Here is a 55,408-nt window from a genome sequence, read left to right on the forward strand (position 1 = left end):
TCCGGCTCTAACACCACTTCAGTCGGGGCGTGCATCAACACCCGGCGGTTCAACAGCACTGTCTCCGGCGCGAGCTGGGGCAAGGCAACCAGGTCGTGCGTCACCACAAAAATAGTGGTGCCTTCTGCCGCGAGGTCACGCAGCAGCTCAGTGATGGTGGCCTCGGAATGTTTGTCCACGCCGGCGAAGGGTTCGTCGAGAAGCATGATGCTCGCACCCTGAGCGATACCGCGGGCGATGAAGGCACGCTTCTTCTGGCCACCCGAAAGCTGACCGATCTGGCGGTCTGCGAACGACTCAAGGTGGGTGCGCTCAAGCGCGCGATCCACAGCCGCAATGTCCTCCGCACGCGCGTGGCGGGTAAAGCCCATGTGGCCGTAGCGGCCCATCATGACCACATCACGCACTGTGACCGGGAACTGCCAGTCCACGTCCTCGCTCTGCGGGACGTAGCCCAGCACCTGCGTCTTGCGGGCGCGCATGGGGTCGATGCCGTTGATACGAACCGTGCCGCGATCCGGCTTGACCAACCCCATGATCGCCTTGAGTAGCGTGGATTTGCCCGCGCCGTTCATCCCGATCAGCCCACAGATACGGCCTGGTTGGACGCTCAAAGTTGCGCCGTCGAGCGCGACGACGTCGCCGTAGCGCACCGCAACATCGTCAACCGCGATTGCGGGGATCACTGCTTGCCCCCGTTCAAACCGTCGATGATCACCTTCGTGTCGTGGCGAATCAGATCCAGGTAGGTCGGCACCGGGCCGTTTTCCTCAGAAAGCGAATCGACGTAGAGGGTGCCGCCGTACTCCGCGCCGGTGGCCTTCACGACCTGCATCATCGGCGCGTTAGAGACCGTGGATTCACAGAACACAGACGGGACGTTGTTTTCCTTCACAAACTCGATCGCGCCGGCGATCTGCTGCGGGGTGGCTTCCTGCTCAGCGTTGACCGGCCAGATGTAGCGCTCGGTCAACTTCGCGTCGCGAGCCAGATAGGAGAACGCACCTTCGCAGGTGACCAAGGCGCGCTGCTTGTCGGGGACAGCGGCGAGCTTGGTTTCCAGCTCGTCTTGCACAGCCTGCAGTTCCTGCTTGTATGTTTCGCCGTTGGCCTTGAAATCATCGGCGTGCTCCGGGTCGAGTTCGCTGAACGCGTCGACGATGTTGTCCACGTACTTCTGCACGTTCACCGGACTCATCCAGGCGTGCGGGTTGGGCTTGCCGGCGTAGGCGTCCTCGGCGATGTCGATCGGGTCGACACCTTCGCTGACCACGGCGTGGGGCACGTCCAGGTCGGCGACGAACTGGGCGAACCAGTTCTCCAGGTTCATGCCGTTATCCAAAATCAGGTCCGCATCGGCGGCGCGGGAAATGTCGCCGGGGGTGGGCTCGTAGCCGTGGATTTCCGCGCCGGGTTTGGTGATGGACTCCACCCGCAGGTGGTCGCCGGCGACGTTCGAAGCGATGTCCTGGATCACCGTGAACGTGGTGAGCACCACGGGGGTGTCTTTGTCACCGGCGGCGTCGGTGCTGTCCTGCGAACAGCCTGCCAGGCCGGCAGCTAGCGCAGCCGTGGCGGCGAGTGCGAGCACCTTGGATTTCAGCATGTTGGTCCTTTTCTTTCTGTGTTCTTTCCGTGCGGTTAGAGAAGCGGCGGCGGGCCGACGCGGTGGGACGTGGCAATGAATCGGTCGAGCTTTTGCGGGGATTCGTCGCGCAGGTAGACGGCGAGCAGCCGCATCAAGTTGAGCGTGACGTCTTCCGGGTTGGTGCTGGAGCGCACGAGCCGCGCGGACGCGAGGTAGTCGCCTTCGCGGGCGGTCTCGAACAATGCGATGGCTTCGAGCCATGCGCCCATGTCGGAGTCATCAAGTCCCATACCGGCGAATAATAAAGTACGGTTGACCGAACTTGCAAGTGCTGTGTTGTCGTACGGCCTCCGTTTGTGGGTGGCAAAGTAGACTTGCGCACCATGGCCAAGGCGGATCTGGACAAAAAGCCCTTCGACGTTGCCGGCATGTTCGACGACGTGGGCAAAAACTACGACAAAACCAACACCGTGCTGTCGTTCGGCCTGGACAAGCACTGGCGACGCCGCACGCGCGAGCGCCTCAACCTGCAGCCCGGCGAGCTCGTGCTGGACCTCGCGGCCGGCACCGCCGTATCCACCGTGGAGCTGGGCAAGTCCGGCGCGTGGGTGGTGGCCTGCGACTTCTCCCAGGGCATGCTCGCCGCCGGCAAAGACCGCAACGTGCCCAAGGTCGTCGGTGATGCGATGCACCTGCCGTTCGCCGATGGCACCTTTGACGCGGTGACCATCTCCTACGGGCTTCGCAACGTCCACGACTTCGAGGCCGGTCTGAGCGAAATGGCGCGCGTGACCAAGCCGGGCGGGCGCCTGGCCGTCAATGAGTTCTCCACCCCCGTCCTGCCAGGTTTTCGCACCCTGTACAAGGAGTACCTCCCGCTGGCAGTGCCGGCGCTGGCGAAGCTATTTTCCTCCAATGCGGAGGCCTACGAGTACCTCGCCGAATCCATCCGCGCCTGGCCGGGCCAGGAAGAGCTCGCCGCGGCAATTAACGCCAACGGTTGGACTGACGCCAGTTGGCAGAACCTCACCGGCGGAGTTGTCGCGCTACACAGCGCGGTCAAGCCTGCCTAGCGCACATCCCAGAGCGGCTGGCCGCCCGACACCGCCCGCGCACCCTTGCCAGCCAGGCGCCACAACCTTGCGACGAGGTCCGTATCCTCCTCGGCCACGAGGTTGCCCATCAGCCGCGCCGCCGCCGGCATGAGGTAACGCCCGCCCAGCCCGCGCAGCGCCACCGGTCCCGCCAGCGGCAAAAACTGCGGGTATGTCAGCAGGCGCGCCAGGGTGCGGGCCAGGGTGAACGCCTCGCCGTAGCGCTCGCGCAGAAGCGCCGGCCACGCCAGCGTCAGGTCCCCGCCGCCTGCGATCAGCTCGACGGCGGCGACCGCCGTTTCCAGCCCGTAGTCGATGCCCTCGCCGTTGAGCGGGTTCACGCACGCCGCCGCGTCGCCGATCAGCGCCCAGTTCGGGCCCGCCACGTTAGACACCGCCCCGCCCATGGGCAGCAGCGCCGAGGCCACCGCCTGTTCTGGGCCGAGCTGCCACGCCTCACGCTGCTGCGAGGCGTACAGGGCCAAAAGCTTTTTGGTGTTGACCTTCGCCGGGCGCGCATCCGTCGACAGTGCGCCGCAGCCGAGGTTGACGGTGCCGTCGCCGAGCGGGAAGATCCAGCCGTAGCCGGGCTGGATTACCCCGTCGGCGTCGCGAAGTTCCACGTGGGAGTGCATCCACGGCTCGTCCGAAAACGGCGAGGCGCAGTAGGACCGCGCCGCAATCCCGTAGACCTGCCCGCGGTGCCACGTACGCCCCAGCAGCTTGCCGAAAGGGGAGCGCACCCCGTCCGCCACGACCACCCAGCGGGCGCGCACCACACCCTGCTCGGTCTCCACCGCGCTGATCGCTCCGCCGCTGAGACGCACCCCCGTCGCCGCACAGTCGTGGCGCACGGTCGCGCCGGCCTGCGCCGCCGCGGTAACCAGCGAGGCGTCAAACATCGCACGCGGGGACGCCGAGCCCTCCCCACGCGGCCACGGCGCGACCACATCCCCGCCGAAGCCATGCAGCTTCAGGCCTTTGTTGCGGTACGCGGGCACGTCCAACCCCAGGCGCACAAGCGTATCGACGGCCCGAGGGGTCAGCCCGTCCCCGCAGGTTTTGTCGCGGCGGGGACCCTGGGCGTCGAGAAGCAAAGTGCTCATGCCGGCGCGCTGAGCCGCGATCGCCGCGGCGGAACCCGCAGGGCCAGCGCCCACAACAACGAGGTCGAACAACTCACTCACGCGCCACATTCTGCCAGCGCCACCCGCAAGTGCACCCGGCGGGGTAATTGGGCTACGGTTAGTGCGTTACACATGGGCCCACCCAACCTGCAAGGACGTTATCTATGACGTACGGCACCACTCCGTCACCGCGCCACGGATTCAACCTGGACCTGGGCGACGACGCGCTCAACACCCGGCTCAACACCGGGCTCGAAGCGGTGGAGGAGCTGCTGATAACGGAGCTCAACCGAGGGGCGAGCTTCCTCACCGACAAAGTCACCCACCTGGCCAAAGCCGGCGGCAAACGCTTCCGCCCCATGATGGCGCTGCTCTGCAGCGAATTCGGGCCGAACCCCGGCGCCGAAAACATCATCCGCGGCGCCGCCGTGACCGAGATGGTGCACCTGGCCACGCTCTACCACGACGACGTCATGGACGAAGCCGAGCGCCGCCGCGGCGTCGAATCCGCCAACACCCGGTGGACCAACACCGTGGCCATCCTCGCCGGCGACATCCTGTTCGCCCAGGCGTCGCGCCAAATGGCGCTCATGGACCTCGACACCGTGGCCCACTTCGCCGACACCTTCTCCGAGCTGGTCACCGGCCAGATGCGTGAAACCGTCGGCGCGGACGGCACGGGCGCGACGGACCCAGTGGAGCACTACCTGAAAGTCATCGAGGAAAAAACCGGCGTGCTCATCTCCTCCGCCGCCTACCTGGGCGCGCGCCACGCCGGCGCCTCCGACGAGGTGGTGGCGCGCTGCGCCCGCATCGGCGACGCGGTGGGCATGATCTTCCAAATCGTCGACGACATCATCGACATCTTCTCCGACCCCGAGCAGTCCGGAAAAACCCCCGGCACCGACCTGCGCGAGGGCGTGTTCACCCTGCCGGTGCTCTACGCGCTGCAAGAGGATTCGCCGGCGGGCGAGGAGCTTCGCGGGCTGCTCACCGGCCCGCTGACCAACGACGATGATGTGAACCGCGCCCTCGAGCTGCTCGGCCAGGCCCGTGGGCGCGAGCGTGCCCTGGAGACCGTGCGCGGCTACGTCGACGACGTTGAGCGCGAACTCGACGCCCTGCCCGACGGCCCCGCCCGCGAAGCGCTTCGCACCATGACCCGCCTGACCGTCGAACGAGTCGGTTAACCAGCCGATTTGCACCGATTGCAGGGCGGTGTTGTAAGGTAAATCCCGCACTTTGAACGTGCTTGCCAGGTTGCCCGAGCGGCCAAAGGGAGCGGACTGTAAATCCGCCGGCATTGCCTTCAGAAGTTCGAATCTTCTACCTGGCACCACACACAAAACCCCGTCGGTTTTTCAACCGGCGGGGTTTCGTCGTGGGGTGGGGGGGCAAAGGTGCGCCCGGTTCAGCGTGCCGCGGGGGTGAGGCTTGGCCCCTTTTTGGTGTGCGTAGCTCTGGCCAAGGTGCCGTTTCACTTCACCGCCGCGGTTAGCATTGCGACACCACCGATGCGACATCTTTTGATCCTTATCGCCCTTCAAAACCACCTCTTTTCCAGCCGATTTGTGTTTGAAAACAATATCGGGTTAATCTTTCCAAGGCTTCAACGGAGCGGGTCAGAGCGAAAGCGAAGATCCACAACAAAGAGGCTGTGCCCCCTTAGCTCAGTCGGCAGAGCGTTTCCATGGTAAGGAAAAGGTCGACAGTTCGATTCTGTCAGGGGGCTCTGTTGTTTGCTGGGGTCCTTGCACTTCGTGCGAGCGTCAGCGAGCACCATGGCGGTGTAGCTCAGTGGTAGAGCAAGCGACTCATAATCGCTGTGTCGAGAGTTCAATTCTCTCCATCGCTACTCACCTCAAACGGGAACCGAAAGGGCCCCGTGGTAGGGTTAGGCGCACTTGATCGAGTGCCCTAGGGGCGTGGCGCAATTGGTAGCGCAACGGTCTCCAAAACCGTAGGTTGCAGGTTCGAGTCCTGTCGCCCCTGCCAAAACAACCTGGAGGAGTTTTAGTGACTAACCCCAACGGTCAAAACCCCGCACAGCCGACCGGCAAGCGTCAGCTGCGTGGGGCTTCTCCCATTTCCTCCGAAGGCTACGAGGCGAAGCGCGCCCCCGTCGCCACCGACGACGAAGACGCCAAGGACGGCTCCAGCGTCACCGCCTTCCCGGGCGAAGTCGTCTCCGAGATGAACAAAGTCATCTGGCCCACCGGCAAGCAGATGCTCAACTACACGCTCATCGTGTTCGCGTTCTTGATCGTGCTGACCATCTTCGTGTGGGGCACCGACGCGCTGGCATCGTGGGCGATTCGCTGGATCTTCATCCGCTAGGTACAATTTCACGCGTACAACGTTTTCCCGCCGCCTCGGACACCGAGGAGGGCGGGATAATTTTTGCCCCGGTACCCTGGGGCGCACACGTTTCGACGCATGAGGAGACAAAGCCATGACTGAGGCAAACAAAGACGTTCAAGGCGCCATCGAGAACAACGAGCAGGAAATGATCGACGAGGGCGCGCCCGTGCAGCCGTCCACCGACCCGGCCCTCAACGGCGGCGACGACGACCCGGCCGGCACCGAGGGCGGTGACTCCTCCGACGAGGAGAGCGACAGTAGCGGCGAGTCTGACGCTGCGGACGCTGACGCTGCCGTCGCTAGCACGGAGTTGAGCGACGCCGAGGTGCAGGACGCGGCGCAGGACTCCGTCGACGCCGAGGCGGACGAGGCGGCAGACGCCGACGGTGCCGTCGAGGAGCCGGTCCAGGAGACCGACCTCAACAACGTCGAGGCCGAAGCGGGCGAGGGCGAGGCCGACGCGGACGCTGACTCCGACAGCGAATACCGCCGCCGCCTGCGCGAGTACACCCGCGAGCTGAAGAAGCAGCCGGGCGACTGGTACATCATCCAGTCCTACTCCGGCTACGAAAACAAGGTGAAGACCAACCTGGAGATGCGCTCCCAGACCCTCGAGGTCGAGGACTCCATCTACGAGGTTGTCGTGCCCATCGAGCAGGCCATCGAGAACAAGGACGGCAAGAAGAAGCTGGTCAAGCGCAAGCTTCTGCCGGGCTACGTGCTCGTGCGCATGGACATGAACGACGCCGCCTGGTCCGTGGTCCGCGAGACGCCGGGTGTGACCTCGTTCGTGGGCAATGAGGGCAATGCGACGCCGGTGAAGCACCGTGACGTCGCTAAGTTCTTGCTTCCCAAGTCCGCCGCTACCGGCGCGAAGCCGGAGGTCAACGCCGAGGGCGAGACCGTCGTGGCGATGCCGGAGGAAGAGGCGCCGAAGCAGCTCGCGCACGACTACAAGGTCGGCGAGGCTGTCACGATCCTCTCCGGCGCGCTGGCGAGCGTGTCCGCCACCATCAACTCGATCGACCCGGAGACCGGCAAGATCGAGGCGTTGGTGTCCATCTTCGGCCGCGAGACCCCGGTGGAGCTGACCGCCGACCAGATCGAGCGCATCATGTAGGAGCGTTTTGCTTCTCGACGTCCTCACGGCGTATCCTGATTCGTCGCGCGTGCACGCACGCGCGACGTTTTCGTTTCTTGTAAATCCCCGGTGGCTGGGCCAATCCCCGGCATCCGGAAGCCCCGCGGCAGCTCATCGTGGCTGCGGGTGCTGTAACTAGGAGGTAATGCGATGGCTAAGAAGAAGGTCACTGGCCTGATCAAGCTGCAGATCGAAGCAGGCATGGCCAACCCGGCCCCGCCGGTCGGTCCGGCCCTCGGTGCGCACGGCGTGAACATCGTCGAGTTCACCAAGGCATACAACGCCGCTACCGAGTCCATGCGCGGCAACATCGTGCCGGTGGAGATCACGGTCTACGAGGACCGCTCCTTCGACTTCATCCTGAAGTCCCCGCCGGCAGCGTCGCTGCTGCTGAAGGCTGCAGGTCTGAAGAAGGGCTCCGGCGTCCCGCACACTGACAAGGTTGGCAAGGTCACCTGGGAGCAGTGCAAGGAGATCGCCGAGACCAAGAAGAACGACCTCAACGCCCGCGACATTGAGGCTGGCGCCGCGATCATCGCTGGTACCGCCCGTTCCATGGGTATTGACGTCGAGAAGTAAAAAGCTTCACGTGGAAGGGCCGTAAGCCAGGCCCGCAAACCACAACTCCTGAAAGGAATCCAACATGGCTAAGAAGTCCAAGCACTACATCGAGCAGCTGGCGAAGGTCGACCGCGACAGCTTCTACCACCCGCTCGACGCCGTCACGCTTGCGAAGGAGACCTCCTCCGACAAGTACGACGCCACCATCGACGTTGCAATGCGTCTGTCCGTCGATCCGCGCAAGGCCGACCAGCTGGTCCGCGGCACCGTCAACCTGCCGCACGGCACCGGTAAGACCGTCCGCGTCGCAGTCTTCGCCGAAGGCGAGAACGCCACCAAGGCGCAGGAGGCTGGCGCGGACATCGTCGGCACCGACGAGCTGATCGAGCAGATCAACGCCGGCCAGATCGACTTCGACGTGGCTATCGCTACGCCGGACCAGATGGCCAAGGTCGGCCGCGTCGCCCGCGTGCTGGGCCCGCGTGGTCTGATGCCGAACCCGAAGACCGGCACCGTCACCCCGGACGTCGCGAAGGCGATCCAGGACTCCAAGGGCGGCAAGATCGCCTTCCGCGTGGATAAGGCGTCGAACCTGCACGCGATCATCGGCAAGGCATCCTTCACCCCGGAGCAGCTCGCTGAAAACTACGGCGCACTGCTCGACGAGGTCATCCGCCTCAAGCCGTCCTCCGCGAAGGGTATCTACCTGAAGAAGATCACCGTCTCCGCAACCCAGGGCCCGGGTGTGCCGGTAGACACCTCCGTGGAGAAGAACTACGCCACCAAGTAGTTCGACTTCGAGCGCTTTTACGCGTGTGTTTTACGCCGTCGTCCGTTTGGGCGGCGGCGTTTCGCGTTGCTAGGTGCTTTGTGGGCCGAAGAGTTGGTCGAGTGCTCCGCGGTCGGTGTTTTTGATGTGGTACCCGCGGGGTGAGACCCACCAGGGCGCGCCTCTGATCATGGTGATGTGTCCGCGGGTGTTGCGCCAGGGGTCGTCGTCGTTGATCCGGTTGTGATACCTGCATAGCGGCACCAGGTTGTTCATGTTGGTCAGCCCGCCGTGTTTCCATGCTTTGACGTGGTGGATCTCGGAAGCGTAGGCGCCGTGGCGGCAGCCTGGGAAGGCGCACACGGGTGAGACCATGCAGGCGATATCGCGTTGTTTCTGGTTGGCGAATCGTTCGGTGTCGTAGAGGTTCACCGCGCCTTCCTCGGGGTGGAAGGCTGCGACCTCGAGTGCCTCGCCGAACTCTTGCTGGAGGTACTCCGCCCCGGTCATGATGGTGCCGTCAGTCAGCGTCAGGATGATGTCGTCGCCGTCTCCCGCCATGATGCGTGCGTGCTCGGTGATCGGCACCATCACGATCGGCCGTGGCGCGGCGGCGACCACCCCGCCAGCCTTACCTTCGACGATGCGCCAGAACGCCTCCTCCATCTGCGCCGCCGCCGGCAGCGTGGCGTCGATGCCTTGGCGCAGGCGGTGCTCTAAGTCGGCTGCTTTGCGGTCGGTGGTGTCGATGGTGATGCGTGCGCGTCCGTTTCTCGGCGCCGAGAACGCGACTTGTTTCTTTGTCGGGGTGTTGTCCTCGCGGGGCACGATTTCGCGTGCGGCGCGTTCGATCGCGCGGTACCCGCCGGTGACATCCAACAGTTCTAGCCGCAGCCGCCACCGCTCGCCGGCATCCTTTACTCCGCTGATGCGGCGCTCGATCAGCGCGAGCTCGTCCAGGGAGAACCCGCGGGCTTTCTGCGCGGCTTCCGATTGCTTGCGGGTGAATTTCGTTGTCCCGTAGTAGACGTCCTGCATCTGATCCCACGCACGCGCCCGATCCGGCGCCATGCCGGCAGCAAGGGCAACCGGCAGGTCGAAGTGCCGCAGTGTCTCCATGGATACTGCGGACATCGCCTGGATGAATGCGTCGAACGAGTTCATGGCCACAGACCCTAAACCCAACGCAACCCCACACAACCCCCACAAGCCCAATCTGTGGATAACCCGTCCCAAAACGCACCAAAGTTGTCCACAGCTGCGGCAGGTCCTTGTGTTTTCCCCGTGATGGGGGTAAATTTCCCGCGCCAATAACTATTGAAACTAATCTCCATTAAGTGTTGAAAAGAGCCGGCAAGGGCAAGCTCACGCTGCCGGGCGCGATTGCGGAGGGCATCCGCTCGCTGGAAAAGGAGCTGAAAAAGCCGGCGACACGCTTGCGCCGCTCGCACGCAAAAAGGACAACAGCGGCGACGGCGGCAGCGGCGCGAAGTCGGGGTCCCTGTCGAGCTCGGCCGCGGCACCGGCAGCACCGCCGAAGCAACCTCAATCGGCCGCCGCGCAACCCGCGCCCGCGCAGCCAGCTCCGGCACCCGCTGCGCAACCTGCGGCGCAGCCGCAGCCGCAGCCGCAGCGCGCGTCGAGCAACAACCGCGCCAGCACCCCCTCCGACAAGCAAAGCACCCGCCGCGCCAGCAGGTCGAAGACCAGGGAGGACACCAAGGCCGCGAAGCCCGCGGTAACGACCAAGGCGAAAGCACCGTCTGAAGCGTCTTCGGCAACGGCCGGTAGCGCAGGCACGTCCGAGACCTACGCCGCCCAGCCAAATCCCGCAGGCGGAAGCGGCACGGGGATCCACTCGTCGCTGGATGCCGCCGGCGCGCAGCCGGACGGTCAGGCCGCGGACACGTCGCCGACCGCGGGCGGGTTCTGGGCGGGCCTTGCCATCGGCGTCGGCGTCATGGCGTTGATCGGCGGGTGCGTCCTGTTCATCGCGGCGGCGAGGTTGCTGCGGCGGGTGGAACAGGGCGCGTCGTAAGGGCGGGGATGGCTCAAACCCTGGGAGGCAGACCCTGGGTTCGCGCAAAAATGCCGCACTCCCCGGGTCTGCCTCCCAGGGTCTGCGGCACAAAGGGAACCGTCGCGGCCACCGGGCGCGAAAAACTACCAAAGCGCGATTTGGTTAAACCAGCACCCACCCGCTAACATCCCCAACCGAAGTTTGAACGGCCCGCAAAGGCCGAGCTCAAGTTTCACCGAAGACCGTCGGTCACTCTCGAGAGGGAGTCGAAGGTGCTCCACTCAAGGGGCCGACCCACGCAGGAGAAACGCGGCACACTCCAACGTATGCCTCGTGCTTCTGCACGGGGCATTTTTGCTTGTATGCGTCAGCTTCGCGCGAAGCGAACGTCGATAGGCAAGATGCTCCGGGCGGATTGAACAACATGAAGTAATCGGAAGGAGGCGTGTGTCATGGCAAACCCGAAGAACACTGCGGAACTTGCAGCTCTGAAGGAGAAGTTCGCTGAGGCGGATTCCCTCGTGCTGACTGAGTACCGTGGCCTGACCGTCGGCCAGCTGCAGCAGCTGCGCGGCGATATGGGTTTCGATGTCGAGTACCACGTCGCCAAGAACACCCTCATCAAGATCGCTGCGAACGAGCAGGGTATCGAGGGTCTCGATGATCTTCTCACCGGCCCGACCGCCGTCGCGTTCATCAAGGGCGACGCTGCTGTCGACGCTGCGAAGGTGATGAAGAAGTTCAACAAGGACCACGACGCGTTCGTGATCAAGGGCGGCTACATGGACGGCAACGTCATGGACGCTTCCCAGGTCGACGCTCTGGCCGAGATGGACAACCGCGAGACCACCCTGGCCAAGATCGCTGGCGCATTTGAGGGCTCTCTGGCAAAGGCAGCCGGCCTGTTCCAGGCTCCGGCATCCAAGACGGCCCGCCTTGTCGCTGCACTGCAGGACAAGCAGGAAGCCGCATAAACACACTTTTACATCCGGGCTGTAAACGCCCACCAACAGAAAGGAAGCCACAATGGCTAAGCTCACCAAGGACGAGCTCATCGAGCAGTTCAAGGAAATGACCCTCATCGAGCTCTCCGAGTTCCTGAAGGAGTTCGAGGAGGTCTTCGACGTGACCGCAGCCGCTCCGGTTGCTGCTGTCGCTGCAGGCGCTCCGGCCGCTGGCGGCGAGGCTGCCGCTGAGGAGAAGGACGAGTTCGACGTCGTTCTCGAGGACGCTGGCGACAAGAAGATCGGCGTGATCAAGGTTGTCCGCGAGCTGGTTCCGGGCCTGGGCCTGAAGGACGCCAAGGAAATGGTCGAGGGTGCCCCGAAGGCAATCCTCGAGGGCGCCAACAAGGACGACGCCGAGGCTGCCAAGACCAAGCTCGAGGAGGCTGGCGCAAAGGTCACCCTCAAGTAAGAGCTTTTTGCTTGACGACGATCACCCCCTCCGGTTCGCACACGCGACCGGAGGGGGTTTCGCGTGTGTGGCTGCGGTAAAGTAGCCCACCATGCTGCCCACTTCCCGCATTCTCTACGTCTTGCTCGCCGGCGTCGGCGCTGCGCTGGTGGTGGCGGGGCTGCTGGCGCCGAGCGTGTTGCTTTCGGGCAACCGCCTGCCGCTGGCGCTGGGGGAGGCCACGTGGACCATCACGGACCCGAACGGCACCCGTGACGGCGAGGCGGCGCCGGTGACGCGTCAGCTGCACATGGAGATTCAGGAGCCGTCCGACGGTGACTCGGCGAGTGTGCGCGTGGGCGACACGCTGCGGGCGGGGGAGTCCGGCTCCGATTTCAATGACCTGCTGACGGCCTCTACGTGGTCCTACGCCGTAGACCGCGTCTCAGGCGCCGCGCAAGGCCCGGCGGAGGCGCAGATGATCATGGGCATGCCAGCAACACAGGTGCCTATCGACGGCGCGTGGCTGACCTTCCCCGCCCCCGCGCCGCAGGACACCGTCCAGGTCTTTGACCCGGTGCTCCGCGGCGCGGCGCCGGCGGAATTCTCTGGCGAGGAAGAGATCGCCGGGCGCGTAGTGCACCGCTATACCCAGCACATTGCGCCGACGAACGTGGCCAAGCGCTACGCCGACCCGCGCAACACGCTCACAATCGAGGGTGAAAACGGCGAGCCGCAGCGCACCTTCCTGCACCACGCCGCCGAGCGCGAAATCCTGGTGGACCAGGAAACCGGCGTGGTCGTGGGCATCGACGAGAAGGTGGACGACTACTACGCCGACGCAGAAGGCAACGGCGTGAAGAACGTGGTCACCTATGACGGGGTGATGGACCGGCAGGACGTCGAGAAGCTTGTGCGCAAAGTGGATGATGCGCAGACCGCCGCGGCGGACCGTGGGCTGTGGCGCGTGCTGGCCTGGATTGGTGCAGCGCTGAGCCTTGCGGGCCTGGCGGGTGCGCTGCGGCCGGGGCGTGCGGCGCGTCGCGATTGACCGCGCGCGCGGGCCGGGTGGTAGGCTTCCGGCAGCAACCGCACGAGTCGCCCAGACGGCATCGGGCAGACCGGCGGGAGTGATGGCGGGGGCCTTTACAAACGGGGGAGATTACTCTATGGTTGTTCTTTGCGCTGGAAGCCGTCTGCAGTACGCATAGAGAGCCTTGTGCAACGGGAACGAAAAAACCCGATTTGACAAGGTGATTTTGTTGTCTCTGGGGGCGGGTCTTCCGAATGCAGACCGAATGCTAACTTATCCTGCGGAAACGCCGCCGGGCCGCGAAGCCAGACGCGGTGCGGCGAGCCTCCGCCAGAGGTGCTGGAAGGACCCAACTTGGCAGTCTCAGACCAGACCATGAACATGGCTGATACCCCCGGGGCTCCCGAACGTTACTCGTTCGCGAAGATTAATGAGCCGATCACCGTCCCGGGGCTTCTTGATGTGCAGCTCGAATCGTTTGCGTGGCTCGTCGGCACGCAAGAGTGGCGCGAGCGCGAGCAGGCCAACCGCGGCGACGATACACGCATCACGTCCGGCCTGGAGGACATCCTCGAAGAGCTCTCCCCGATCGAGGACTACTCCGGCAACATGAGCCTGACGCTGTCCGAGCCGCGCTTCGAAGACGTGAAGTACACGATCGACGAGTGCAAGGACAAAGACATCAACTACTCCGCGCCGCTGTACGTGACCGCGGAGTTCATCAACAACGACACGCAGGAGATCAAGTCCCAGACCGTGTTCATCGGCGACTTCCCGCTGATGACGGACAAGGGCACCTTCATTGTCAACGGCACTGAGCGTGTCGTCGTCTCGCAGCTGGTGCGCTCCCCGGGCGTGTACTTCGACGAGACCATTGACAAGTCCACGGAGCGCCCGCTGCACTCCGTGAAGGTCATCCCGTCGCGCGGCGCGTGGCTGGAGTTCGACGTGGACAAGCGCGACACCGTCGGTGTGCGCATCGACCGCAAGCGCCGCCAGCCGGTCACCGTGCTGCTGAAGGCGCTGGGCTGGACCACCGAGCAGATCACGGAGCGCTTCGGCTTCTCCGAGATCATGATGTCCACCCTGGAAAACGACGGTGTGTCCAACACCGACGAGGCGCTGTTGGAGATCTACCGCAAGCAGCGCCCGGGCGAGCAGCCGACGCGCGATCTTGCGCAGTCCCTGCTGGAGAACTCCTTCTTCAAGGCCAAGCGCTACGACCTCGCGCGCGTGGGCCGCTACAAGACCAACCGCAAGCTCGGCCTCGGCGGCGACCACGACGGTCTGATGACGCTGACCGAAGAGGACATCGCCACCACGCTCGAGTACCTCGTGCGTCTGCACGCCGGCGAGACCGAGATGACCTCCCCGGCCGGCGAGATCATCCCGATCAACACCGACGACATCGACCACTTTGGTAACCGCCGCCTGCGCACCGTGGGCGAGCTGATCCAGAACCAGGTCCGCGTCGGCCTGTCGCGTATGGAGCGCGTCGTGCGCGAGCGCATGACCACCCAGGACGCGGAGTCCATCACCCCGACGTCCCTGATCAACGTGCGCCCGGTTTCGGCTGCGATCCGCGAGTTCTTCGGTACCTCGCAGCTGTCGCAGTTCATGGACCAGAACAACTCCCTGTCCGGCCTGACTCACAAGCGCCGCCTGTCCGCGCTTGGCCCGGGTGGTTTGAGCCGTGAGCGCGCCGGCATCGAGGTGCGAGACGTGCACCCGTCGCACTACGGCCGCATGTGCCCGGTTGAGACCCCGGAAGGCCCGAACATTGGCCTGATCGGCGCGCTGTCCACCTACGCGCGCGTCAACGCCTTCGGCTTCATCGAGACGCCGTACCAGAAGGTCAACGACGGCAAGCTCACCGGCCAGATCGACTACCTCACCGCCGACGAGGAAGACCGCTACGCCATCGCCGAGGCCGCGACCCCGATGGACAAGGACAACAACCTCACCGGCGAGCGCATCGAGGTCCGTCTCAAGGACGGCGACATCGGCGTTGTCGGCCCGCAGGGCGTTGACTACCTGGACATCTCCCCGCGCCAGATGGTTTCCGTCGCTACCGCGATGATTCCGTTCCTGGAGCACGACGACGCGAACCGTGCGCTGATGGGCGCGAACATGCAGAAGCAGGCTGTGCCGCTGCTGCGCGCCGAGTCCGCCTACGTTGCCACCGGTATGGAGCAGCGCGCCGCGTACGACGCGGGCGACACCGTCATCTCCAAGAAGGCCGGCGTGATCGAGAACGTCACCGGCGACTTCATCACCGTCATGGATGACGAGGGCGGCCGCGACACCTACATGCTGCGCACCTTCGAGCGCACCAACCAGGGCACCTGCTACAACCAGACCCCGATCGTCTCCGCGGGCGACCGTGTCGAGGCCGGCCAGGTCATCGCTGACGGCCCGGGCACCAAGGACGGTGAGATGGCGCTCGGCCGCAACCTGCTGGTTGCGTTCATGCCGTGGGAAGGCCACAACTACGAGGACGCCATCATCCTCAACCAGCGCGTGGTGGAGGAAGACATCCTCACCTCCGTGCACATTGAGGAACACGAGATTGACGCCCGCGACACCAAGCTCGGTGCCGAGGAGATCACCCGCGAGATCCCGAACGTCTCCGAAGACGTGCTCAAGGATCTGGACGAGCGCGGCATCATCCGCATCGGCGCGGACGTGCGCGACGGCGACATCCTCGTGGGCAAGGTCACCCCGAAGGGCGAGACCGAGCTGACCCCGGAGGAGCGCCTGCTGCGCGCCATCTTCGGCGAGAAGGCCCGCGAGGTCCGCGACACCTCCCTGAAGGTGCCGCACGGCGAGCAGGGCAAGGTCATTGCCGTGCGCCGCTTCTCCCGCGAGGACGACGACGATCTGTCCCCGGGTGTCAACGAGATGATCCGCGTGTACGTGGCTCAGAAGCGCAAGATCCAGGACGGCGACAAGATGGCCGGCCGCCACGGCAACAAGGGTGTCGTGGGCAAGATCCTGCCGCAGGAGGACATGCCGTTCATGGCTGACGGCACCCAGGTGGACATCATCCTGAACACCCACGGTGTGCCGCGTCGTATGAACATCGGCCAGGTCCTGGAGATCCACCTCGGCTGGCTGGCGAAGGCCGGCTGGACCGTCAACCCGGACGACCCGGCAAACGCCAAGCTGCTCGAGACCCTGCCGGAGCACCTCTACGACGTGCCCGCGGATTCGCTCACCGCAACCCCGGTGTTCGACGGCGCGACCAACGAGGAGATCGCAGGCCTTTTGGCAAACACCAAGCCGAACCGCGACGGCGACGTCATGGTCGACGGCGAGGGCAAGACCACCCTGTTCGACGGCCGTTCCGGCGAGCCGTACAAGTACCCGATTTCGGTCGGCTACATGTACATGCTCAAGCTGCACCACCTGGTGGACGAGAAGATCCACGCCCGTTCCACCGGCCCGTACTCCATGATTACGCAGCAGCCGCTGGGCGGTAAGGCCCAGTTCGGCGGCCAGCGCTTCGGCGAGATGGAGGTGTGGGCGATGCAGGCATACGGCGCCGCCTACACCCTGCAGGAGCTTTTGACCATCAAGTCCGATGACGTGGTGGGCCGCGTGAAGGTCTACGAGGCCATTGTGAAGGGCGACAACATCCCGGATCCGGGCATTCCGGAGTCCTTCAAGGTGCTGCTCAAGGAGCTGCAGTCCCTGTGCTTGAACGTGGAGGTCCTCTCCACCGACGGCACCCCGATGGAGCTCGACGGCGACGACGACGAGTTCGATCAGGCCGGCTCCTCGCTTGGCATCAACCTTTCCCGTGACGAGGGTGCAGCGGCGGACACCGCCTAAGCGCCAGGTAGCCGTCGTGAAGCAATTGCTTTTCGACGGCACGACGAACGAACAGCACACATCTAGAAGAAAAGGAACTTTTACGTGTTTGACGTAAACCTCTTCGACGAGCTTCGCATCGGCCTGGCCACCGCCGACGACATCCGCCGTTGGTCCCACGGCGAGGTGAAGAAGCCCGAGACCATTAACTACCGCACCCTCAAGCCGGAAAAGGACGGCCTGTTCTGCGAGCGCATCTTCGGCCCGACCCGCGACTGGGAGTGCGCCTGCGGCAAGTACAAGCGTGTCCGCTACAAAGGCATCATCTGTGAGCGCTGCGGCGTTGAGGTGACCAAGTCCAAGGTGCGCCGCGAGCGCATGGGCCACATCGAGCTGGCCGCTCCGGTGACGCACATCTGGTACTTCAAGGGTGTCCCGTCCCGCCTGGGCTACCTGCTCGACCTGGCACCGAAGGACCTCGAGCGCATCATCTACTTCGCGGCGAACATCGTCACCTCCGTTGACGAAGAGGCCCGCCACACCGACATGTCCACCCTTGAGGCGGAGATGTTGATGGAGAAGAAAGATGTCGAGGACGACACCAACTCCGAGATCGCGGACCGCGCGCAGAAGCTGGAGGAGGACCTCGCCGAGCTCGAGGCTTCCGGTGCGACCGCTGCTGCCCGCAAGAAGGTGCAAAACGCTGCGGACAAGGAAATGCAGCACATGCGCGAGGCCGGCGAGCGCGAGGTTGAGCGCCTAGACGAGATCTGGACCACCTTCCAGAAGCTCGCGCCGAAGCAGATGATCATCGACGAAAACCTCTACGAGGAGCTCGTCGACCGCTACGAGGACTACTTCACCGGCGGCATGGGTGCCGAGGCGATCCAGACCCTGATCCGCAACTTCGACCTGGAGGCTGAGGCTGAGGAGCTGCGCGGCATCATCGCCGAGGGCAAGGGCCAGAAGAAGGTCCGCGCGCTGAAGCGCCTGCGCGTCGTCGCGGCCTTCCAGCGCTCCGGCAACGACCCGGCCGGCATGATCCTGGACGCGATCCCGGTGATCCCGCCGGAGCTGCGCCCGATGGTCCAGCTCGACGGTGGCCGCTTCGCCACCTCGGATCTGAACGACCTGTACCGTCGCGTGATCAACCGCAACAACCGTTTGAAGCGCATGATCGACCTGGGTGCGCCCGAGATCATCGTGAACAACGAGAAGCGCATGCTGCAGGAGTCCGTTGACGCCCTGTTCGACAACGGCCGCCGCGGCCGTCCGGTCACCGGCCCGGGCACCCGTCCGCTGAAGTCCCTGTCCGACCTGCTCAAGGGCAAGCAGGGCCGCTTCCGCCAGAACCTGCTGGGCAAGCGCGTGGACTACTCTGGCCGTTCCGTGATTATTGTCGGCCCGCAGCTGAAGCTGCACGAGTGCGGTCTGCCGAAGCGTATGGCGCTCGAGCTGTTCAAGCCGTTCGTGATGAAGCGCCTGGTGGACAACGACTACGCGCAGAACATCAAGTCCGCCAAGCGCATGGTGGAGCGCCAGCGCCCCGAGGTGTGGGACGTGCTGGAAGAGGCGATTTCGGAGCACCCGGTGCTGCTCAACCGCGCGCCGACGCTGCACCGCCTGGGTATCCAGGCCTTCGAGCCGAAGCTGGTCGAAGGTAAGGCCATCCAGCTGCACCCGCTGGCCTGTGAGGCGTTCAACGCCGACTTCGACGGCGACCAGATGGCAGTCCACCTGCCGCTGTCCGCCGAGGCGCAGGCTGAGGCCCGCGTGCTCATGCTGTCGTCGAACAACATCCTGTCCCCGGCGTCTGGCAAACCGCTGGCTATACCGCGCCTCGACATGGTCACCGGTTTGTACTTCCTGACCATGGAGAAGAGCCCGCAGGAGATCGGCGGCGAGGGCGCGTACGCACCTGCCGACGACAACGGTCCGGCCCGTGGCGTCTACTCGTCCTACCGCGAGGCCATCATGGCTTACGACCTGGGCGTTTTGGGCCTGCAGGCGCCGATCCAGGTGCGCATCGACCACCTGCGTCCGACGCCGGAGATCGAGCAGGAGCAGTTCCCGGACGGCTGGTCGAAGGGCCAGGCATGGACCACCGAGACCACCCTCGGCCGGATCATGTTCAACGAGCTGCTGCCGTTTAACTTCCCGTACCAGGAAGGCGCCATGGTCCGTAAGGGCGGTGGCGGCGGCAAGGTGCTGCTGGGCGACATCATCCAGTCGATGGTGGAGAAGTACCCGATGATCACCGTCGCTCAGGTGCTGGACAAGATGAAGGACGCCGGCTTCTACTGGGCCACGCGTTCCGGCATCACCATCTCCATGGCCGACGTGCTCATCCTCCCGAACAAGACCGAGGTCCTCGAGCAGTACGAGAAGGAAGCCGAGGCCATCGAGCGCAAGTTCTGGGAGAAGGGTGCGCTGACCGAGGAGAACCGTTACGACCGCCTGGTCGAACTGTGGCAGGACGCCACCAACAAGGTGGGTCAGGCCGTGGAGGACCTGTACCCGGACCACAACCCGATTCCGATGATCGTGAAGTCCGGTGCTGCCGGTAACATGCGCCAGATCTGGACCCTGGCCGGCATGAAGGGCATGGTCGTGAACTCGCGCGGCGAGTACATCACCCGCCCGATCAAGACCTCCTTCCGCGAGGGCCTGTCGGTGATGGAGTACTTCAACAACTCCCACGGTTCCCGTAAGGGCCTGGCCGATACCGCGCTTCGTACCGCGGACTCCGGCTACCTCACCCGTCGTCTGGTGGACGTGGCGCAGGACGTCATCGTCCGCGAAGAGGACTGTGGCACCCGCCAGGGCGTCAGGGTGCCCGTTGCGGTCGAGTCCGGCGACTCTTTCGTGCGCCACGACCTGGTCGAGACCTCCGTGTCCGGCCGTGTCCTGTCGGCCGATGTCAAGGACTCCGACGACAAGGTCATCGCCGAGGCTGGTGCCGAGCTGACCGAGGAGCGTATCGACGAGCTCGTGGCAGCCGGCGTCACCCAGATCAAGGTCCGCTCCGTGCTGACCTGCCAGACCCCGACCGGTGTCTGTGCCAAGTGCTACGGCAAGTCCATGGCGTCCGGCCAGCTCGTCGACATCGGCGAGGCCGTCGGCATCGTGGCCGCGCAGTCCATTGGTGAGCCGGGTACGCAGCTGACCATGCGTACCTTCCACCAGGGCGGCGTCGGCGGCGACATCACCGGTGGTCTGCCGCGTGTGCAGGAGCTGTTCGAGGCTCGTGTGCCGAAGAACCGCGCCCCGATCGCGTCCGTTGCTGGCACGATCTCGCTCGAGGACGAGGGCAACTTCTGGACCCTGACCATCCACCCGGATGACGGCTCCGACGTGGTGGTCTACGAGAAGCTGTCCAAGCGCCAGGGCCTGGCCCAGGTGCGCCGCCCGATGGAGTCCAACCCGGACGCCATGATCGAGCGCGGCCTGCGCGAGGGCGACCACGTCGAGGTGGGCGAGCGCCTGCTCCGCGGCGCTGCCGACCCGCACGACGTGCTCGAGGTCCTCGGCCGCCGTGGTGTGGAGAAGCACCTGATCGACGAGGTGCAGGCCGTGTACCGCACCCAGGGTGTGTCCATCCACGACAAGCACATCGAGATCATCATCCGCCAGATGCTGCGTCGCGGCACCGTCATCGACTCCGGTTCCACCGAGTTCCTGCCGGGCACCCTGGTGGATCTGTCCGAGGCGCGCCAGGTCAACGCCGCAGCTGTGGCGGACAGCGGCGAGCCGGCGGAGATGCGCTCCGAGATCATGGGCATCACCAAGGCCTCGCTGGCCACGGAGTCCTGGCTGTCGGCGGCCTCCTTCCAGGAGACCACCCGCGTGCTCACGGACGCCGCGATCAACAAGCGCTCCGACAAGCTGATCGGCCTGAAGGAGAACGTGATCATCGGCAAGCTGATCCCGGCCGGTACGGGCATTTCCCGGTACCGCAACATCCAGGTCAAGCCGACCGAGGCTGCACGCTCCGCGGCGTACTCCATCCCGACGTTCGGCGACTCCATCTACGGCGACGAGGGCTACGGCGAGTTCACCGGCGCCTCCGTGCCGATGGACGAGTTCGGCTTCGAGGAGCTGTAAACGCAAGGCCCAGCACTCTGGCTTTTAGCTAGGTCTGCGTAGAAAGCGCCCGGCCCCCGCAAAAGGGGAGCCGGGCGTTTTGCATATCATCGGCGCAATGCCCGCTGACGACCAGGCGCTTGCCGCCGCCGTCCACACCATCGTTGCCCAGGAAGCCCCATACCTTAACGCGCGAACCTGGTACGGAATGCCCGCGTGGGAGAACGCGGACGGGGTTGTGGTGTTTTTGCAGGTAGCGTCCAAATTCGATGCGCGCTACTCCACGCTCGGCTTCGAGGACAGCGCGCAGCTCGACGGGGGGGATATGTGGCCGACGAGTTACGCGGTGTAATCGCTTAACGACGCCACCAAAGGGCGCATCCGCGACCTGATCCGCCGCGCTACCGGCGACGCGGCCGGGGAGTGACGCAAAAAGCCGCCCTACTTCACAAGGGCGCCGCGGGCCGCGCGGATGATCTCTACCCCGCCCATGAAGGCCAAGCCGCGCACGCGGATCACCGGGGCGTCGGCGGGGAGGTCGGCGAGGGGGAGAGTGCAGGATTCGTGGTCACGGGCCTCGAATCCGCCCATGAGGCTTGCGCCGTTGTCGATGACGCGGACGTCCTCCGGCACGATGATCTCCACCCCGCCCATCAGCGTGACGGCGTTGATGACGGTCTCCTGGGCAGCGAGGCGAGCCTCGCGCAGGTCGATGGTGTTTCCACCCATCACCGCCACGGAGGTGTGCATCGGGGCGACGAGCCACTGGCCCGTGCGGTCGCTTCCGCCCATGAGCGATAGGGAAAAGGCGCTCCCACCGTCCTCGCCCGTGACGTAACCGCGAGACGCGGGTGCAGATGCAGAGGGGGTCGCGGGGGAGAGGTCGTCCACCAGCGCCGGCAGCTCGTCTGAGTAGGTAGCGGCGTACAGGGCGCGGGAGCGTTCGTCGAACTCGGAGACGCTCAGCTGCCCGTCGGCGAAGGCGTCCTGGAGGCGGGTGGCGATGTCGTTGCGCTGGGAATCGGATAGGCGGGTGCGGGGAGGATTTGGCTCGCTCATGGCTATAAGGGTAGAGGGGCGGAGCTGACGTCGATAAGCGATTTGCTTGTGATATGTGGCGTGGTGTACTTTTGACGAGGTTTCGCCCGTACCATGCGGTGCGAAGTTCTACGAACTCCGAGCGACTCGTTCACACGGCAGTTCATGCAATCGGCAGGGCCCCGAAGAAGAGCCCCCATTTTTGCATGTATGGCCGGGTGTGAGCGGGAAGCGCTAACAGAAAGAGCGTGAATGCCTACTATTCAGCAGCTGGTCCGCAAGGGCCGCCACGATAAGTCCACCAAGGTGGCAACCGCTGCGCTGAAGGGTTCCCCGCAGCGCCGCGGCGTGTGCACCCGCGTGTACACCACCACTCCGAAGAAGCCGAACTCTGCTCTGCGTAAGGTCGCCCGTGTGCGCCTGACCTCCGGCATCGAGGTTTCCGCATACATCCCGGGCGAGGGCCACAACCTGCAGGAGCACTCCATGGTGCTCGTGCGCGGCGGTCGTGTGAAGGACCTGCCGGGTGTGCGCTACAAGATCGTCCGCGGCGCTCTGGATACCCAGGGTGTGAAGGACCGCAAGCAGGCTCGCTCCCGTTACGGCGCAAAGAAGGGACAGTAATCAATGCGTAAGCAGCAAGCACCGAAGCGTCCCGTCGTTAAGGATCCGGTTTACAATTCCGAGCTGGTCACCATGCTCGTGAACAAGATCCTGCGGGACGGCAAGAAGGCCACCGCAGAGCGCATCGTCTACGGCGCTCTCGAGCAGTGCCGCGAGAAGACCGGCACCGATCCGGTTGGCACCCTGGAAAAGGCAATCGGCAACATCCGCCCGGACCTCGAGGTTCGTTCCCGCCGTGTCGGTGGCGCGACCTACCAGGTGCCGGTGGACGTCAAGCCGGCCCGCTCCACCACCCTCGCCCTGCGTTGGCTGGTCACCTTCACCCGCCAGCGTCGCGAGAACTCCATGATGGAGCGCCTCGCCAACGAGATCCTGGATGCTTCCAACGGTCTCGGCGCCTCCGTGAAGCGCCGCGAGGACACCCACAAGATGGCCGAGGCCAACCGCGCTTTCGCCCACTACCGCTGGTAATCGCTGGAGCAAGGCGACGCATGGACACCCGGAAACTGCATACCCGCTTCCACGTGGAGCGAGCTGGTGCGTTTCCGGGTTTTTCCAGCTGAGTCGAACCTCACGCTGCCACTTCCGCGATGAAGTGGCAGAATTGACAAAGGACAACTGACCGACATAGGCGCCGACAGGCGTCGACGACTTCAAAGTTGGGGTATTTAACGTGGCACAAGAAGTGCTTAAGGATCTGAACAAGGTCCGCAACATCGGCATCATGGCCCACATTGACGCCGGTAAGACCACCACTACCGAGCGCATCCTCTTCTACACGGGTCTCAACCGCAAGGTTGGCGAGACCCACGACGGTGGCGCCACCACTGACTGGATGGAGCAGGAGAAGGAGCGCGGCATCACCATTACGTCCGCCGCTGTTACCTGCTTCTGGAACAACAACCAGATCAATATCATCGACACCCCGGGTCACGTGGACTTCACCGTTGAGGTGGAGCGCTCCCTGCGCGTGCTCGACGGCGCTGTGGCCGTGTTCGACGGCAAGGAAGGTGTGGAGCCGCAGTCCGAGCAGGTGTGGCGACAGGCCGCCAAGTACGACGTCCCGCGTATCTGCTTCGTCAACAAGATGGACAAGCTGGGCGCTGACTTTTACTACACCGTCGGCACCATCGTCGACCGCCTCGGCGCGAAACCGTTGGTCATGCAGCTCCCGATCGGCGCTGAGGACAACTTCGACGGCGTTGTCGACCTCATCGACATGAAGGCCCTCATGTGGCCGGGCAAGGTCGAGACCGGCACCCCGCCGCAGATCGAGGAGATCCCGGAGGATCTCAAGGAGAAGGCTGAGGAGTACCGCGAGAAGCTGCTCGAGGCCGTCGCTGAGTCCGACGAGGAGCTCATGGAAAAGTACTTCGGCGGCGAGGAGCTGACGAAGGAAGAGATCCAGGCAGCCATCCGCAAGATGACCATTGCTTCCGAGATCTACCCGGTGTTCTGCGGCACCGCATACCGCAACAAGGGCATCGAGCCGATCCTCGACGCTGTCGTCGCTTACCTGCCGAGCCCGCTGGACATCGGCGAGGTACACGGCACCTCCGTCAACGGCGAAGAGGAACTGACCCGTAAGCCGTCCGTCGAGGAGCCGTTCTCCGCTCTGGCGTTCAAGATCGCCGTCCACCCGTTCTTCGGCAAGCTCACCTACGTGCGCGTCTACTCCGGCCAGGCAATCCCGGGCGAGCAGATGCTCAACTCCACGAAGTCCAAGAAGGAGCGCGTGGGCAAGCTCTTCCAGATGCACGCGAACAAGGAGAACCCGGTCGAGCACGCCGACGCCGGCAACATCTACGCGTTCATCGGCCTGAAGGAAACCACCACGGGCGACACCCTGTGCAACCCGGACCACCCGATCATCCTCGAGTCCATGGACTTCCCGGATCCGGTGATCCAGGTGGCCATCGAGCCGAAGACCAAGGCTGACCAGGAGAAGCTGGGCACCGCTATCCAGAAGCTTGCCGAGGAGGACCCGACCTTCACCGTCCAGCTGGACGAGGAGACCGGCCAGACCGTCATCGGCGGCATGGGCGAGCTGCACCTCGACGTGCTGGTGGACCGCATGAAGCGCGAGTTCAAGGTCGAGGCGAACATCGGCTCCCCGCAGGTTGCGTACCGCGAGACCATCCGCAAGAAGGTCGAGTCCCTGGACTACACCCACAAGAAGCAGACCGGTGGTTCCGGCCAGTTCGCGAAGGTCATCGTCACCATCGAGCCGTACTCCCCGGACCCGGAGGAGCTGGAAGAGGGCGAGTCCACTTCCTACAAGTTCGAGAACGCCGTCACCGGTGGCCGCGTGCCGAAGGAGTACATCCCGTCCGTCGACGCTGGTATCCAGGACGCGATGCAGTACGGCTTCCTCGCCGGCTACCCGCTGGTGAACATCAAGGCCACCCTCGAGGACGGCGCGTACCACGACGTCGACTCCTCGGAGATGGCGTTCAAGCTCGCTGGTTCCCAGGTGCTGAAGGAAGCTGTCGCGAAGGCGAAGCCGGTCCTGCTCGAGCCGGTCATGGCCGTCGAGGTTGTGACCCCGGAGGAGTACATGGGCACCGTCAACGGTGACATCAGCTCCCGCCGTGGCCAGGTCTTCGCAATGGAGGACCGCTCCGGTGCGAAGGTTGTCAAGGCAAAGGTGCCGCTGTCCGAGATGTTCGGCTACATCGGCGACCTGCGTTCCTCCACCGCTGGCCGCGCGAACTTCACCATGGTGTTCGACTCCTACGCTGAGGTTCCGCAGTCCGTGGCTCAGGAGATTATCGACGAGCGCAACGGCAACTAAATAGTCGCCGCCCTCCCTTCTCAACGGGCCGCACCGCGTGCCAGCGGTGCGGGTCTACCCCGCGGGATAGGGAGAACGGAGGGCAGCGGCCGCGCTGAGATACCGCAAGAACCGACAAGGTGGGCGGTGTCTGAGCCGGCCGTTACCCTCTAGGTCGATCCCGGGGGAAACGGCAAGGCCGGTTTGAAAAACGGCCGCTGGAAACCTAGGATCTTGTAACTGGCACATTGTGAAATGGCTCCCGTATCCGTGCCCTGCGATGGGCGCGGGCCGGGGCGTATGTAAACCACGTGGCTGCGAAGGTCGTAGTCACCATGAAGTCCAGGAGGACAACAGTGGCAAAGGAAAAGTTCGAGCGCTCTAAGCCGCACGTGAACATCGGCACCATCGGTCACGTCGACCACGGCAAGACCACCACCACCGCCGCTATCACCAAGGTGCTGGCTGATGCTTACCCGGAGGAGAACAAGGCCTTCGACTACGCGATGATCGATAAGGCTCCGGAGGAGCGCGAGCGCGGCATCACCATCAACATCTCCCACGTGGAGTACAACACCCCGAAGCGCCACTACGCTCACGTTGACGCCCCGGGCCACGCCGACTACATCAAGAACATGATTACCGGCGCTGCTCAGATGGACGGCGCAATCCTCGTGGTTGCTGCTACCGACGGCCCGATGCCGCAGACCCGCGAGCACGTGCTGCTGGCCCGCCAGGTTGGCGTTCCGTACATCCTCGTTGCACTGAACAAGTGCGACATGGTCGACGACGAAGAGATCATCGAGCTCGTCGAGATGGAGGTCCGCGAGCTGCTGGCTGAGCAGGAGTACGACGAGGAAGCACCGATCGTTCACATCTCCGCTCTGAAGGCTCTCGAGGGCGAGGAGAAGTGGGTTCAGTCCGTCGTTGACCTCATGCAGGCTTGCGACGACTCCATCCCGGATCCGGAGCGCGAGACCGACAAGCCGTTCCTGATGCCGGTCGAGGACATCTTCACCATTTCCGGCCGCGGCACCGTGGTTACCGGTCGTGTGGAGCGTGGCGTGCTCAACCTCAACGACGACGTCGAGATCATCGGTATCCGCGACAAGGCCACCAAGACCACCGTCACCTCCATCGAGATGTTCAACAAGCTTCTCGACACCGCTGAGGCTGGCGACAACGCAGCTCTGCTGCTCCGCGGTCTGAAGCGTGAGGACGTCGAGCGTGGCCAGGTCGTCATCGCACCGGGCGCTTACACCCCGCACTCCAAGTTCGAGGGTTCCGTCTACGTCCTGGCCAAGGACGAGGGCGGCCGCCACACCCCGTTCTTCGACAACTACCGTCCGCAGTTCTACTTCCGCACCACCGACGTGACCGGTGTTGTGAAGCTGCCGGAGGGCACCGAGATGGTCATGCCGGGCGACAACGTCGAGATGTCCGTCGAGCTGATCCAGCCGGTCGCTATGGACGAGGGCCTGCGCTTCGCTATCCGCGAGGGCTCCCGCACCGTCGGCGCTGGCCGCGTCACCAAGATCCTGGACTAGTTCCACTTTTGGTGTAACCAGCTGACGTAAAAAGCCGCCTTTCCCGCTGGGGAGGGCGGCTTTTCGCATGCGATAGGCTCATCGGTGTGCATGACCCGACCCGTATCCCACGTCTGATCGAGGCGCTGCAGCGCGCCTGGGAAGGACAGCCGGACCTCACGCTCGCCCAAATGATCGGGGTATTGGAGAACAGCGGCCTGGGCTGGGGCACAACAGACGAGGAAGCCGTCGAGTTGCTCACCGCGATGGAGCGCGAACATCCCTCGATTATCGACGCCACGTCCGGCCCCCACGCCATCACCACCGTCAACCCGCCCCATCTAGTCACAATCACAAACAGATATGTGGTGGTGCGAAGCGGCGCCGACCCCGAGCGCATGCCGGCGGTGTGGCGCATGGGCGGGATGCGCAAGGCGGGCCCCGGCCTACCGCTGGTTATCGCTGACGCTGAGGGGGTTGAGCACCGCCTGGGGATCGTGTCTTTGTTAACGCGGTTGGAGGGGGCACCGGAGGCGTCGATAAGCACCCCGCGAGCGGACGTGGGCAACAGGCGATGGCTAGTGCTTTTCGACGATGGGGCGCGGGCCGTGGTCGGGCAGCGCATCCGCATCTGGCGAATGGGAAGACGCAGCGTGGTGAGTGAACGTATCGCCTGGAGCGACATTTTGCGCTGCGAGCCTGGCGCGGAGATGGAAATAGCCCCAGCGGGCGGCGGGAAGCCGCGCACGCTGGGGCTGGTCAAGCTCGTGCTGGAATTGGAGCGCTAGGCGGTAATCCGGTCCAGGTGGAGCTTCCACACCGTGTCGATTTCCATGGTGTGGCTGGCTTCGCGGAAATCCTGGTCCGCGCCTTCGATGACGCGTACGACGTCATCGAACGGGTACTCCGGGTTGGCGAAGACGGTAAACGTCGCGGTAGGGCGCTTGCCCACCATCGCCACCTTGGAGGAAGCGCGGCGGATCTCGCCTGCGTGCTCCAGGGAAGTGCAGGCCGCCTCAGATACACGCTGGACGTTGATAATGGTCTCGCCGTGCTCCGGGTCAGCCGGCAGGATGCCGCGGTTCGAAAACGCGCGGGACCGGATATTGGCCAGCAGTATCCACAGGCCCAGGACCGCTGAAATGACAGCGCCGATGATCAGGGCGGTGACGTAGAAGTTCTGGTAGCCCAGGTCGATCAGTCGGGTGCGGTCGACGAAATCGGCCGCGTCGACCAGGTACGGGATCTGCCAGTACTCGGCGATCGGGAAGAGGCCGGCGAGAATCAGCAGCAGGCCAAGCAGGAAAACCGCCAGGCGGTTAAAGAAGCTGAGCGTCTTAGTCATCGCGACACCTCCGGGGTCGTCTCGGCCGAAGCGGATCCGGCCGTCGGCTGAGGCGCGTTAGTGCGCTGCGCGGCGACCTGTTGCGCGGCTGGGCTGGGCAGCAACTTCACGGACACCGCCGGCGGCGTCTTGAGCACACGGAACTCGTCGTTCAGCGCACGAGTGATGCGTTCCTGCATCGCCGGGCCGGAGCCATCCTCGACCACCTGTACCTTCACGGACTTCCGGTTCGCCTTCGTGCTCACCTGCTCGCCGCCGAGATCGCCGCGGGTAGTGAACGTCGTCTTGCGGGCGATGTCCACCGGGCGGGTCCAAATGGAGGCGGGCGAGTTCACGCGCACGTGCCCGTGCGGGCGCGGTTTGAACGAGAAGAACAGGAGGATCAAACCTACGAGCACAAGGAGGATGCCCACCACTACCGCGGTGACATCTGCTGCGAAGGAACCGAGGAAATCCCAGGTGCGGCCCAGCCAGGAATCCGACGGGGCTTCATCGCCGTAGAAGTGGTACCACAGGTCGCGTGCAGCCACACCAGCCAGCGAGAGCAAAAGCAGGCTGATCAGCACCGCAAACCAGCGCGATGCCGGGTTGCCCAGCGGCTCATCGCCCGGGTGCGGGCCGACAGCTGCGTTAGCCGGCGCCTCGTTGGAGGGCGCCTTGTTAGCGGGAGCGGTCATAGTACTTCACCACCGGTTCAATCGTGATCTGCTTCAGCGGCTTCGGTGCTGGTGCCTTGGGCACAATCACCGGCCGCGGCGCGGGCGCGGACGAGAACGGGGCGCGCGGCGCCGGCTCCACCACGATGGGTTTGAGCGGCGGGCGGTTGACCGTGATCTCCTTCAGCGGTGCGCGGTTCGGCATAGGGACATCGCGGGGCTGTGCGAAACGCTTGATGTCCGCAGGCTTGAGCGTCTGCAGCGGAGGCAGCTGCGGGTGACGGGGGACAACCCCGTTCGCCTGCGGCGCCCACGGGCGGATCGGCTCCGGCGGGAACGGCACGCGCGCTTCCGTCCGCGAGGTGTGGATGGCAGCGAGGCGCTGCGGCTCCGGTACCTCGGGGGAGAACGTTCGCACCGGCTCCGGGGCTGCAACGCTTGCCGCGTGCACCGGATCCGGCTGGCCGGGGTGCTCCACCTCGATCGGGGCGGGGACAACGACGTCGCGCATGTCGTCGACAAGCGAGCGCGCCTTGACGGGCGCGAGCTGCTGGAGCGGTTTCGTCGTGGGGTGCTCCACGTGGGTCGGGGAGACCTCGATGGGGGTCGGGATCACGAAAGCCTCGTGCTCCGCCACCTGGTCCCAGGTGACGCGGCCGGTGTCGGGGAGAGTTTCCACATTGGCCACGGTGACCTTCACGCGGGAGACGTCAAGGCCCACCAGCGTGCGAATGTGCGCGATGATGGTCGCGCGCATTGCGTCGGTGATGGCAGCAACCGGGGCGGGGTAGGAGGTGGCAATTTCGGTGTCCACCGCCACTGTGCCCGTCGCCTGGTCCAACCGGGCGTTAATCCGCGGGAAGCTTCGTCCCGCGAGCCCGGCCAACTTTGCGTCGATAGTCCGGCAACCCGGAACCGCCGCAGCTGCCACCTCAGCGACACGCTCGATGGTGCGCTCACTGACGTGGTAGAAGGAATTATCCATTAGCTTCGGCCTCTGCCGGTGCCGTTACTCAGGGCCGCGGACAGATCCAGACGGCCGTCGAGCTGGGCCCCGACAACCCCGCCGATGATTGTGAACAGCAGCAGCCAGAGCAGGCCCGGCCAACCGCCGAAGGTGACAAAGAAGGCGACCACAACACCAATAAGAATGCCGGTCAGCGCCTTGTTAGCAAAAAGATTCATAATAAAACCACGTTTCGGGTTATGAGGTTGGGGCGGGCATCGCTACTGTGCGTCGCCTGCGACAACGTCCACGAACTCCGCGTCGGATGCGCCGAGTACGGCCGCGCGGACATCCTCGGCCACGTCCTGCACCTTGCGGCCGGACGCGACATCGAAGACGAAGTGGACTTCAAATCCGGTTCGGCCGTCCCGCGAAATGGCCTTCAAGCCTTCGATGCGGGCGTTGGGCAGGTAGGTCGCAATCTCGCCGACACGGCCGCCGTGCAATGCGGCGACCCCGTCGACGGCGACGGCGGCATCGCGGACGCCCTCCGCAACCTCGCGGCTAACGGGGGTGTACGCCATGGCTTACTGGTTGATCGGCTGGTTGACGGCCTGGTAGTTGGCGTTGGAGTTGGTTTCCTCGTACTGCTCAGCGCCCTCCTGCTCCGGCAGGTGCACGTCGTGCACGGTGACATCGACGCGGTCCACGATCAGGCCGGTCATGCGGGTGATGGCAACGGTGACGTTCTCGCGGATAGCGTTCGCGAGCTCGTGGATAGCAACGCCGTACTCGGCGATGATGGCAACTGCGACGGAAGCGTGGCCGTCCTCGACAGCGACGTTGACGCCCTGCTGGACGTTGGTGGAGGAGGTCAGGGACTCGCGCACAGCGCCCCACATGCGGGCTGCACCGCCGCCGAGGTTATTCACGCCGGAGACCTCACGGGCAGCGATGCCTGCGATCTTGCCCACAACGTTGTCGTCGATGACGGTGGAGCCGTGCTCGGTCTCCAGGTTTTCGTTGCGCGGGCGAACCTGCTCCGGCTCCACGGCGGTGGAGGTGGAAGCCGGGGTGTTTGCGTCGGTCTTCGCTGCAGCAGTGTTCGGGGTGTTTGCAGAGGTCTCGGTGATGTTCTTGTCGGCCATGACGGTCCTTTCGTTCTGTAAAAACTGTGAATCCGCGCGTCCTTATTTACGAAGCGCACGGCCTGGAAATAAAGGGTACACACATATTTCAGGTAGAGCCGGGATGAGAAGAAGGTGATATCAAGTTGAAATAATCCGGGCCTGGCCGAAGGTTCGTCGAGAAGCGGGCTTGTGCTTACCGCAACCTTGTGTTTTAATACCCGGGTTGCCTTGACATGGGCCGGAGCAAACCGGCCGGTGGCCAGGCAAACATGACACCTTCCAACCGGAAGAACCGGAGAAGGGCCATGGCAAATTCACAGCGGCAGTACGCAAGGGTCACGCGCCCTTCCGAGTCTGACACCCAGGCATGTGCTTATAGACGGGCACGCCTTGGCGGAAGCACTGAAACAGCATGAATTTGCTCGGTCACCTTCCGGACGTGTCATGACAGTCAGAAACGACACTGGCGTTGAGCCATGGGCCCAGCCCGGACAACGTTATAGAGAAACTAGAAGCTACAAACCCCACCGCTTCGCCCGTTTCTCACTCCGTTCGAAACGAGCGGGAGAGAGAAGGACGAACGTGGGGATGCGAGGAAGAGGTAAGCGTGGCGGGACAGAAGATCCGCATCAGGCTCAAGGCTTACGACCACGAGGCGATCGACGCATCCGCGAAGAAGATCGTCGAGACGGTCACCCGCACGGGTGCCCGCGTCGTTGGCCCGGTGCCGTTGCCCACTCAGAAGAACGTGTACGCCGTTATTCGTTCTCCCCACAAGTACAAGGATTCTCGCGAGCACTTCGAGATGCGCACTCACAAGCGCCTCATCGACATTCTCGACCCGACGCCCAAGACGGTGGACGCGCTCATGCGCATCGACCTGCCAGCAAGCGTCGACGTGAACATCCAGTAGAGCAATCCCCAACGCAAGTAGTGGAGAACTAACAACATGTCTGAGAACCAGATCAAGGGCATTCTGGGCAAGAAGCTCGGCATGACCCAGATCTTCGACGAAGACAACCGAGTTATCCCGGTTACCGTCGTCGAAGCTGGGCCGTGCGTGGTCACCCAGATCCGTACCCCTGAGACCGATGGCTACTCTGCCATCCAGATCGCCTACGGCGACATCGATCCCCGTAAGGCAAAGAAGCCGCAGGCCGGCCACTTCAAGAAGGCCGGCGTGAACCCGCGCCGTTTCGTCACCGAGATCCGCATGGATGACACCTCGGGCTACGAACTCGGCCAGGAATTCAACGCAACCATCTTCGAGGGCGACACTTACGTGGATGTCGCCGGCACCACCAAGGGCCACGGCTACGCCGGCGCTATGAAGCGCCACGGCTTTGCCGGCCAGGGTGCCGCACACGGTAACCAGGCTGCGCACCGCCGCGTGGGCTCCATCGGCGGCTGCGCAACCCCGGGCCGCGTGTTCAAGGGCACGCGCATGGCAGGCCGCATGGGCGGTAACCGCGTCACCACCCAGAACCTGAAGATCCAACGCATCGACGGCGACAACAACCTCATCCTGATCAAGGGCGCCATCCCGGGCGCTAAGGGTTCCGTTGTTACCGTCAAGACCGCAGTGAAGGGCGGTGCTCACGCATGACGAACCTGACGCTTGACGTCCACACCGCTGACGGAGCCACCAAGGGCTCTGTCGATCTCCCGGCCGAGTTCTTCGACCGTGAGGCATCCGTGGCGCTGATGCACCAGGTTGTGAACGCACAGCTTGCTGCCGCACGCCAGGGCACCCACGCGACGAAGACTCGCGGCATGGTCGCCGGCGGCGGTAAGAAGCCGTTCCGCCAGAAGGGCACCGGCCGCGCACGCCAGGGTTCCATCCGTGCTCCGCACTACACCGGCGGTGGCACCGTGCACGGTCCGCAGCCGCGTTCCTACGCGCAGCGCACCCCGAAGAAGATGATCAAGGCTGCCCTCGCAGGCGCTTTGACCAACCGCGCACAGAACGAGCGCATCCACATCGTGGAGGACCTGGTCCCGGGCCAGACCCCGTCGACCAAGTCCGCCCGCGCTTTCATCGAGCGCCTCACGGACCGCAAGTCGGTTCTGCTGGTGATCGGTCGTGATGACCAGAACTCCCGTCTTTCCGCAAGGAACCTGCCGGGTGTCCACGTCATTGAGCCGGCTCAGCTGAACGCATACGACGTGCTCAACGCTGACGACGTTGTGTTCTCGGTCGAGGCGCTGCACACCTTCGTCAACCGCGGCAAGGAGCTCGCTACCGCCGCTGCGGAGGAGGAGAAGTAAATGGCTAAGATCGCGAACCCGCGCGACATCATCATCGCGCCCGTGCTCTCTGAGAAGAGCTACGGCCTGATGGAGCAGAACACCTACACGTTCTTCGTCGCTCCGTCGGCCAACAAGACCCAAATCAAGATTGCCGTGGAGCAGATCTTCGGCGTCGACGTCGCTTCGGTGAACACCGTCAACCGCGAGGGCAAGCGCAAGCGTTCCCGCACCGGCTACGGCCAGCGCAAGGACACCAAGCGCGCCTACGTCACGCTCCGCGAGGGCAGCGACTCCATCGACATCTTCGGAGGTGCGACGGCCTAACGGCTATCGCACAGCGAAGAGGACGATAGAAAAGGAACCATTATGGCTATTCGTAAGTACAAGCCGACAACTCCGGGTCGCCGTGCCAGCTCCGTTTCCGCGTTCGACGAGATCACTCGCTCGACCCCGGAAAAGTCGCTGCTGCGCCCGCTCCCGAAGAAAGGTGGCCGTAACTCCCACGGCCACATCACCACCCGTCACCGCGGCGGCGGCCACAAGCGTCGCTGGCGCGTGATCGATTTCCGCCGCTCCGACAAGGACGGCGTGCTGGCAAAGGTCGCTCACATCGAGTACGACCCGAACCGCACCGCAAACATTGCGCTGCTGCACTACTTCGACGGCGAAAAGCGCTACATCATCGCGCCGAAGGGCCTGACCCAGGGCACGATCGTCGAGGCTGGTCCGAACGCCGACATCAAGGTCGGTAACAACCTGCCGCTGCGCAACATTCCGACCGGTACGACCATCCACGCAGTGGAGCTCAAGCCGGGTGCTGGTGCGAAGCTCGCCCGCTCTGCAGGCGCTTCCATTCAGCTGCTGGGTAAGGAAGGCAACTACGCAGTCCTGCGTATGCCGTCTTCCGAGATCCGCCGCGTGGACATCCGCTGCCGCGCCACCATCGGTGAGGTCGGCAACGCCGACCAGATCAACATCCGTTGGGGCAAGGCCGGCCGTATGCGCTGGAAGGGCTGGCGCCCGACCGTGCGTGGTGTGGTTATGAACCCGGTCGACCACCCGCACGGTGGTGGCGAGGGCAAGACCTCGGGTGGCCGCCACCCGGTGTCGCCGTGGGGCCAGAAGGAAGGCCGCACCCGCAACCCGAACCGTTATTCCAACAACATGATCGTGCGGCGTCGCCGCTCGAAGAAGCGCTAAGAGGAGGTAAACAGACATGCCACGTAGCCTGAAGAAAGGCCCGTTCGTCGATGAGCACCTCCTCAACAAGGTGGACGCTCAGAACGAGGCTGGTACCAAGCAGGTCATTAAGACCTGGTCGCGCCGTTCGACCATTCTCCCCGATTTCATCGGTCACACCTTCGCCGTCCACGACGGCCGTAAGCACGTGCCGGTGTTCGTCGACGAGTCCATGGTCGGCCACAAGCTCGGCGAGTTTGCACCGACCAAGACCTTCAAGGGTCACGTCAAGGAACAGAAGGGACGTCGATAAGCAATGGCTGACACCATCACCACTGCATCCGCGACGGCCAAGTTTGTCCGCGTCTCGCCGATGAAAGCCCGCCGCGTGCTGGCTCTCGTCCGCGGTAAGGACGTTGCCGAGGCCCTCGCGATCCTGAAGTACGCACCGCAGGGTGCTGCCAAGGACGTTGCGAAGGTTGTTGCCTCCGCAGCAGCCAACGCTGAGAACAACTTCGGCATGGACCCGCGCACGCTCGTCATCTCCGAGTGCTACGCAAACGAGGGTCCGACGATGCGCCGCTACCAGCCGCGCGCTCAGGGCCGCGCCTTCCAGATCCGGAAGCGCACCTCCCACATCACCGTTGTTGTCGAGTCCAAGGAAGGGGCCAAGTAATGGGCCAGAAGATTCACCCGCACGGCCTGCGCCTGGGTATCACTTCCGACTGGAAGTCCCACTGGTACGCCGACAAGAACTACGCCGACTACGTTGCGGAGGACATCAAGGTCCGCGAGTGGCTTGAGAAGAACCTCGAGCGCGCCGGCATCTCCGACATCGTCATCGAGCGCACCCGCGACCGCGTGCGTGTGGACATCCACACCGCTCGTCCGGGCATCGTCATCGGCCGCCGCGGCGCCGAGGCCGACCGCATCCGCCGCGAGCTGGAGAAGCTCACCGGCAAGATGGTCGCGCTGAACATCATCGAGGTCAAGAACATCGATGCCGACGCAACCCTGGTTGCGCAGTCCATCGCCGAGCAGCTGGTCAACCGTGTCGCGTTCCGTCGCGCCATGCGTAAGGCCATCCAGTCCGCGATGCGCAACCCGCAGGTCAAGGGCATCAAGGTTATGACGTCCGGCCGCCTCGGCGGCGCGGAAATGTCCCGTGTCGAGCGTTACCACGAGGGTCGCGTTCCGCTGCACACCCTGCGTGCGGAGATCGACTACGGCACGGCAGAAGCACACACCACCTTCGGCGTCATCGGCGTCAAGGTGTGGATCTACAAGGGCGACGTCGTGGGCGGTGTCCGCGAGTCCGAGCTGAACGCCCCGAAGAACGAGCGCGGTGGCCGAGGCGACCGTCGCCCGCGCCGCGGCGGCCAGCGTCGCCAGCGTGCAGAGCAGAAGAAGGAGGGCTAATTCATGCTCATCCCTAAGCGCGTGAAGTACCGCCGTCAGCACCGCCCGAACCGCTCGGGTGTGTCCAAGGGCGGCAACACGATCACCTTCGGCGACTACGGCCTGCAGGCACTCGAGCCGGCGTACATCACCAACCGCCAGATCGAGTCCGCACGTATCGCCATCAACCGCCACGTCAAGCGTGGTGGCAAGGTGTGGATCAACATCTTCCCGGACCGTCCGTTGACCCAGAAGCCGCTCGGCGTGCGTATGGGTTCCGGTAAGGGCCCGGTAGAGAAGTGGGTGGCCAACGTTAAGCCTGGCCGCATCCTCTTCGAAATGTCCTACCCGAACGAGGAGACTGCAATTGAGGCTCTGCGCCGCGCTGGCGCGAAGCTTCCGTGCAAGGTCCGCGTGATCAAGAAGGAGGACCAGTTCTAATGGCAACCGGTACCCCCGCATCTGAATTCCGTGAGCTGAGCGATGACGAGCTGCGCACCCGCCTGAGCGAGGCGAAGGAAGAGCTGTTCAACCTGCGCTTCCAGCTTGCTACCGGCCAGCTCACCAACAACCGCCGTATCTCCACCGTGAAGCGCGACATCGCTCGCATCTACACGGTGCTGCGCGAGCGCGAGCTTGGCCTGTCCGTCGTCCCGGAGTCCACGGGAGCTGAGGCATAACCATGAGTGAGGCAAACGTGACTGAGAACACCAAGGTCAAGGCAGTGCAGAAGCGTCGTCGTGGCTACGTCGTGTCCGACAAGATGGACAAGACGATCGTCGTTGAGGTCGAGGACCGTAAGTCCCACGCCTTGTACGGCAAGATCGTGCGTACCACCGAGCGTGTGAAGGCACATGATGAGACGAACACCGCAGGTGTTGGCGATCTCGTCCAGATCGAGGAGACGCGTCCGCTGTCCAAGGACAAGCACTTCCGTCTCGTCGACATCATCGAGAAGGCTCGCTAAGAGCACTTAGCTTCTCGACAACGTACCCGTCCAACCTGTGTTGGGCGGGTATTTTCGTCTTTGGTGGGCCCCATTAGGAGAGTTTGACAAGTGTTCACCTGGAATTCGGCATTCATTCACGCCTGTTGACTAACTTCTTTTCAGGCCAAAGTCTGTATACGTTTCCTGGGAGAACTCATGCCTATCAGGGGTATTAACCTGCTGTTCCAGTCCAAGCGCTCCTCGATGACCTGCACCTACAAGTGTGGTAACGCGTGCGCTGGCGATTGCACCAACGAGTCCGACAACCCGTACTTCGGCGACCTGATGTCCCGCCGTGGCGTTCTCAAGGCCTTCGGCGCCGGCACCGTGACTCTCGGCGGCGGCGCGCTGCTGGCCGCGTGTGGCGTCGATGAGAATGCGGCGCAGACCACCGAGTCCGCCACCGCAACCACCACCAACACCACAACCGAGGCTGCGAAGGCTGAAATCAAGCCGGCAGCGGGTATGCAATTCGAGGGCGTGCAGCCGAACGAGAAGGACGAGGTTGTCGTCCCGGCCGGCTACGCCACCTCCGTGCTGATCGCCTGGGGCGACCCGGTTTACGAGGACGCTCCCGAGTTCGACCCGAATAACCAGACCGCCGAGGCCGCTGCCCGCCAGTTCGGCTTCAACAACGACTTCGCCGGCTTGATGGAGCACCCGACGGACAAGGACCGCATGGTCTACGTCTGCTCCCACGAGTACACCACCGAGCCGCAGATGCTGCCGAACTACGATCCGGAGAACCCGACGGACGAGCAGATCAACATCGGCATCATGGGCCACGGCCACACCATCCTCGAGGTGTCCAAGGACGCCAAGACCGGCGAGCTCAAGCGCGAGTTCGGCCCGCTGAACCGCCGCATTACCGGTGAGACCGAGTTCAAGATCGTCGGCCCGGCTGCCGGCCACGACCTGCTCAAGACCTCCGTCGACCCGACCGGCACCAAGGTCTTCGGCACCTTCAACAACTGCGCTGGCGGCGTCACCCCGTGGGGCACCTTCCTGTCCGGCGAGGAGAACATCGACCAGTACTGGGCCAACGCAGCTGCCGTCACCGGCGAGCGCCCGGCCGCCGACGTGAAGCGTTTCGGCGTGTCCGAGGAGGCATCCCAGCGTAAGTGGGAGCGCCTGCACGACCGCTTCGACCTGGCCAAGGAGCCGAACGAGTTCAACCGCTTCGGCTACCTGGTTGAGATCAACCCGTATGACCCGGAGTCCGTCCCGGTCAAGCACACCGCCCTGGGCCGCTTCAAGCACGAGGCCGGCAACGTCCACGTCACCGAAGACGGCACCGTAGTGTGCTACTCCGGCGACGACGCACGCTTCGAGTACATCTACAAGTTTGTCTCCTCCAAGAAGGTCAAGGAGGGCGACGTCGCCCACAACATGACCATCCTGGACGAGGGCACCCTCTACGTTGCCAACCTCGAGGGCAACTCCCCGGCCGGCGAGATCACCGGCGACGGCGACCTGCCCAAGGACGGCGACTTCGACGGCACCGGCAAGTGGATCCCGCTGCTGACCGCACACGCAGACGGCACCGCTGAGTCCCACGTCGACGGCTTCACCGGTGAGGAGGTTGCCATCTACACCCGCCTCGCAGCTGATGAGGTCGGTGCCACCAAGATGGACCGCCCGGAGGACTTCGAGGTCAACCCGGTCAACGGCAAGCTCTACATGGCGCTGACCAACAACAAGTACCGCGGCGCCACCGGCGAGAACGAGAAGAAGAGCCAGGAAGACGTTACCGAGTACGCTCCGATCCGCGAGAACAAGAACGGCCTCGTCATGGAGCTCGAGGACGACTACGCAGGCACCGAGTTCACCTGGAACCTGCTGCTCGTCTGCGGCGACCCGAACGCAGCGTCGACTTACTTCGGCGGCTTCCCCAAGGAGCAGGTGTCCCCGATTTCCTGCCCGGACAACCTCGCGTTCGACTCCCACGGCAACCTGTGGATCTCCACCGACGGCAACGCTCTCGGCTCCAACGACGGCCTGTACGCTGTCGGCCTCGAGGGCGAGAACCGCGGCCAGGTGATCTGCTTCCTCACTGTGCCGTACGCAGCTGAGACCTGTGGCCCGATCGTCACCGACGAGGTGGTCATGGTCAACGTCCAGCACCCGGGTGAGACCGACGAGGGCACCTTTGAGAAGCCGGCTTCCCACTGGCCGGACGGTGGCGACTCCGTTCCGCGCCCGGCCGTTGCACAGGTGTTCCGCACCGACGGCCAGAAGATCGGCATGGAAAAGGCGTAAGCCTGAAGGCGCAATCCGATCGACCCCGCCGCTGACCACAAATGTGGTCCGTGGCGGGTTTTCACTTTTTACAGCCCCCTATACAGGAGTACGATTTTTTCCCATGTGTGGAATCGTTGGATACGTTGGCGCCGGCACCGCTGAGCGCGACGCGAAGAATGTCATTGTCGAGGGACTTCGCCGCCTCGAATACCGCGGATACGATTCCGCAGGTGTTGCGGTGGCCAACAACGGCGTCATCGAGTGCCGTAAGAAAGCCGGCAAGGTCGCGGACCTTGAAGCTGAAATTGCTGATAACCCCATCGCCTCCTCGAAGCTGGGCATCGGACACACCCGCTGGGCAACCCACGGCGGCCCGACCGACGTCAACGCCCACCCGCACGTGGTCGGCGACGGCCGCATGGCTGTGGTCCACAACGGCATTATCGAGAACTTTTCGGCGTTGAAGGCGGAGCTCGTCGATAAGGGCTACCGCTTCATCTCCGAAACCGACACTGAGGTTGCTGGCACCCTGCTGCTGGACATCTACGACAAGGAAGCTGACGGCGACCTCACCCGCGCGATGCAACTGACCGCGCAGCGCCTTGAAGGTGCGTTCACCCTGCTGGCGATCCACGCGGACCACCCGGACCGCATCGTTGCCGCACGCTGGAACTCCCCGCTGGTCATCGGCGTGGGCGAGGGCGAGAATTTCCTTAGCTCCGACGTCGCCGGCTTCATCGAATTCACCCGCGACGCAGTGGAGATGGATAATGGCCAGATTGTCACCCTCACCGCCGACGGCTACGAGGTCTGCGAATTCGACGGCAACCCCGCCGAAGCCAAGCCGTTCACCGTGGAATGGGACGTCACCGCCGCGGAGAAGGGCGGCTTCAACTCCTTCATGGAGAAGGAAATCCACGACCAGCCCTCCGCCGTCCGCGACACGCTCTACGGTCGTTTCGACGAACAGGGCAAGCTCATCCTCGACGAGCTGCGTATCGACGAATCCGTGCTGCGCTCCATCAACAAAATCATCATCGTCGCCTGCGGCACCGCTTCCTACGCAGGCCAGGTGGCGCGCTACGCCATCGAGCACTGGTGCCGCATTCCGACGGAGGTAGAGCTCGCCCACGAGTTCCGCTACCGCGACCCGATTGTCAACGAACGCACCCTCGTGGTGGCCGTGTCCCAGTCCGGCGAAACCATGGACACGCTCATGGCCGTGCGCCACGCCCGCGAGCAGGGCGCGAAGGTGATCGCGATCTGCAACACCGTCGGTTCCTCCATCCCACGCGAGGCAGACGCGTCGCTGTACACCTACGCCGGCCCGGAGATCGCCGTCGCGTCGACGAAGGCGTTCATCTCCCAGATCGTCGCCGCTTACCTGCTCGCCCTGTACCTGGCGCAGGTGCGCGGCAACAAGTACGCCGACGAAATCCGCCAGATCGTTGACGAGCTGCAGGAGATGCCGGACAAGATCCAGCAGGTGCTGGACAACGAGGGGCAGGTCAAGCAGCTGGGCCAGGACATGTCGGATGCGAAGTCTGTGCTGTTTTTGGGCCGCCACGTCGGCTTCCCGGTCGCTCTCGAGGGCGCTTTGAAGCTGAAGGAAGTGGCTTACCTGCACTCAGAGGGCTTCGCCGCCGGCGAGCTCAAGCACGGCCCGATCGCGCTCGTGGAGGAAGGCCAGCCGGTGTTCATCATCGTGCCGTCCAAGCGCTCCCGCAATAACCTGCACGCCAAGGTCGTCTCCAACATCCAGGAGGTTCGCGCCCGTGGTGCGGTGACCATCGTGATCGCGGAAGATGACGACACGGACGTGGAGGCATACGCCGACCACATCGTCCGCATCCCGGAGTCCGCCGGCCTGATGCAGCCGCTGTTGTCCACCATCCCGCTGCAGATCTTCGCCTGCTCCGTGGCAGAGGCCCGCGGCCTGAACGTGGACCAGCCGCGCAACCTGGCCAAGTCGGTCACGGTGGAGTAGGGGCCGCGGCCCGGGGTTCGCGGATCCAGTGCGTGATCGTGTAAACGGAACCCTGCGGATCTGCTAGTTGTGGGTTTGATGACGCTAGCAGATCAACTGTCCAAGTTTGCGTTTGCGCAGATGATAGTGAAAGGCGCTGTCGGTAAGAGCGTAATCTGCTAGATCCTCGGCTGTGGCTGGAGTGGGCCACTAGCAGATCCGTGTCCCCGGGAACGGAGAGCGAGGGGACGCAAGGGGATGGTGCATCAGTGACGAGGCAAAGCGCACACCGGGCCTACCCCAGCTCGTGCAGGTACGGCGTGTCGGCCCCGGTGCGGGCGACAGTGACGGCGGCGGCGCGGGCGGCGAAGTCGAGGATCTCGCGCCACTCTTCTGCGCCAAGGTCCAACAACGCGCAACGATCGAGGCCGCGGGCGTCGAACTGGTACACCAGCGCGGCCAAGACGGTGTCGCCGGCGCCGATGGTGTCCGCGACTTTAACTTGCGGGGCCTGTACTTCCGCGGTGCCGAAGGGTGCGCGGACGCGGATTCCGGCTCCTCCCAGCGTGGTCACGACAACGGGCACATGCGAGGTGTCGCCCAGAAACTCCACTTCCTCGTCGGAGAGTTTCAGCACCGTAACTGCCTCAAGCATGCCGCGCAGGAACAGCCGGTGTTTCTCGGATGCGAAGGCGGGGCGGATATTCGGGTCCAGGCACACCACGGCCCCGGCGTCTGCGGATTGCCGGGCGGCTTCGGCGTAGCGCAGCGACGCCGGTTCCAACGTGAGCGAGAGGGTGCCGAACACTGCGTAGCCGCCGCTCACCGGAACCGGTTCGGCCAGCCTGTCGACGGTGCCGTCCACGTAAAAGGTGTAGGTGGCGGCGCCGTCTGCGTCGAGTGACGCGACGGAGAGGGTGGTCGGTTCTTTGCCCATCAGGCAGTGGGAGAGATCCACCCCGTCGGCGGCGAGGGAATCGCGCAGCGCCGTGCCGTACGCGTCGTCAGACAGGCGCGATTGGAACGCGACGTCTGCACCGAGACGCCCCAACGTGCGGGCCACGTTGAACGGGCCGCCGCCGAGCGCGGGCGTCAGGGGCGCGAGCGGGCCGGCGCCGGCGGGGACGAGGTCGACCAGGGCTTCGCCGTACACGGTGATGGAGGAGGTCATGCCTCGTAGACTACGGAACCATGTCGTACCGGCCGAAACATCGCTTCACAGCGCCGCAGGAAGCCGGTTACACCCCGCCCGCGAGGCGGTAGAGGCGGTGGAAGTGGTGCACCGGCCCGTGGCCTTGGCCGACGTGGAGCTCGTCGGCGTTGGCGATTGCTTCGTGGAGCCACTCGGAGGCCCAGGTAACGGCGGCAGTGGCGCTGCCGAGTGCCATGCGCGTTGCCAGCGCGGAGGACAGGGAGCAGCCGGTGCCGTGGGTGTTTTTCGTCGCTACGCGGGGCACCTCGGCGACGTGCGCGCTGCCGTCGGGGGCAACGAGTGCGTTGGAGGCACGCTCGCCGCTGAGGTGGCCGCCCTTGACCAGGACCTGCACGTCTGCCTCGCGGGCGTAGCGCTGTCCCAGTTCCACCGCCGCCTCGAACGAATCTGGCTCGGGCTCGTCGGTCAGTACCGCCAGCTCCGGGATGTTCGGAGTGACCACGGTGGCGTGGTCGGCCACCAGCTGGCGCAGCGCGGCTTCTGCGTCGGCGGAAAGCAGCCTGTCGCCGGAGGTGGCCACCATCACCGGGTCCACCACCGCGACCGGCACAGGGCGGACGGCGAGGTAATCGGCGACGGTGTGGGTGGTCTCTGTGTCGCCGAGCATGCCGATCTTCACGGCGTCGACCGCGACATCGTCGAACACCGCGTCGAGCTGCGCGCGCAAAAACGACTGCGGGGGTGTGTGGATCTCGCGCACACCCTGGGTGTTTTGCGCCACCAGCGCGGTGGTCACGCTCATGCCGTACCCGCCGGCGGCGGCGATGGCCTTCAGGTCGGCCTGGACGCCGGCGCCACCGGTGGGGTCGGTGCCAGCGATGGACAGAACTCTGGGGATTTGTGCCATGTCTGTCGACCGTACAGGGAAACTAGCCGGCGGCTACGGCGATGCGTTCGGCGAAGCGGGAGTAGTCCTCCCGTATCGCCAGAAGCGGCTCCACGACGGCGGTCTGGGAGACCTCCGCGACCTGTTTCTGCACCGCCGAGCGGGTGCGCCGCTTCACCCCGGAGCCGAGCATCCCGCCGAACACCGCGGAGATCAGGCCAATGACTAGGCCGGTGAGCAGCCCCGCCATGATCAAAAGCGTCGGGATCGGCCAGCCCTCCACGTCGGGGACAAGGTCGCCGCCGAGCAGCGGCGTGAGCACGCCCGGCACGAACGCGACCAGGAGGTACCACAGCACGCCCACCAGTGCGGCCAGCAGCGTCAGCCACTGGATCACGGTGAGCAGCGACCAGCCTTTGGACGGCTCCGCGGGCAGCGTGGTGCGGGCCACGGCGCGGTCCAGCTCCGCGGGCAGGCCGGCGGAGACCTCCTCGGCGCGGTCGGCCACGGCGGCGGACCACTCGTGCGGCAGCCCGTCGGAAACGGCGCTCGCGTAGTCGCGCACGCCCCGGTTGGCCACGGCCTTCGAGGCGGCGTCGAGCTCCGGCATGGAGCTGCGGTGCACGCCGATTTCGTCGGATGCTTCGCGTAACCCCAGACGGCGAAGCGGGTCGGGCTTGAAGCGGGTGATCCAGGACGTCAGCAGCCACCCGGTGCGCTCGCGCAGCCGCTTGCGGTAGGCCGCGGCGGTGGTCTGCGCGATGCGGTCCGCGCCGGCGGCCTGCGCGAGCACGGCATCCATGTCGCGTTTCGCATGCTTTGTCACGCCTCCGGCACCCTTCACCCCGGCATACCCTTCGGCAACGGAGCGGATGTCCGCCTCGATGCGCGCAGTCTGCGCCGTGTGGGCCTTGGCAACTTTCGCGATCGCGGCGCGCAGGTCCTCGATGCCGGCATCGGTCAGGGTGGAGGTGGGGACGACTTGGACGTTGGAAAGGCCGTCGTCACGCAACAGCCCCGCATACGAGTCCGCGACGGTGCCGACATCGCCTGCGTTGAGCAGGTCGGACTTGTTCAGCACCGCCAGCGTCACGGCGGAGTGGTTGGCGTGCGGGCGGATGAACTGCTCGTGGATGACGGAATCCGCGTACTTCTCCGGGTCGGAGACCCACACCAGCACGTCCACCTGGCCGGCGAGACGCTCCGCGATGGCGCGGTTGGACTCCTCAACCGAGTCGAAATCGGGCAGGTCCAGCAGGATCAGCGGGCCTGCGCCGCGGGCGAACTCGCCTTCGCGTGCACGGCGGTCTTCCACACCGAGCCAGTCCAAAAGTTCTTCGGAGCCGTCCGGCTCCCAGATCGCGGCCAAAGGCGAGGAAGTGGTGGGGCGCCGCGCTGCCGCCTTGCCCAGGTCCTCGCCCACGACAGCGTTGAACAGGGAAGTTTTGCCGGAGCCGGTGGCGCCGAAAAAGCCCACAACGGTGTGGTCGCCGGACAGCGCGCGGCGTTCCGCGCCCGCCTTCGCCACGCGCTCGAGGCCCTCGCGGTGTGCGGGGGAAAGGTACGGCGCGCCGATCTGCGCGGCTTCCTCCAGCGCCGCGAGCCGCTCGGTCAGGCCAGCCTTCTTCTTAAACATTGCCGCCCCCCTTGCCAAAGCTGCCGCGCAACTGGTCGAACAGGCCGCGCAGCGCGCCGCGCTCGAAGCTTTCCTCCACGTCGTCTTGGGCTGCAGGAACTGCAGGAGCTGCTGGCCTATCGACGAGCCCAAGGAGCCTCACGTCCACAGCCCGCTTCGCCTCCGCAGTCGCCTCGCGCAGCTGCTCGGCGGTCGCGCCCTCGAGCAGGGGATCCGTGAAGGCGTGGTAGCGGTCTCGCTCCGCGGCGAAGAGCTCGCCCAAACGCTGGTTCAGGTCCTCGCGGGCCTCGGTGACCATGCGGCGCACGGTTTCCTCGCCGAAGATGGTCTCCAAAAGCTTCTGGCCCAGCACCGCGGATCCGCCCGCGATGGCGACCTCGCCGCCGGTGATGCCCGCCGTGGAGGCGAAGACCACTAGCATCAGCGCCACGGTGACCACGTTGAGGCCGAAGGACATGATGCGGGCGCGCTGGCGCTTGTCGCCCGCGGTGTCCTGGATGCGGGTGACCATGTCTTGCTGCCAGTCGCGCACCAGCTGCGCAGCCTGCTCGGAGATGTCGGCGCTGGCGCGGGCCAGGGCCGGATCCGCGTCGGTGCGCAGCTCCGGGGCTACCGAACCGGTGTGGGACCAGGCGCGCGAGGCGGCGGTCTCGGCGGCGTCCACAATCACGGCGTGGAGGCCGGACTCGATTTCCGTCTCCACCTCGCGCAGGGGAGCGGGCTGGCCGGTGAAGAAGCTGCCCACCTTGTCCACGGCGCTGGAGAACCAACGCTCGAAGCCGCGGAATACGTCGGAGGTGCCGATGACATCCTGCCAGCGGTCCATCACCTCGGAGCGCAGCAGCTTGCCGTCGGAGGTGGCGTCGATGACGTGGCGGTTTGCGGCGGTGTAAAACTCGTGGATCGACTCGTCCAGCTGGTTGGCAAAGTTTTCCTGCCGCTCCCGGCGGCCCACCAAGGCGTCCACGCGGTGAAGTGCCGATTCCACAGCGCCAGCGACGGTTTTGCCGGCCACGTCGCGCCGGGCGGCGGTGTCGTCCGCGAGCGTGGTCAGGTAATCGCGCAGGTCAGCGACCAACTCCTCGCCCAGGAACTCGCCAGTCTGCTCGCCGCCCAGGTCCGCCACGAACGGGACGGTAAACACGGTGGCCTTGGACAGGCCTGCGTCGTTCATCATTCGGCGCAGGTCGTCCGGCACCGTCTCCGCGGCCTTTTCGTCGAGGCGGTTGAGCACGACTACGACCTCGATGCCGCGGCCGGCAGCGTCGTTGAGGAAGTTCCACACCAGCTGATCCGCGTAGCGCGCCGGGGTGGTCACGAAGATCCACAGGTCCGCCGCGGCGAGGAGCTGGGACGCCAGAGCCCGGTTCTGGTCGTCGATGGAGTCGAAATCGGGGGCGTCGAGAAGCGCCAGGCCCTCCGGGATGCGGGACGTGTCCACGACACGCAGTGTGGTGGAGCGCTCGTCTCCTGCGCCGTGGGAGCGGGCGAGGCCAGGCAGGACCTGCGGGGAGTTGAACCAGTCCGCGTCGCCGGGGTTGGCCACCAGCACCGGCTGGCGGGTAGTCGGACGGATCACGCCCGGGTTGGACACTCGCTCACGCAAAAGCGCGTTGACGAGGGTGGACTTGCCGGAACCGGTGGAGCCGCCGATGACGGCAAGCAGGGGAGCGTCCAGGTTGGCCAAGCGCGGCAGCACATAGTCGTCGAGTTGATTGACTATGGCTCTGGCTTCGGAGGCGACGTCGACAGGCAACGCCGTGTCTGCCACAGCATCGCGCACGCCGCGCACGGCCTGAAGGACATCTGGGGCCGAGTGGGAAACAGGTGTATTCACCTGTCCCATTCTGGCAGACGGTACGGGACTAGTCCTTGTAGTCCGTCTTGGTCAGGTTGAGCCAGCCGTAGAGCCCGCCCATGATGAAGCCGCCGCCGACGAAGTTGCCCAGCCACACGACAACCCAGTTGCGGATGACGTTCCAGTTGGTGAAGCCCTCGATCGCCTCCGGGCCGAGCGTAAAGCCGCCCAGGCTGGTGAGAATGAAGTTCGCGATGGAGTGCTCGTAGCTCATGGTGGCGAACGACGGGATGATCAGGATGACGCCCCACAGCTTCGCACTGAAGTCCTTGCCCGCCTGGGTGGCAAGCATAAAGGCGATGTTCACAACGACGTTTGCCAAGATGGCCTCGACAAACAGCGTCTTACTGGATTTCTGCAGCTTCGCCACAAGCAAGTCGTGGAGGAATCCGTCCACCTCAACCAACTGGCCCATGGTGGTCCGGGAAATCAACCATGAAATCGCCACTGCACCAATGAGGTTGAAGATGGTGACGAACAGGACTAGCAACAGGCCTTTGACCACCGTGTTCTTCTTATGCAGTGCGCCATAGGTCATGAACATCATGTCGCCTGTGGCGAGTTCGCCTTGCAGCACGATGATGATGTACAGCGTGGAGGCGAAGATGGCGCCGAACGCGTACTTGCCCCAGCCTGGGGCGTAACCATCCAGCAGTTGGGCAGTGGAGGCGGCAAACGCCGTCATGATGCCCAGGTACACGCCCGCCAAGACTGCGCGGGTACCAAACCTGGCGGGCTCTTGGGTAAAGAGGTCAATCTTGTTCTTGATCGCCGTAGGGGCGGCTTCGTAAAAACTCACGGGTATTAACGTACAAGAGGTAATACTTTATGGCGAAACTTCGCGATCGCAGCACGACTGTGGTGACCTGCGGTGTTGACAATTTTATCGGTTTGTGTGTTCGGATTCACAGACACAAGTCACTTTTTCAGGCGGCCGTTCCGGTAGGGCCTGCCGGTGCGCATGCGTTGTTGCGGAGCAGGATTTGGGGAATCTACCCAGCTCGTGGTTGAATACCCCAGTTGTCTGCTGCTGGTCGGATGCGACGCGCGTTTCCGAGCTGGACATCCGAGACCCTTCGACCACGGTGCGCTCTCCTCGTGTGCGAGGAACGAGCGCACGAGGTTCGTCGATAAGCAATGGGCACCGAAAGCATTGACCACGTGCGTACAGGACGGAAATCTGGCGCACATTGAACCAGGTCAGGAGACCAACTGTGATTCAGAAAGAATCGCGTCTGAAGGTCGCCGACAACACTGGTGCACGCGAAATCCTGTGCATCAACGTTCTCGGCGGTTCTGTTCGACGCTTCGCCGGCATCGGCGACACGATTGTCGCCACCGTGAAGGAAGCAGCCCCGGGCGGCAACGTCAAGGAAGGCGAGATTGTCAAGGCCGTCATCGTTCGCGCCAAGAAGGAAACCCGTCGTCCGGACGGCTCCTACATCTCCTTCGACGAGAACGCTGCCGTCATCATCAAGAACGACACCGAGCCGCGCGGTACCCGCATCTTCGGCCCGGTTGCTCGTGAGCTGCGCGACAAGCGCTTCATGAAGATCGTGTCTCTCGCACCGGAGGTGATCTAACTTATGAAGATCAAGAAGGGCGATATGGTCCAGGTCATCGCCGGCAAGGACAAGGGCGCTCAGGGTCGCGTCATCGAGGCGTACCCGCAGCGTGACAAGGTCCTGGTCGAGGGCGTGAACCGCATCAAGAAGCACGTCGCCGACTCCTACACGGAGCGCGGCGCCGAGTCCGGCGGCATTGTCACCCAGGAAGCCCCGATCCACGTGTCCAACGTGATGATCCTGGATTCCGACGGCAAGCCGACCCGCGTCGGCTTCCGCTTCGACGAGGACGGCAAGAAGATCCGCGTGGCCAAGTCGAACGGGAAGGACATCTAATGACTGAGAGCATTCAGAACTACACCCCCCGCCTGAAGACGCGTTACCAGGACGAGATCCGCACCAAGCTCAATGACGAGTTCTCTTACGACAACGTCATGCAGATCCCGGCCCTGACCAAGATTGTTGTGAACATGGGTGTGGGCGACGCTGCCCGCGACTCCAAGGTCATCAACGGCGCGCTCGAGGACCTCACCGCGATCACCGGCCAGAAGCCGCAGCTGCGTCGCGCGAAGAAGTCCATCGCTAACTTCAAGCTCCGCGAAGGCATGCCGATCGGCGCGAAGGTCACCCTCCGCGGCGACCGCATGTGGGAGTTCCTGGACCGTCTGCTGACCGTGGCGCTGCCGCGTATTCGCGACTTCCGCGGCCTGAACGACAAGCAGTTCGACGGCAACGGCAACTACACCTTCGGCCTGTCCGAGCAGACCATGTTCTACGAGATCGACATTGACAAGATCGATCGCGTGCGCGGCATGGACATCACGCTTGTGACCACCGCCACGAACGACGACGAGGGTCGCGCCCTGCTGACGCACCTCGGCTTCCCGTTCGCTGACAAGGACGGCAAGATGAAGCGCGCATAAGCGTTCTAGCTTGACGACGATGTCTCCGGTTCTCCTTGAACCGGGGGCATTTTCGCGTCTTGGTGGGGCTTTCGCTGTGTGTGGGCGGTGATGCTTCTGGCCGTGCTATTCCGGGAAGAATTCGAACGCTGGATTGCGAATGCGCGGCTCTTGTCGGCGACCTTGCGGCAGTAACGAGCTGCAACTAACGAGTTCTGTGGGTGGGCTCGGGCGGGGAACCTCGGCGAGCTTCAGTGGGCAGTCTGTGGTGAATGGAAGCTTTTTGTTCCACACCACTGCGAGATATGATTCCGTTCGTAATTTATGCAGACGAGACGGCAGGAAGCGTCCATGTCAATCTTCTCCCGGGGCGCGATCATCGCGCCTAAGGAATTCAACCGTTGGCTCATCGTCCCGGCGGCGCTGGCCATCCACCTCTCCATCGGTCAGGTCTACGGGTTCTCCGTGTTTAAAAAGCCAATGATGGAGCACTTCGGGGTGGGGGAGGTTGCTGTGGGCTGGATCTTCTCGCTGGCGATCGGCATGTTGGGCACCTCGTCTGCGCTGTTCGGCTCGTGGGTGGAAAGGGTCGGGCCGCGCGCGTCCATGTCTGTCGCTGGCCTGCTGTGGGTGGCCGGATTCCTCGTGGCCACGCTGGGCATTCACACCGGCAACCTGTGGTTGGTGTACGTCGGCTACGGGTTTATCGGCGGCATTGGTCTGGGCGTCGGCTACATCTCGCCCGTGTCCACGCTGATGAAGTGGTTCCCGGACCGGCCGGGCCTGTCCACGGGGCTTGCCATCATGGGTTTCGGCGGCGGCGCGCTCATCGCCTCACCGGCCTCGAACCGGTTGATGGAGGCGTTCGGCGGAGGTGCTGAGCTCGCGGACCGCGCCGCGGGACTCGAACCGACGTTTATCACGCTTGCGGTGGTGTACGCAGCCGTGATCGCCATGGGCGCGTACTGCATCCGGCTGCCGCACCCGGATTGGACCCCGTCTGGCGCGCCGAAGTTGAAGGTGAAGCCGGCGAAGGTCGCCATCGTGGGCGCGAATGTCAGCGCGAATAGCGCGATCCGCACACCGCAGTTCTGGTGCCTGTGGGTGATCCTGTTCTGCAAGATCACCGCCGGCATCGGCATCCTGGAAAACGCCGCGCCGATGGTGCAGGACTACTACCCGGCGCTGACCGCCGCGGCCGCCGCCGGGTTTGTCGGGCTGCTGTCACTGGCCAACATGGGCGGGCGCTTTATCTGGTCGTCTGCCTCCGATGTCATCGGCCGGAAGAACATCTACATGGTCTACCTGGGGGTTGGCCTGATCTTCTACTTCGTGGTCGCATCCGTCGGCCACACCAGCCTGGCGCTGTTCGTTGTCAGTACCCTGATCCTGCTCACCTTCTACGGCGGCGGGTTTTCCACCATCCCGGCGTATCTGCGCGATCTCTTCGGTGTGTACCAGGTCGGCGCGATCCATGGACGGTTGCTCACGGCCTGGTCCGCGGCGGGTGTGGCGGGCCCGTTGATCATCAACATGGTGGTGGAGCGCCAGGCCAGCCGCGGCAACTCCGGCCCGGAGCTGTACCAGCTCTCGCTCTACATCATGTGCGTGCTGCTCGCGGTCGGCTTGGTTGCGAACATTTTGGTCAAGCCGGTTCACAAGAAGTGGTTCGAGGACCCGGAGACGGTGCAGGCTAAGGTGGAGGCGGATCGTGCGTCGGCGAGAGCATCCGCTACGACGGCGACCGCCAGCGGTGCCGGATCCCTGCACGCGCTGGCGGCTGTGGTGCTCGCGTTGGTTATCGCGGTGCTGCTTGTCTACGGGCTGTGGGAGACCGCGGTGAAGGCGTCGCAGATGTTCGCCGGTTAGGCCCCGGCGTAAACGCTGAAACGCTCGGCGCTCACCTCACCGACGAGCACCGTGTTGGTGGCCCGGGCAAGCTCCACGGCCATCGATGTCACGCCGGCGGTGGTGGCCACCGCGCCGAACCCTGCTGCTGCGGCGGCGCGCACGATCTCGAAGCCCACCTGCGCATCGGTTGCGAGGGTGAGGGCGGGGGATGCGGAGGCGTCGAGAAGCATGTGCCCCGCAATCTTGTGCACGGCGTTCAAAGCGTCGAGGTCTTGGCGGCCCGTGCCACCCGCGACGGCGGTGGGCAGGTCGCGCGTGCGGTGCTGCGACAACACCCCAGGCAGCGCGAAGATCTCGGACGGTTCGAGCTCCATGAACGTATCGCGCACGTCGAGGTTGGCGGCGAGCTCGCGCACCCGCTGCTCGGCGGAAATGCCGCAGGCGTCGCCGGGGATCGGGTCGATAAACTGCGGGGCCGAGGGGCGCGCGAGCTGGATATCCAGCAGGTTGTAGGTGTTCTCGCCGCCGATCGCGCCCTCGCAGTAGCGGGCGGTGACCACGTCCTCGACCCGGGTGATCATCCCGCGCGCCAGCAGCAGGCCGTGGGCGAGCTCGATGTCGTGGCCCGGGGTGCGCATAAGCGTAGCGGCGCTCACGCCACCGGCCCGGATATCTAGCGGCTCTTCAACCGCGACCTGGCCCGCGCGGGTGTCGCGGGTGCCGTCAGCGGAGATTTTGGTGACTGCGAAGCTGCGTTTGGTCCTGCGCACGGGAACCGATGGTATCGCCGGATTCTCAACTCGCGAACTCGCGGCGAATCTACGTGCGAAAACGCGGGTTGTCCACAGGGGTGCGAACGCGAATTCCACAGGCCCGAAAACATCCGCCTTGACGCCCCATTACAACTGCACCCACACATCCGAACACAGAAAGGGGTGGGTGCGTCCGATGCGTACCGAAGACAAGATCAAACAACGGCTGCAAAAACTGCTCAACCAGGCCCGCGACCGTGAGGGCACACCGGAAGGCGACGCGTTCTACGCCAGAGCCTTCGAGCTCATGGCCGAGTACGGCTACGAACAACGAGACCTCGACACCGATGACGGCGACGAGGTGGGCCAGCGCGCTTACGAATTCGCCGGCGCCTACACGGAGATGCAGGCGAACTTGCTGCTGACCATCGCATTCGCGTTGCACTGCACGGGGTTTTCGCAGCGCGTGTACAACTCCACGCGCATGAAAGACGCCGTCATCTTCGGCTGCGCGCGCCATTTGGAGCGGGTGGACATGCTGTACGCGCTGCTGTTGCCCGTGATGCTTGCGGATGCTCAGAAGGTGCGCGCGACCAGTTGGGGCGAATCGGCGGTCGTGCGCCGCCGCAGCTTCATGTCCGGCTTCGCCGCCAGCATCGGTGCGCGTCTCGCCGAGGCGGAAAAGACCGTGGAGGAATCAGACGGGGAGTACGGGCTCGTGCTTGTCGACGACTTCCAGAAAGCCACCGAAGCCCGCGACACATTCGCCGAAGAGATGGGCTTTTTTCTCGGCAGCTTCTCGTCCAAGCGGTCCTTCGACGCGGACGCCTTCGACCAGGGCCACGAGGCCGGGCAGCGCTCCGACATCGGACAGACGCGGGTGCGTTCGCGCCCGGCTCTGCCGTTCTAGTGGGGCCGCTACTCGTCATCCACCAGCCACGCGGCTGCCGCCACGATCATGGCCTCAGCAGCACGGTCAAGCGTGGGCTGCAGGTCCGGTGCAAAGGACGGGGAGTGGTTGCTCGGCGGTTTCCGGGATCACGTTCGCTTTGACGCCGGAGTGGATCGCGCCGACGGTGAGTACGGCGGTGTCCTTCGCATCGATCTCCCGGGAGACCACAGTGTGCAGCCGGGTGACAATGTTGGAAGCCAACAAGATCGGATCCACGCCCTTGTCCGGCATGGAGCCGTGGGTGCCTTTGCCCCAGACGGTGATCTGGGCGGAAAAGGACTGGGACATAAACGGCCCCGGGTGGGTGCCCACCACACCTGCGGGCAGCATCGGCAGCACGTGCTGGCCCAGGTACACGTCCGGCTTCGGCATCGCCTCGCGGATGCCGTTAGCCAGCATCACTCGGGAACCGGCGTACGCCTCCTCCGCAGGCTGGAACACGGCGACCAAGGTGCCGCTCTAGCAGCCGCGGTTGGCCGCGTACGCCTCCAGCGCGCCGAGCACACCCATGATGTGGAAGTCGTGCCCGCAGGCATGGGCGACGTGTTCTTCGCGGCCGCTGACGGCATCAACCTGCGTGGCGGAGGAGGCGTAGGGCTTGCCGGAGCGCTCCTGCACCGGCAGGCCGTCGATGTCCGCGCGTATCGCTACCACTGGGCCGGGGCCGTTTTCCAGCACGCAGACGGTGCCGGTTTCTCCGACCTGCATGTGCGTGAGCTGCAGCGCGTCCAGCCGCGAGCGGATTTTCGAGGATGTCTGCAGCTCCTGCAGCGACAGCTCGGGATGCTGGTGGAACCACACGTACAGTGCTTCGCGCGCCTTGCGCGTGGCGGCCAGCGTTCCAACGAGCTGAGCAAGAGCAGATTCCATAGAAAATCAGTCTATGGGGTCGCGTGGGCGGCCGGGGCTCGGTTGGGTGGCGGAGTTCGTCGATAAGCGATTTGCTCATTGGCGCAGGAAAGCGGTAAGTTACCCCCTCGGACTTGCGCGCCGAGGATTCGGCGTGCGCAAGCCGAAGTACATTTGAACATCCAACTTTGTTGCAGGCCCCCCGCCAAGATGCGGACCGCGTGCAAGGGAGGCGGCGAGCGGCCCACGCTATTGAGTGTGGGCAGCGTGAGTAGCCCCCGACAGACCATGCGGAAAACGCGACCTCAAGCGCTCACGCGCGGCAGGTCACCCGGTGGATGGGAACCGCAACGAGAAAGGTAACGGTCACCACAATGACCATGACTGATCCGATCGCGGACATGCTGTCGCGCGTGCGCAACGCAGCAACTGCGCAGCACGACACCGTGTCTATGCCTTCGTCCAAGATCAAGGTGAACATCGCCGAGATCTTGAAGCAGGAAGGCTACATCGAAGACTACAAAGTTGAGGAAGAGAAGGTCGCCAAGTCGCTGACGCTCAACCTCAAGTACGGCCCGACCCGCGAGCCTTCTATCGCTGGTCTGCGCCGCGTGTCCAAGCCGGGCCTGCGCGTGTACGCCAAGTCCAACGACCTGCCTCAGGTGCTCGGTGGCCTGGGCGTGGCAATCATCTCCACGTCCCACGGCCTGCTCACCGACCGCCAGGCTCAAGAGAAGGGTGTAGGCGGGGAAGTCCTCGCTTACGTCTGGTAAAGGGGAGGTTGAAAGACTTATGTCTCGTGTAGGTAATGCACCCATCGCAATCCCGAACAACGTCGAGGTGAAGATCGACGGCCAGCACGTCGAGGTCAAGGGCCCGAAGGGTACCAAGGACCTGGATATGCCGGCACCGATCACCGCTTCCGTCGAGGACAACCAGATCCTGGTGGCCCGCCCGGACGACCACCGTGACAACCGTTCGCTTCACGGCCTGACCCGCTCCCTGATCAACAACATGGTCGTGGGTGTGAACGAGGGCTACAAGATCAACATGGAGATCTTCGGCGTCGGCTACCGCGTGCAGCAGAAGGGCAAGGACCTCGAGTTCTCCCTCGGCTACTCGCACCCGATTCTGATCGAGGCGCCGGAAGGCGTCACGTTCTCCGTCGACGGCAACACCAAGTTGGCCATCGAAGGTTCCGATAAGCAGCAGGTTGGCCAGATTGCGGCAAACATCCGCCGTCTGCGTAAGGATGACCCGTACAAGGGCAAAGGCATCCGCTACGCCGGCGAGCAGGTCCGCCGCAAGGTCGGAAAGACGGGTAAGTAATCATGAGCAATACTGCAGAGAACACCAAGCGCACCCCGGTTGGCAAGGACATCTCGTCCCGCCGCCGCGAGGCACGCGCACGTCGCCACAACCGCATCCGCAAGACGCTGCGCGGCACCCCGGAGACCCCGCGTCTCGTTGTGCACCGCTCCTCGCGTCACATCCACGTCCAGGTCATCGACGACCTCGCAGGCCACACCCTGGCGTCCGCGTCGTCCATCGAGCCGGACGTGCGCAACCTGGAGGGCGACAAGAAGGAAAAGGCTGCCAAGGTTGGCCAGCTCGTCGCTGAGCGCGCCAAGGCTGCAGGCATCGAAGCAATCGTCTTCGACCGTGGCGGCTACAAGTACCACGGCCGCGTCGCGGCCCTGGCCGAAGCAGCTCGTGAAGGTGGTCTGAAGTTCTAATGATCACCGCAAACATCACCATCTACGGAAGGATCGCGTAATGGCCGAACGTGAACGGCGTGACGGCGGGCGCTCCGCCGACAACCAGAACAAGAACGACCGCAACGACCGCGGCAACCGTGGTGGCCGCGGCCGCCGCGACGACCGTCGCAACAACCAGAACGACGAGCGCGATAAGTACATCGAGCGCGTCATCACCATCAACCGTGTTGCCAAGACCGTC

Annotated in this window: 57 protein-coding genes, 4 tRNA genes and 1 pseudogene (2 of these 62 only partly in view); 43 read left to right on the forward strand and 19 right to left on the reverse strand. The window is 64.4% G+C overall.

Annotation, left to right across the window (positions count from 1 at the left end; all coding sequences use genetic code 11):
* The 3 genes in view from CIHUM_RS01670 to CIHUM_RS01680 are tightly spaced (at most 35 nt apart) and all read right to left on the reverse strand, a layout consistent with a single transcriptional unit that may run on beyond the window.
* Positions 1-686, reverse strand: the 5' portion of a protein-coding gene (locus tag CIHUM_RS01670) for a metal ABC transporter ATP-binding protein (RefSeq protein WP_034997179.1). 40 nt of this gene lie to the left of the window's left edge; 686 of the gene's 726 nt are visible here — the first part of the coding sequence; it begins with the start codon at positions 684-686; its stop codon lies off the left edge, out of view.
* Positions 683-1,606 carry a metal ABC transporter substrate-binding protein gene (locus tag CIHUM_RS01675; protein ID WP_034997180.1) on the reverse strand — a complete coding sequence of 308 codons (924 nt, stop codon included), beginning with the start codon at positions 1,604-1,606 and terminating at the stop codon, positions 683-685. Before CIHUM_RS01675 ends, CIHUM_RS01670 begins: the two co-directional genes overlap by 4 nt.
* A 35-nt stretch (positions 1,607-1,641) precedes the next feature.
* Positions 1,642-1,878, reverse strand: a complete 237-nt coding sequence (locus tag CIHUM_RS01680; RefSeq protein ID WP_034997181.1) for a hypothetical protein — start codon at positions 1,876-1,878, stop codon at positions 1,642-1,644.
* Between the two features lie 93 nt (positions 1,879-1,971).
* Between CIHUM_RS01680 and CIHUM_RS01685 the strand changes: the two genes are divergently transcribed.
* Positions 1,972-2,661 (forward strand): demethylmenaquinone methyltransferase, encoded by a 690-nt coding sequence (locus tag CIHUM_RS01685; protein ID WP_034997183.1) that lies wholly within the window; start codon positions 1,972-1,974, stop codon positions 2,659-2,661.
* On the opposite strand, the gene CIHUM_RS01690 is transcribed toward CIHUM_RS01685, so the two are convergent.
* Entirely contained in the window at positions 2,658-3,878 is a 1,221-nt protein-coding gene (locus CIHUM_RS01690; RefSeq protein WP_034997184.1) for a geranylgeranyl reductase family protein, read from the reverse strand. The genes CIHUM_RS01685 and CIHUM_RS01690 overlap by 4 nt on opposite strands.
* Positions 3,879-3,973: 95 nt before the next feature.
* Here CIHUM_RS01690 and CIHUM_RS01695 point away from each other — a divergent pair, with 95 nt between their 5' ends.
* The 9 genes from CIHUM_RS01695 to rplA all read left to right on the forward strand — a co-directional run bounded on the left by CIHUM_RS01695 (position 3,974) and on the right by rplA (position 8,662).
* Entirely contained in the window at positions 3,974-4,999 is a 1,026-nt protein-coding gene (locus tag CIHUM_RS01695) for a polyprenyl synthetase family protein (RefSeq protein WP_034997185.1), read from the forward strand.
* Between the two features lie 64 nt (positions 5,000-5,063).
* Positions 5,064-5,148: transfer RNA gene (locus tag CIHUM_RS01700), tRNA-Tyr, on the forward strand.
* 320 nt (positions 5,149-5,468) lie between these two features.
* Positions 5,469-5,541, forward strand: a tRNA-Thr gene (locus tag CIHUM_RS01705).
* Between the two features lie 51 nt (positions 5,542-5,592).
* Positions 5,593-5,664: transfer RNA gene (locus CIHUM_RS01710), tRNA-Met, on the forward strand.
* A 64-nt stretch (positions 5,665-5,728) separates the two neighbouring features.
* Positions 5,729-5,804 (forward strand) — tRNA-Trp (locus CIHUM_RS01715).
* A gap of 21 nt (positions 5,805-5,825) precedes the next feature.
* Positions 5,826-6,146 (forward strand): preprotein translocase subunit SecE, encoded by a 321-nt coding sequence (secE, locus tag CIHUM_RS01720; protein WP_034997186.1) that lies wholly within the window; start codon positions 5,826-5,828, stop codon positions 6,144-6,146.
* A gap of 169 nt (positions 6,147-6,315) precedes the next feature.
* Positions 6,316-7,290, forward strand: a complete 975-nt coding sequence (gene nusG / locus CIHUM_RS01725; protein WP_081634382.1) for a transcription termination/antitermination protein NusG — start codon at positions 6,316-6,318, stop codon at positions 7,288-7,290.
* A 171-nt stretch (positions 7,291-7,461) separates the two neighbouring features.
* Entirely contained in the window at positions 7,462-7,890 is a 429-nt protein-coding gene (gene rplK / locus CIHUM_RS01730; RefSeq protein WP_034997189.1) for a 50S ribosomal protein L11, read from the forward strand.
* 64 nt (positions 7,891-7,954) lie between these two features.
* A complete protein-coding gene (gene rplA / locus CIHUM_RS01735; protein ID WP_034997191.1) occupies positions 7,955-8,662 on the forward strand; it encodes a 50S ribosomal protein L1 in 708 nt (235 codons plus the stop codon).
* Between the two features lie 69 nt (positions 8,663-8,731).
* Here rplA and CIHUM_RS01740 read toward each other — a convergent pair whose 3' ends face one another.
* Positions 8,732-9,805: an HNH endonuclease signature motif containing protein gene (locus CIHUM_RS01740; protein ID WP_034997193.1), complete on the reverse strand. Its 1,074-nt coding sequence runs from the start codon at positions 9,803-9,805 to the stop codon at positions 8,732-8,734.
* Between the two features lie 1,308 nt (positions 9,806-11,113).
* Here CIHUM_RS01740 and rplJ point away from each other — a divergent pair.
* From rplJ to CIHUM_RS01770, 6 genes are all read left to right on the forward strand, one after another.
* Complete coding sequence (gene rplJ / locus CIHUM_RS01745; RefSeq protein ID WP_034997196.1) at positions 11,114-11,635, forward strand: 50S ribosomal protein L10; 522 nt, start codon at positions 11,114-11,116, stop codon at positions 11,633-11,635.
* Between the two features lie 52 nt (positions 11,636-11,687).
* Positions 11,688-12,077: a 50S ribosomal protein L7/L12 gene (gene rplL, locus CIHUM_RS01750; RefSeq protein WP_034997198.1), complete on the forward strand. Its 390-nt coding sequence runs from the start codon at positions 11,688-11,690 to the stop codon at positions 12,075-12,077.
* Positions 12,078-12,168: 91 nt separating this feature from the next.
* Entirely contained in the window at positions 12,169-13,107 is a 939-nt protein-coding gene (gene pgfA, locus CIHUM_RS01755; protein WP_034997200.1) for a cell envelope lipid trafficking protein PgfA, read from the forward strand.
* A 318-nt stretch (positions 13,108-13,425) separates the two neighbouring features.
* A complete protein-coding gene (gene rpoB, locus CIHUM_RS01760) occupies positions 13,426-16,923 on the forward strand; it encodes a DNA-directed RNA polymerase subunit beta (protein ID WP_034997202.1) in 3,498 nt (1,165 codons plus the stop codon).
* Positions 16,924-17,007: 84 nt separating this feature from the next.
* Positions 17,008-21,006, forward strand: a complete 3,999-nt coding sequence (locus tag CIHUM_RS01765; protein ID WP_034997204.1) for a DNA-directed RNA polymerase subunit beta' — start codon at positions 17,008-17,010, stop codon at positions 21,004-21,006.
* A gap of 97 nt (positions 21,007-21,103) precedes the next feature.
* Complete coding sequence (locus CIHUM_RS01770; RefSeq protein ID WP_051106252.1) at positions 21,104-21,337, forward strand: hypothetical protein; 234 nt, start codon at positions 21,104-21,106, stop codon at positions 21,335-21,337.
* 89 nt (positions 21,338-21,426) lie between these two features.
* On the opposite strand, the gene CIHUM_RS01775 is transcribed toward CIHUM_RS01770, so the two are convergent.
* Positions 21,427-22,044, reverse strand: a complete 618-nt coding sequence (locus tag CIHUM_RS01775; RefSeq protein ID WP_034997206.1) for a DUF1707 SHOCT-like domain-containing protein — start codon at positions 22,042-22,044, stop codon at positions 21,427-21,429.
* 231 nt (positions 22,045-22,275) lie between these two features.
* On the opposite strand from CIHUM_RS01775, the gene rpsL reads away from it, so the two are divergent.
* The 5 genes from rpsL (at position 22,276) to CIHUM_RS01800 (ending at position 27,734) form a co-directional block, all read left to right on the forward strand.
* Positions 22,276-22,647: a 30S ribosomal protein S12 gene (gene rpsL, locus CIHUM_RS01780; RefSeq protein WP_034997208.1), complete on the forward strand. Its 372-nt coding sequence runs from the start codon at positions 22,276-22,278 to the stop codon at positions 22,645-22,647.
* Positions 22,648-22,650: 3 nt separating this feature from the next.
* Positions 22,651-23,118, forward strand: a complete 468-nt coding sequence (gene rpsG / locus CIHUM_RS01785) for a 30S ribosomal protein S7 (RefSeq protein ID WP_034997209.1) — start codon at positions 22,651-22,653, stop codon at positions 23,116-23,118.
* 202 nt (positions 23,119-23,320) lie between these two features.
* Entirely contained in the window at positions 23,321-25,441 is a 2,121-nt protein-coding gene (fusA, locus tag CIHUM_RS01790; RefSeq protein WP_034997211.1) for an elongation factor G, read from the forward strand.
* Between the two features lie 335 nt (positions 25,442-25,776).
* Positions 25,777-26,967 (forward strand): elongation factor Tu, encoded by a 1,191-nt coding sequence (tuf, locus tag CIHUM_RS01795; protein WP_034997213.1) that lies wholly within the window; start codon positions 25,777-25,779, stop codon positions 26,965-26,967.
* A gap of 86 nt (positions 26,968-27,053) precedes the next feature.
* The gene (locus CIHUM_RS01800) at positions 27,054-27,734 is read left to right on the forward strand and encodes a hypothetical protein (protein ID WP_034997215.1); all 681 of its coding nucleotides are present in this window, start codon (positions 27,054-27,056) and stop codon (positions 27,732-27,734) included.
* On the opposite strand, the gene CIHUM_RS01805 is transcribed toward CIHUM_RS01800, so the two are convergent.
* Genes CIHUM_RS01805 through CIHUM_RS01830 form a run of 6 tightly spaced genes read right to left on the reverse strand, consistent with a single transcriptional unit; the run spans position 27,731 to position 31,041 of the window.
* Positions 27,731-28,291: a hypothetical protein gene (locus CIHUM_RS01805; RefSeq protein WP_051106254.1), complete on the reverse strand. Its 561-nt coding sequence runs from the start codon at positions 28,289-28,291 to the stop codon at positions 27,731-27,733. The two genes, CIHUM_RS01800 and CIHUM_RS01805, sit on opposite strands and share 4 nt — an antisense overlap.
* On the reverse strand, positions 28,288-28,968 hold the full coding sequence (locus CIHUM_RS01810; protein WP_051106255.1) for a hypothetical protein: 681 nt from the start codon (positions 28,966-28,968) through the stop codon (positions 28,288-28,290). Before CIHUM_RS01810 ends, CIHUM_RS01805 begins: the two co-directional genes overlap by 4 nt.
* Positions 28,952-29,932 carry an Asp23/Gls24 family envelope stress response protein gene (locus CIHUM_RS01815; protein WP_034997217.1) on the reverse strand — a complete coding sequence of 327 codons (981 nt, stop codon included), beginning with the start codon at positions 29,930-29,932 and terminating at the stop codon, positions 28,952-28,954. Before CIHUM_RS01815 ends, CIHUM_RS01810 begins: the two co-directional genes overlap by 17 nt.
* Positions 29,932-30,132: a hypothetical protein gene (locus CIHUM_RS01820; RefSeq protein WP_034997223.1), complete on the reverse strand. Its 201-nt coding sequence runs from the start codon at positions 30,130-30,132 to the stop codon at positions 29,932-29,934. The genes CIHUM_RS01815 and CIHUM_RS01820 overlap by 1 nt, the downstream gene beginning before the upstream one ends.
* Before the next feature lie 42 nt (positions 30,133-30,174).
* Positions 30,175-30,477, reverse strand: a complete 303-nt coding sequence (locus CIHUM_RS01825) for a hypothetical protein (protein WP_034997225.1) — start codon at positions 30,475-30,477, stop codon at positions 30,175-30,177.
* 3 nt (positions 30,478-30,480) lie between these two features.
* Entirely contained in the window at positions 30,481-31,041 is a 561-nt protein-coding gene (locus CIHUM_RS01830; RefSeq protein ID WP_081634358.1) for an Asp23/Gls24 family envelope stress response protein, read from the reverse strand.
* A 589-nt stretch (positions 31,042-31,630) separates the two neighbouring features.
* On the opposite strand from CIHUM_RS01830, the gene rpsJ reads away from it, so the two are divergent.
* The 13 genes from rpsJ (at position 31,631) to glmS (ending at position 41,066) form a co-directional block, all read left to right on the forward strand.
* Positions 31,631-31,936, forward strand: a complete 306-nt coding sequence (gene rpsJ, locus CIHUM_RS01835) for a 30S ribosomal protein S10 (protein ID WP_034997227.1) — start codon at positions 31,631-31,633, stop codon at positions 31,934-31,936.
* A gap of 36 nt (positions 31,937-31,972) precedes the next feature.
* Positions 31,973-32,629 carry a 50S ribosomal protein L3 gene (gene rplC / locus CIHUM_RS01840; protein ID WP_034997229.1) on the forward strand — a complete coding sequence of 219 codons (657 nt, stop codon included), beginning with the start codon at positions 31,973-31,975 and terminating at the stop codon, positions 32,627-32,629.
* Positions 32,626-33,291, forward strand: a complete 666-nt coding sequence (gene rplD, locus CIHUM_RS01845) for a 50S ribosomal protein L4 (protein WP_034997230.1) — start codon at positions 32,626-32,628, stop codon at positions 33,289-33,291. The genes rplC and rplD overlap by 4 nt, the downstream gene beginning before the upstream one ends.
* Positions 33,292-33,597 carry a 50S ribosomal protein L23 gene (rplW, locus tag CIHUM_RS01850; protein WP_034997232.1) on the forward strand — a complete coding sequence of 102 codons (306 nt, stop codon included), beginning with the start codon at positions 33,292-33,294 and terminating at the stop codon, positions 33,595-33,597. It abuts the gene before it with no gap.
* A 42-nt stretch (positions 33,598-33,639) separates the two neighbouring features.
* A complete protein-coding gene (gene rplB, locus CIHUM_RS01855; protein WP_034997234.1) occupies positions 33,640-34,473 on the forward strand; it encodes a 50S ribosomal protein L2 in 834 nt (277 codons plus the stop codon).
* Between the two features lie 16 nt (positions 34,474-34,489).
* A complete protein-coding gene (gene rpsS, locus CIHUM_RS01860; protein WP_018017481.1) occupies positions 34,490-34,765 on the forward strand; it encodes a 30S ribosomal protein S19 in 276 nt (91 codons plus the stop codon).
* A 3-nt stretch (positions 34,766-34,768) separates the two neighbouring features.
* Positions 34,769-35,128, forward strand: a complete 360-nt coding sequence (gene rplV / locus CIHUM_RS01865) for a 50S ribosomal protein L22 (protein ID WP_034997238.1) — start codon at positions 34,769-34,771, stop codon at positions 35,126-35,128.
* Positions 35,128-35,871 (forward strand): 30S ribosomal protein S3, encoded by a 744-nt coding sequence (rpsC, locus tag CIHUM_RS01870; protein WP_034997239.1) that lies wholly within the window; start codon positions 35,128-35,130, stop codon positions 35,869-35,871. The genes rplV and rpsC overlap by 1 nt, the downstream gene beginning before the upstream one ends.
* A gap of 3 nt (positions 35,872-35,874) precedes the next feature.
* Positions 35,875-36,291 carry a 50S ribosomal protein L16 gene (rplP, locus tag CIHUM_RS01875; RefSeq protein ID WP_034997241.1) on the forward strand — a complete coding sequence of 139 codons (417 nt, stop codon included), beginning with the start codon at positions 35,875-35,877 and terminating at the stop codon, positions 36,289-36,291.
* On the forward strand, positions 36,291-36,530 hold the full coding sequence (gene rpmC, locus CIHUM_RS01880) for a 50S ribosomal protein L29 (RefSeq protein WP_034997243.1): 240 nt from the start codon (positions 36,291-36,293) through the stop codon (positions 36,528-36,530). The genes rplP and rpmC overlap by 1 nt, the downstream gene beginning before the upstream one ends.
* A gap of 2 nt (positions 36,531-36,532) precedes the next feature.
* The gene (gene rpsQ / locus CIHUM_RS01885; protein ID WP_034997244.1) at positions 36,533-36,817 is read left to right on the forward strand and encodes a 30S ribosomal protein S17; all 285 of its coding nucleotides are present in this window, start codon (positions 36,533-36,535) and stop codon (positions 36,815-36,817) included.
* Between the two features lie 177 nt (positions 36,818-36,994).
* A complete protein-coding gene (locus CIHUM_RS01890) occupies positions 36,995-39,097 on the forward strand; it encodes a PhoX family protein (RefSeq protein ID WP_034997246.1) in 2,103 nt (700 codons plus the stop codon).
* A gap of 103 nt (positions 39,098-39,200) precedes the next feature.
* Positions 39,201-41,066 carry a glutamine--fructose-6-phosphate transaminase (isomerizing) gene (glmS, locus tag CIHUM_RS01895; RefSeq protein ID WP_034997253.1) on the forward strand — a complete coding sequence of 622 codons (1,866 nt, stop codon included), beginning with the start codon at positions 39,201-39,203 and terminating at the stop codon, positions 41,064-41,066.
* Between the two features lie 274 nt (positions 41,067-41,340).
* On the opposite strand, the gene CIHUM_RS01900 is transcribed toward glmS, so the two are convergent.
* From CIHUM_RS01900 to CIHUM_RS01920, 5 genes are all read right to left on the reverse strand, one after another.
* The gene (locus tag CIHUM_RS01900) at positions 41,341-42,216 is read right to left on the reverse strand and encodes a carbohydrate kinase family protein (protein WP_034997254.1); all 876 of its coding nucleotides are present in this window, start codon (positions 42,214-42,216) and stop codon (positions 41,341-41,343) included.
* A gap of 67 nt (positions 42,217-42,283) precedes the next feature.
* The gene (gene thiD / locus CIHUM_RS01905; protein WP_034997256.1) at positions 42,284-43,105 is read right to left on the reverse strand and encodes a bifunctional hydroxymethylpyrimidine kinase/phosphomethylpyrimidine kinase; all 822 of its coding nucleotides are present in this window, start codon (positions 43,103-43,105) and stop codon (positions 42,284-42,286) included.
* Positions 43,106-43,127: 22 nt separating this feature from the next.
* On the reverse strand, positions 43,128-44,720 hold the full coding sequence (locus CIHUM_RS01910; protein WP_034997257.1) for a GTPase family protein: 1,593 nt from the start codon (positions 44,718-44,720) through the stop codon (positions 43,128-43,130).
* Complete coding sequence (locus CIHUM_RS01915) at positions 44,713-46,566, reverse strand: GTPase (protein ID WP_051106256.1); 1,854 nt, start codon at positions 46,564-46,566, stop codon at positions 44,713-44,715. Before CIHUM_RS01915 ends, CIHUM_RS01910 begins: the two co-directional genes overlap by 8 nt.
* Before the next feature lie 19 nt (positions 46,567-46,585).
* Positions 46,586-47,377, reverse strand: a complete 792-nt coding sequence (locus tag CIHUM_RS01920; protein WP_034997262.1) for a formate/nitrite transporter family protein — start codon at positions 47,375-47,377, stop codon at positions 46,586-46,588.
* Positions 47,378-47,792: 415 nt separating this feature from the next.
* On the opposite strand from CIHUM_RS01920, the gene rplN reads away from it, so the two are divergent.
* The 4 genes from rplN (at position 47,793) to CIHUM_RS01940 (ending at position 50,914) form a co-directional block, all read left to right on the forward strand.
* Positions 47,793-48,161 (forward strand): 50S ribosomal protein L14, encoded by a 369-nt coding sequence (gene rplN, locus CIHUM_RS01925; RefSeq protein ID WP_034997264.1) that lies wholly within the window; start codon positions 47,793-47,795, stop codon positions 48,159-48,161.
* A gap of 3 nt (positions 48,162-48,164) precedes the next feature.
* Positions 48,165-48,479, forward strand: coding sequence for a 50S ribosomal protein L24 (gene rplX / locus CIHUM_RS01930; RefSeq protein WP_034997266.1), 315 nt, complete (start codon positions 48,165-48,167; stop codon positions 48,477-48,479).
* A complete protein-coding gene (rplE, locus tag CIHUM_RS01935) occupies positions 48,479-49,066 on the forward strand; it encodes a 50S ribosomal protein L5 (protein ID WP_034997268.1) in 588 nt (195 codons plus the stop codon). The genes rplX and rplE overlap by 1 nt, the downstream gene beginning before the upstream one ends.
* 330 nt (positions 49,067-49,396) lie before the next feature.
* The gene (locus tag CIHUM_RS01940) at positions 49,397-50,914 is read left to right on the forward strand and encodes an OFA family MFS transporter (protein ID WP_034997269.1); all 1,518 of its coding nucleotides are present in this window, start codon (positions 49,397-49,399) and stop codon (positions 50,912-50,914) included.
* Here CIHUM_RS01940 and CIHUM_RS01945 read toward each other — a convergent pair.
* On the reverse strand, positions 50,911-51,666 hold the full coding sequence (locus tag CIHUM_RS01945; protein WP_034997271.1) for a formate dehydrogenase accessory sulfurtransferase FdhD: 756 nt from the start codon (positions 51,664-51,666) through the stop codon (positions 50,911-50,913). The two genes, CIHUM_RS01940 and CIHUM_RS01945, sit on opposite strands and share 4 nt — an antisense overlap.
* A 178-nt stretch (positions 51,667-51,844) precedes the next feature.
* On the opposite strand from CIHUM_RS01945, the gene CIHUM_RS01950 reads away from it, so the two are divergent.
* On the forward strand, positions 51,845-52,558 hold the full coding sequence (locus tag CIHUM_RS01950; protein ID WP_034997273.1) for a DUF2786 domain-containing protein: 714 nt from the start codon (positions 51,845-51,847) through the stop codon (positions 52,556-52,558).
* 66 nt (positions 52,559-52,624) lie between these two features.
* Here the strand turns inward: CIHUM_RS01950 and CIHUM_RS01955 are convergent.
* Positions 52,625-53,470: pseudogene (locus CIHUM_RS01955) on the reverse strand (amidohydrolase).
* A gap of 353 nt (positions 53,471-53,823) precedes the next feature.
* Here CIHUM_RS01955 and rpsH point away from each other — a divergent pair.
* The 4 genes in view from rpsH to rpsE are tightly spaced (at most 40 nt apart) and all read left to right on the forward strand, a layout consistent with a single transcriptional unit that may run on beyond the window.
* Positions 53,824-54,222, forward strand: coding sequence for a 30S ribosomal protein S8 (gene rpsH, locus CIHUM_RS01960; RefSeq protein ID WP_034997275.1), 399 nt, complete (start codon positions 53,824-53,826; stop codon positions 54,220-54,222).
* A gap of 19 nt (positions 54,223-54,241) precedes the next feature.
* Complete coding sequence (gene rplF / locus CIHUM_RS01965) at positions 54,242-54,778, forward strand: 50S ribosomal protein L6 (protein WP_034997277.1); 537 nt, start codon at positions 54,242-54,244, stop codon at positions 54,776-54,778.
* A gap of 2 nt (positions 54,779-54,780) precedes the next feature.
* Entirely contained in the window at positions 54,781-55,185 is a 405-nt protein-coding gene (gene rplR, locus CIHUM_RS01970) for a 50S ribosomal protein L18 (protein WP_034997279.1), read from the forward strand.
* A gap of 40 nt (positions 55,186-55,225) precedes the next feature.
* Positions 55,226-55,408 carry the 5' end (the start) of a 30S ribosomal protein S5 gene (rpsE, locus tag CIHUM_RS01975; RefSeq protein ID WP_034997281.1) on the forward strand. Its footprint extends 462 nt past the window's final position, so the window shows 183 of its 645 coding nt (coding positions 1-183); it begins with the start codon at positions 55,226-55,228; its stop codon lies beyond the right edge, outside the window.

The sequence above is a fragment of the Corynebacterium ihumii genome, assembly GCF_028609825.1.
GTDB lineage: Bacteria > Actinomycetota > Actinomycetes > Mycobacteriales > Mycobacteriaceae > Corynebacterium > Corynebacterium afermentans.

What these genes read in the sequence shown, in the direction of transcription:
- CIHUM_RS01675 (WP_034997180.1), bottom strand. Translation starts at nt 1,606, where the DNA reads ATGCTGAAATCCAAGGTGCTCGCACTCGCCGCCACGGCTGCGCTAGCT.
- CIHUM_RS01680 (WP_034997181.1), bottom strand. Translation starts at nt 1,878, where the DNA reads ATGGGACTTGATGACTCCGACATGGGCGCATGGCTCGAAGCCATCGCA.
- CIHUM_RS01685 (WP_034997183.1), top strand. Translation starts at nt 1,972, where the DNA reads ATGGCCAAGGCGGATCTGGACAAAAAGCCCTTCGACGTTGCCGGCATG.
- CIHUM_RS01690 (WP_034997184.1), bottom strand. Translation starts at nt 3,878, where the DNA reads ATGTGGCGCGTGAGTGAGTTGTTCGACCTCGTTGTTGTGGGCGCTGGC.
- CIHUM_RS01695 (WP_034997185.1), top strand. Translation starts at nt 3,974, where the DNA reads ATGACGTACGGCACCACTCCGTCACCGCGCCACGGATTCAACCTGGAC.
- nusG (WP_081634382.1), top strand. Translation starts at nt 6,316, where the DNA reads ATGATCGACGAGGGCGCGCCCGTGCAGCCGTCCACCGACCCGGCCCTC.
- rplK (WP_034997189.1), top strand. Translation starts at nt 7,462, where the DNA reads ATGGCTAAGAAGAAGGTCACTGGCCTGATCAAGCTGCAGATCGAAGCA.
- rplA (WP_034997191.1), top strand. Translation starts at nt 7,955, where the DNA reads ATGGCTAAGAAGTCCAAGCACTACATCGAGCAGCTGGCGAAGGTCGAC.
- CIHUM_RS01740 (WP_034997193.1), bottom strand. Translation starts at nt 9,805, where the DNA reads ATGAACTCGTTCGACGCATTCATCCAGGCGATGTCCGCAGTATCCATG.
- rplJ (WP_034997196.1), top strand. Translation starts at nt 11,114, where the DNA reads ATGGCAAACCCGAAGAACACTGCGGAACTTGCAGCTCTGAAGGAGAAG.
- rplL (WP_034997198.1), top strand. Translation starts at nt 11,688, where the DNA reads ATGGCTAAGCTCACCAAGGACGAGCTCATCGAGCAGTTCAAGGAAATG.
- pgfA (WP_034997200.1), top strand. Translation starts at nt 12,169, where the DNA reads ATGCTGCCCACTTCCCGCATTCTCTACGTCTTGCTCGCCGGCGTCGGC.
- CIHUM_RS01770 (WP_051106252.1), top strand. Translation starts at nt 21,104, where the DNA reads ATGCCCGCTGACGACCAGGCGCTTGCCGCCGCCGTCCACACCATCGTT.
- CIHUM_RS01775 (WP_034997206.1), bottom strand. Translation starts at nt 22,044, where the DNA reads ATGAGCGAGCCAAATCCTCCCCGCACCCGCCTATCCGATTCCCAGCGC.
- rpsL (WP_034997208.1), top strand. Translation starts at nt 22,276, where the DNA reads ATGCCTACTATTCAGCAGCTGGTCCGCAAGGGCCGCCACGATAAGTCC.
- rpsG (WP_034997209.1), top strand. Translation starts at nt 22,651, where the DNA reads ATGCGTAAGCAGCAAGCACCGAAGCGTCCCGTCGTTAAGGATCCGGTT.
- CIHUM_RS01805 (WP_051106254.1), bottom strand. Translation starts at nt 28,291, where the DNA reads ATGACTAAGACGCTCAGCTTCTTTAACCGCCTGGCGGTTTTCCTGCTT.
- CIHUM_RS01810 (WP_051106255.1), bottom strand. Translation starts at nt 28,968, where the DNA reads ATGACCGCTCCCGCTAACAAGGCGCCCTCCAACGAGGCGCCGGCTAAC.
- CIHUM_RS01815 (WP_034997217.1), bottom strand. Translation starts at nt 29,932, where the DNA reads ATGGATAATTCCTTCTACCACGTCAGTGAGCGCACCATCGAGCGTGTC.
- CIHUM_RS01820 (WP_034997223.1), bottom strand. Translation starts at nt 30,132, where the DNA reads ATGAATCTTTTTGCTAACAAGGCGCTGACCGGCATTCTTATTGGTGTT.
- CIHUM_RS01825 (WP_034997225.1), bottom strand. Translation starts at nt 30,477, where the DNA reads ATGGCGTACACCCCCGTTAGCCGCGAGGTTGCGGAGGGCGTCCGCGAT.
- CIHUM_RS01830 (WP_081634358.1), bottom strand. Translation starts at nt 31,041, where the DNA reads ATGGCCGACAAGAACATCACCGAGACCTCTGCAAACACCCCGAACACT.
- rplC (WP_034997229.1), top strand. Translation starts at nt 31,973, where the DNA reads ATGTCTGAGAACCAGATCAAGGGCATTCTGGGCAAGAAGCTCGGCATG.
- rplD (WP_034997230.1), top strand. Translation starts at nt 32,626, where the DNA reads ATGACGAACCTGACGCTTGACGTCCACACCGCTGACGGAGCCACCAAG.
- rplW (WP_034997232.1), top strand. Translation starts at nt 33,292, where the DNA reads ATGGCTAAGATCGCGAACCCGCGCGACATCATCATCGCGCCCGTGCTC.
- rplB (WP_034997234.1), top strand. Translation starts at nt 33,640, where the DNA reads ATGGCTATTCGTAAGTACAAGCCGACAACTCCGGGTCGCCGTGCCAGC.
- rpsS (WP_018017481.1), top strand. Translation starts at nt 34,490, where the DNA reads ATGCCACGTAGCCTGAAGAAAGGCCCGTTCGTCGATGAGCACCTCCTC.
- rplV (WP_034997238.1), top strand. Translation starts at nt 34,769, where the DNA reads ATGGCTGACACCATCACCACTGCATCCGCGACGGCCAAGTTTGTCCGC.
- rpsC (WP_034997239.1), top strand. Translation starts at nt 35,128, where the DNA reads ATGGGCCAGAAGATTCACCCGCACGGCCTGCGCCTGGGTATCACTTCC.
- rplP (WP_034997241.1), top strand. Translation starts at nt 35,875, where the DNA reads ATGCTCATCCCTAAGCGCGTGAAGTACCGCCGTCAGCACCGCCCGAAC.
- rpmC (WP_034997243.1), top strand. Translation starts at nt 36,291, where the DNA reads ATGGCAACCGGTACCCCCGCATCTGAATTCCGTGAGCTGAGCGATGAC.
- rpsQ (WP_034997244.1), top strand. Translation starts at nt 36,533, where the DNA reads ATGAGTGAGGCAAACGTGACTGAGAACACCAAGGTCAAGGCAGTGCAG.
- CIHUM_RS01890 (WP_034997246.1), top strand. Translation starts at nt 36,995, where the DNA reads ATGCCTATCAGGGGTATTAACCTGCTGTTCCAGTCCAAGCGCTCCTCG.
- glmS (WP_034997253.1), top strand. Translation starts at nt 39,201, where the DNA reads ATGTGTGGAATCGTTGGATACGTTGGCGCCGGCACCGCTGAGCGCGAC.
- CIHUM_RS01900 (WP_034997254.1), bottom strand. Translation starts at nt 42,216, where the DNA reads ATGACCTCCTCCATCACCGTGTACGGCGAAGCCCTGGTCGACCTCGTC.
- thiD (WP_034997256.1), bottom strand. Translation starts at nt 43,105, where the DNA reads ATGGCACAAATCCCCAGAGTTCTGTCCATCGCTGGCACCGACCCCACC.
- CIHUM_RS01910 (WP_034997257.1), bottom strand. Translation starts at nt 44,720, where the DNA reads ATGTTTAAGAAGAAGGCTGGCCTGACCGAGCGGCTCGCGGCGCTGGAG.
- CIHUM_RS01915 (WP_051106256.1), bottom strand. Translation starts at nt 46,566, where the DNA reads ATGGGACAGGTGAATACACCTGTTTCCCACTCGGCCCCAGATGTCCTT.
- rplX (WP_034997266.1), top strand. Translation starts at nt 48,165, where the DNA reads ATGAAGATCAAGAAGGGCGATATGGTCCAGGTCATCGCCGGCAAGGAC.
- rplE (WP_034997268.1), top strand. Translation starts at nt 48,479, where the DNA reads ATGACTGAGAGCATTCAGAACTACACCCCCCGCCTGAAGACGCGTTAC.
- CIHUM_RS01940 (WP_034997269.1), top strand. Translation starts at nt 49,397, where the DNA reads ATGTCAATCTTCTCCCGGGGCGCGATCATCGCGCCTAAGGAATTCAAC.
- CIHUM_RS01950 (WP_034997273.1), top strand. Translation starts at nt 51,845, where the DNA reads ATGCGTACCGAAGACAAGATCAAACAACGGCTGCAAAAACTGCTCAAC.
- rpsH (WP_034997275.1), top strand. Translation starts at nt 53,824, where the DNA reads ATGACCATGACTGATCCGATCGCGGACATGCTGTCGCGCGTGCGCAAC.
- rplF (WP_034997277.1), top strand. Translation starts at nt 54,242, where the DNA reads ATGTCTCGTGTAGGTAATGCACCCATCGCAATCCCGAACAACGTCGAG.
- rplR (WP_034997279.1), top strand. Translation starts at nt 54,781, where the DNA reads ATGAGCAATACTGCAGAGAACACCAAGCGCACCCCGGTTGGCAAGGAC.